The following is a 55979-nucleotide window of genomic DNA, read 5'->3' as shown; positions in this document are numbered from 1 at the left end:
GAATTCCTGGTGCCGAACACGACCTACTGGCAGCTCTTTGTCTACGACCCCAGCGGCGTGCAGCTCGAACTCACTTTCGATGGCCGCGCCGAACAGGGGGCGTCCCCCGATATGTCGCCCGGCCGCAGATATGTCGCCGGCACCAGCTTCTTCCAGCCATCACAATATGAATTCGCCTGATCCAAAGGAGAGACCAATGACCATTCGCTTCATCCGTACCACCATGCTGGCGGGCGCGGCCCTGTTCGCCCTCGCTGCCGGTGCCCAGGCCGCCGACAAGGTGAAGGTCGGCGTCTTCCCGGTCTCCTCGGCCCTGCCGTATTTCGTCGCCGTCGAACGCGGTTACTTCAAGGAACAGGGCATCGACGCCGAGATGGTCAAGTTGATGGGCGCGCCGCCGATCGTGCAGGGCATGCTGACCGGGGATCTGGATGCCGGCGCCAATCTGGTTACCGTCGATGGCATGAATGCCAATACCAAGAAGGAGGGGCTGGTCTACTACATGTCCCTCTATGGTCAGAACAAGTTCGCCAAGATGGAGCAGTTTGTTGCCAAGACCGGCATGCAGGCTGCATCGGTGAAGGATATCAAGGCCGCCAGTGCCGCACCGAAGAAAATCATGTCGGCGCCCGGTGCCGGCAATATGGCCATGGCGCGCGCCGTTCTGGGTGCCGTCGGCATGAAGGAAGGTGCCGATTACACGCTGACCGAACTGGCGATGAACCTGCATGCCGATGCCATGAAGGCCGGTACCTTCGATTTCGGCTATACGTTGGAACCGAATGCCACCGTGATGAACAGCATGGGCGCCGCCAAGACGGTGGAAGCGGGGGTGGTGTCGAAATACATCATCGGTCGCGAAGAGGCCTATGCCTACATGGCCGGCGGCGCCATCACCGGCAAGTTCATGAAGGAGCGGCCGGAGGTGGCCAAGCGCTTCTCGGTCGCCTGGCGCAAGGCGCTGAAGGATATCGAGCAGGACCCGACCACCCGTGAACTGCTGAAGGGCAACACCTTCACGCCGCCGGAACTGGCGATGACCATTCCGTTGCCGCGCATGCTGATGATCGATCAGCTCTCGGCGCAGGACAAGAAGGACTTCCAGAAGGTGATCGACTTCACCATCCAGAGTGGCGTCATCAAGGACCCGGTCGAGACCGGCAAGTATCTGGTGGTGCTCGACAAGAAAGCTTCCAGCTGATGCTGTCCCGCACGCGGGCGGCGATGCGATTGGTGAAGGGAGGGGCAGTCGAGGCTGCCCCTCCCGTCCAGCCGGCCGATAAATCCTATCGCTGGTTCCCGCCCGGCACGCATATTACCGTGCGCGGCCTGTCCAAGCAGTTCCAGGGCAGCGTGCTGTACGAGGATTTCGATCTCGATCTGCCGCGCGGCAAGGTGGTCTCGGTTTTCGGCCCCAATGGCTGCGGCAAGAGCACGATCATCAACATGATCGCCGGCCTGCTGCCGATGGACAAGGGCGAGGTATTGTTCGATGGCAAGACCATCGACGAGACTCGCATCGGCTATGTGTTCCAGAATTATCGCGAGGCGCTGTTTCCCTGGCTGCGCGCCATCGACAACATCCATTATCCGCTCAAGCTGATGGGCCTGAGCCGGAAGGAGCGCAGCGAGCGGGTGGAAAAGCTGCTCGGCCGCTTCCAGGTCAAGATCGATTTCAACCGCTATCCGTATGAACTTTCCGGTGGCCAGCAGCAGACCGTGTCGATCATGCGCTCGCTGGTGATGGAACCCGAAGTACTGTTCCTCGACGAGCCCTTCTCGGCGCTGGACTACGAGATGACGCTGTTCATGCGCGACCAGATGCAGAAAGTGTTCATGGAAACGAACACCACAATGGTGATCGTCAGCCACGATCTGGAAGAGGCAGTCTACCTGGCCGACCATGTGCTGTTGCTGACGCGCCGGCCGACCCGGATCGCCGATTTCATCGAGGTGCCACTGCCGCGTCCGCGGTCGGCCGATACCCTGTCCGATCCGACATTTGTCGAGATCAAAAGCCGCTGTCTGGAAATCTTCCGCCGCGAGGCCAAGCTGTCATGAGCACGCTTCTCGCCCGCCTCAATCCCGTCATCGGCGTCATTCTGCTGATCCTGGTCTGGTGGGTTGCCACCCTGCTGCAGATCGCCGATCCGGTGCTGCTGCCGCCACCGCAAAAGGCCTTCAAGGCCCTGGTCGATGGCTTGGTCAGCGGTCCGCTGCTGCATGATTTTGCCCAGACCATCTATCGCACGGTGCTGGCCTTCCTGATCGCCTCGGCTATCGCCATTCCGCTCGGCGTCATGCTCGGCGCTGCCGACAAGGTCTATCGCTCGGTCGAATTCGTTATCGACTTCTTCCGTTCCACGCCGGCTTCGGCCGTGTTTCCGCTGTTCCTGGTGCTGTTCGGCGTCGGCGACAAGACCAAGATCGCGGTGGCGGCCTTCGGCTCGGTTCTGGTGATCCTGTTCAACGTGGCCTACGGCGTGATGAATGCCCGCAAGACCCGCGTGCTGGCCGCCAAGGTGATGGGCGCCAACCGGTTTCAGGTGCTGAAGGATGTCTATTTCTGGGAATCCCTGCCGCAGACCTTCATCGGCATGCGCAACGGCATTTCGCTGGCGCTGGTCATCATCGTGGTGGCCGAAATGTTCATCGGTTCATCCGATGGCATTGGCTATCGCCTGATCGAGGCGCAGATGCTGTTCGAGATGCCGACCATGTATGCCGCGATCTTTGCCGCCGGCGCGCTGGGCTATGGCATGAACTGGATTTTCCTCACCATCGAGAAAACCTTCGTGCATTGGGGTGGAAAGTAATGGGGAGCGGGACGTAATCCATGGACGCCAGCGGCCGCAAACGCATCGTCATCGTCGGCTCCGGTGTTGCCGGCAGCATCCTGGCCTATGGCCTGCGCGAGCTAGGCAATGTCGAGGTGATCTGCCTGGAGCGTGCCACGGCGGAAGACCATGCCGAAGCCGGCACGGGGCTCAATGTCGGCCCCAATGCGATCAAGGCGCTGCGGTTGTTCCAGCCCGAGTTGGCAGCCCTGCTGGAAGCCGAAAGCCTGCCCTGGCTGACCTGGCGCATCTCGCTCACCAATGGCCGCGAGTTGATGAACCTGCCGCTGTCGAAGGTGGCCGACAATCCCGGCATCCGCATTCGCTGGTCGCAGCTTTATGCCCTGCTGCGCCGTCCGGTGCAGCAGCATGTGCGCTTCGGCACCGAGGTCACCGCCATGCGCTATGCCCGCGCCGGCGAAGCTGGTCCGATCGTGGTGGAAACCATCAATCGGCGTACCGGCCGTACCGTGATCGATGGTGTCGATCTGCTGGTGGCCGGTGATGGTCGCTATTCCCGCGTGCGCGAAACCTTTCTTGGCCGGCCGCAGCCGCAGTTTCTCGGCGTCTGCATTTTCCGCCTGCTGATCGAGACCGCGCGACCCGATCTGGTCGATGATTACGAGCAATGGTTCAATGGGCCCAATCGGCTGCTGGCCTTCCGCATTCCCGGTAATGCCACCTATATCGCCGGTTCCTTCCCGATCCGGCCCGATGAAGACGTGCCGGCCGAGGCCAAGCGGCCCGATGTGCTGCGGGCGCTTTATACACCGACCGATGCCCCGCCGAGCGCGCAATGCGCCTTCATGATCGATGCGATCTGCAACCGCGTGAACGAGATTCACTGGGCCCGACTGCAGGAAGCGCCGGCCGAGTTCTGCGATGCCAACCGCCGCATCCTGCTGCTGGGCGATGCCGCGCATCCGATGGTGCCGACGTTGGGTCAGGGGGCGACACAGGCCATTGAAGATGCCTGCATCGCCGCGGCCGAGCTGCGCGCGGCTTTTGCCGATGGCGTCGATGGCAATATCACGGCTGCACTGGAGAAGATCGAGCAACGCCGCCGCGCCCGTGTCGAATTCGTGGTCGATTTCTCGCGCGATGCCACGGATACCATGCTGGCAGGCGCGGACCCGGTCAGCGGCAGCCTGGCCAAGACGCAGCCGGATTTCCTCGCCCGGCTGGTCAAGCTCTATCGCGACGTGCCTGCGGCTTAAGCGGGCAGGGCCGGCCAGCGCTCGGCCCAGGGCGACAACGCTTCATAGCGGCGGCCCAGCGCCAGCAGCATGGCATCCTGTCCATAGCCGCCGATCAGTTGGAAGCCGATCGGCGTGCCCTTGCTATCGGGCGTGGCCGGCAGGCCGAGGCCAGGCAGGCCGGCGAGATTGACCCAGCCGGTATAGACGGCATGGCCGCGCGGACCCGCATTCTCGCCGGCGATGATCTCGGGGAACACCCGGTCCTTGGCCCAGGGCTGCGCGGCGGCGCTGGGCGTCAGGATCGCATCCCACTGAGTGAAGACCTCCGCCATCTGACGGCGCAGATCGACCGCATGATTGAGTGCGGCCAGATAGTCGGTGGCGCGCACCGCCTTGCCGGTTTCATACATCTGCTGCAGGGCAGGGGTGATGCGCGCGGGCCCGCCCAGGCGATCGACAATCATCGCCAGACCGGTGGGCATCAGCGCGGCGAGTGCCGCGGTTGCAGCCTCGATATCGAAGGGCAGGTCGCCGGTCTCGACCACACAGCCGGTCTGGCGCAGCATATCGGCGGCGGCATCCACGGCAGCAATGATTTCCGGCTCGACCGGATTGGCGCCGAAGCGCGGCAGATAAAGGATGCGCGGCCGGGTCGGGCTGGCAAAGGTTTCTGCCATTGTCACGGCAGCAGGAAATGCCAGCGAATGCCGGTCGCGCGGATCGGGGGCCGACAGCGCGCAGAGCGTGGCGGCAACATCAGCGATGCTGCGGCCGAACAGCCCGATCACTTCCAGATCGTTGTAGATCTCGGGGAATCCGCCGGTGCGGGCAATGCGGCCGATGCTGGGCTTCAGCCCGACCAGGCCGGTATGGCCGGCGGGCCGGCGGGTCGAGCCGCCGCCATCGGTGCCCAGCGCAATCGGGCCAAAGCCGGCGGCAACAGACGCCACCGCGCCGCCGCTGGACCCGCCCGGCGTGAGCGCAGGATTCCAAGGATTGCCGGTAGCGCCGAACAGCAGGTTATAGGTGTAACCCTGCACGGTGAATTCCGGCACATTGGTCTTGCCCAGCAGGATGGCGCCGGCAGCGCGCAGGTGCGCAATCGGCAGTTCATCGGCTGGCGGCAGATTGTCTTGCAGCAGCTGGCTGCCCCAGGTCGCCGGCATGCCGCCAACCACCAGGCTGTCCTTGATCGTGACCGGGATGCCATCCAGCGGGCCAAGCGCGCGACCATCGCGATAGCGCGCCGCGCTGGCTTCGGCGGCTTTCAAGGCGCCGGCGGCATCCAGATGCACGACGGCATTCAGGGACGAATTGACAACGGCGATGCGGTCGAGGATCGCCTGCGTCACCTCCACCGGCGAGCGGGTGCCGCTGGTATAGGCCTTGTGCAGGTCTGCGGCGCTCAGGCGCCAGGCCGCTTCGATCATGCCGTCCTCATTTCAATCGGTTCAGTCCTGAATACGCATTGCCGGCTACCGGGGCAATAACCCAGCAGATTCAGCTATTATGTATCCCAAAATCATAAAAAATAGAGAACAAAATACGAAAATTTGCCGATTTCAAGACTCTAATGTATACAGGCGATAAGTCATAAGAACTGGAGGAGACGTCGGAATGGCCGCCAATCAGCCTTTCACGATGGATGTGGATGCCGCGCCCTGGCCGCTGAATGCCTGGTATGTGATCGCCTGGGATCATGAGGTGAAGCGCAGCCTGCTGCCGCGCACGATCTGCGGCGAGAAGCTGGTGATTTATCGCCAGCCCGACAATCGCGTGGTCGCGCTGCAGGATGCCTGCTGGCACCGCCTGCTACCGCTCTCCAAGGGGCATCTGCAGGAGGATGGCAGTCTGGTCTGCGGCTATCATGGCCTGGTCTATGACGCGCGCGGCCGCTGCACGCATATGCCGTCGCAAGAGACCATCAATCCCTCTGCCTGCGTGCGCAGTTATCCGCTGGTCGAGAAGCATCGCTTTGTCTGGATATGGATGGGCGATCCGGCGCTGGCCGATCCGGCCCGCGTGCCCGACCTGCATTGGAATCACGATCCGGCCTGGGCTGGCGATGGCGAACTGATCCATGTGAATTGCGACTATCGCCTGGTGGTCGACAACCTGATGGACCTGACGCATGAGACCTTCGTGCATGGGTCCAGTATCGGCAACCGCGCCGTGGCCGAGGCACCTTTCGATGTCACGCATGGCGAACGCTTTGCCACCGTTACCCGCTGGATGCGCGATATCGAGGCGCCGCCCTTCTGGGCCAAGCAACTGGGCAAGCCGGGCCGGGTGGATCGCTGGCAGATCATCCGTTTCGAGGCCCCCTGCACGGTGACCATCGATGTCGGCGTCGCACCGGCGGGCACCGGTGCGCCTGAAGGCGACCGCAGCCAGGGCGTTAACGGCTTCGTGCTCAACACCATCACGCCGGAAACTGCCGGCACCTGCCATTACTTCTGGGCCTTCGTGCGCAACTACCGCCTGGGCGAGCAGAGCCTGACCACGGAACTGCGCCAGGGCGTGTCCGGCATCTTCCGCGAGGATGAGATCATTCTCGAAGCGCAGCAGAAGGCCATCGATGCCAATCCGGGCAAGCTGTTCTACAACCTCAACATCGATGCGGGGTCGATGTGGGCGCGCCGCAAGCTGGACCGCATGATCGCGGCCGAGCGTGGTGGCCGCATCGCGGAGGCGGCCGAATAGCATGTCGCAATCGCTCAAAACCATCCTCTCCCTGCGCGAGCTGATCCTCAGCGGCGAGCTGAAGCCGGGCGAACGCCTGTCGGAACTGTCAATCGTCGACCGCCTCGGTGTATCGCGCACGCCGGTGCGCATGGCGCTGGTGCGGCTGGAGGAAGAGGGCCTGCTGGAGGCGATTCCGTCAGGTGGCTATGCCGTGCGGCATTTTTCCGAGGCCGATATCTTTGACGCCATCGAAACGCGCGGCACGCTGGAAGGTCTGGCCGCGCGGCTGGCGGCCGAGCGCGGCCCCAGCCCGGGCCAGATTGGCGAGATCAAGGCCTGCCTGCGTAAACTGGATATCCTGATCCAGGACGAGCATGGCGCCGATACGCTGACCGGCTATGTCGAGCTGAATGAGCAGTTCCATCAGCTGCTGATTCATATGTCGGGCAGCCGCGTGGTGGCGCGCCAGATCGAGCGTGCCGTGGCACTGCCCTTTGCCTCACCCAGCGCCTTTGTCGAGGTGCAGGCGATGCTGCCGGAATCGCGTGCCATCCTGCTGGTGGCGCAGGAACAGCATCGCAGCGTGGTGGAAGCCATCGAACGGCGCGAAGGCGCGCGCGCCGAGGCGTTGATGCGCGAGCATTCGCGTGTTGCCCATCGCAACCTGGTGATGGCGCTGGATCATCAGGGGGCGCGCGAGCTGGTGCCCGGCATGGCGCTGATCCGTCAGTCAGCCTGAGGAGTGAACAACGATGCATGACCAGAATGACTGGATGGATGCCACGCTTGTCAGCACCCGCGACTTTGGCCCCGATATTCGCATGTTTGAGATCGCGCCGAAGCATGGCGTGGTTCCCTATGAGCCGGGCAGCCATATCAATATTGCCGTCGATATCGGTGGTCGCCGTGATGTGCGTTCTTATTCGCTGATCGGTCAGCCGCGACGCAATGTCTACCGCATTGCCGTCAAGCGGGTGAATCCGAGCCGCGGCGGTTCGGTCTGGCTGCACAACCTGTTGCCTGGCGCCCGGTTGCAGGTCACCTCGCCGCGCAATCATTTCCCGCTGCAGTATGGTGCGCCGCGCTATCTGCTGATCGCCGGAGGCATCGGCATCACGCCATTGCTCGGCATGGCCCAGGCCCTCATGCAGCGGAATGCTGATTTCCGCCTGCTCTATGCCGTGCGCAGCCAGCGCGATCTGGCCTTTGCCCAGGAACTGAAAGAGACACTGGGCAGCCGGGTAACGCTGTTCATCTCTGAAGACGGCAACCGCATCGACCTGCAGCATGAGCTGGCTGGGTTCCCCGCCGATGGCGATGTCTATTTCTGCGGCCCGGCGCGGTTGTTGCAGGCAGTACGCGACACCATGACGGCGTTGAACCGGCCGCTGGCCAATCTGCGCTTCGAGACCTTTGGCAGCGGCGGCCTGAAGCCCAACGAGCCTTTCTGGGTCAAAGTGCCGCGGCTGGGTGTCGAGGTGGCAGTGCCGGAAGGCCAGTCGATGCTGGATGCGCTGGAAGCCGCCGGCGTCGAAGTGATGGCGGAATGCCGTCGCGGCGAGTGTGGTCTCTGTGCGGTGGATGTGATGGCGCTGGAGGGCGAGATCGACCACCGCGACGTCTTTCTCAGCGAGCATCAAAAACGCGATAACAGCCGGATCTGCGCTTGCGTGTCGCGCGCTGTGCATGGTGGGATTGTGATCGATACAGCCTGGCGGGCAGACCAGTAGGGGAGGCGGCGATCAGATGCACGCCGCTCATCAATTCCACAGATTAAAGTCATTATAGATTCCCCTTGCATCTTTTGGCGGTTTCGCCAAAGTCCGGAACTGGTGTTGGATAGATGTACTCGTGTGCGAATAGCGAACGAGACATATAAAAAATCAAAACGGAGGAACGACCACATGAACCGCAGACATCTTCTTGCAGCCATAGCAGTGACCAGCTTGGGCCTCGTCGCCTCGGCCGGCGCCTATGCGCAGCAGACCGTCAAGATCGGCCTGATCCTGCCGATGACCGGTCCCTTCGCCTCCACCGGTCGCCAGATCGAAGGCATGGCGAAACTCTACATGGCGCAGAACGGCAACATGGTGGCCGGCAAGAGGGTGGAGCTGATCGTCAAGGACGACACCGGCGTTGCCGATGTCACCAAGCGCATCGCCCAGGAGCTGGTGGTCAACGAGAAGGTCAGCGTGCTGGCCGGCTTCGGCCTCACCCCGCTGGCGCTGGCCACCGCGCCGATGGCCACCCAGGCCAAGGTGCCCATGATCGTGATGGCAGCCGCCACCTCGATCATTACCGAACAGTCGCCTTATATCGTGCGCACCGGCTTCACCCTCCCGCAGGTCACCGCGCCGCTGGCGGAATGGGCGCCGAAGAATGGGATCAAGAAGGTTGTTACCCTGGTGACCGATTACGGCCCCGGCCATGACGCTGAAAGGGCCTTCAAGGAAGTCTTCGTGAAAGGGGGCGGCGAGGTGCTGGCCGAGCTGCGCGTGCCGCTGCAGAATCCAGAATTCGCGCCGTTCCTGCAGCGCGCCAAGGATGCAAAACCTGATGCGCTGTTCGTCTTCGTGCCTTCGGGCGCCGGTTCGGCCGTGATGAAGCAGTTCGCCGAACGCGACCTGGCCAAGGATGGTATCCGGCTGATCGCCACCGGCGATGTGCTGGATGACGATATCCTCAATGCCATGGGCGACGTGGCGCTCGGCGTGGTGTCGTCACATCATTATTCGGCGGCACATAACTCGCCGGAGAACAAGGCCCTGGTTGAAGCCTTCAAGAAGTCCAATAACATGCGGCCGAATTTTCATGGTGTTGGCGGCTGGGATGGCATGAGCCTGATCTATCAGGCACTCAAGAAGACCAATGGCGATGCCGACGGCACCAAGCTGTTGGAAGCCATGAAGGGGCAGAGCTGGACCAGCCCGCGCGGTCCGGTCATGATCGATCCGGAAACCCGCGACATTGTGCAGAATGTCTTCATCCGCAAGGTCGAGAAGGTGAATGGCGAGTTGTTCAATGTCGAATTCGCCACCGTTGAGAAGGTCAAGGATCCGGTAAAGGCGGCGAAGAAGTAAAGCCGACAATCGTGCAACATGACGGCCGGCGGCAAACACCGCCGGCCGTTTTCGACACTGATCGCGGATAGACAGCCAGGTATGAGAGTTTCGTGCTGACCATTTTTTTTGATGGCTTTGCCTATGGCATGGTGCTGTTCGTGCTGGCCTGTGGCCTGTCGGTGACGCTTGGCCTGATGAACTTCATCAATCTGGCCCATGGCGCTTTCGCCATGGCCGGCGGTTACCTCACCGTCGTGCTGATGAATCGTTTTGGGGTTTCCTTCTATCTTTGCCTGCCTGCCGGGTTTCTTGCATCTGCCGTGCTGGGCGGTTTTCTCGAACGCACCCTCTATGCCCGGCTCTATACCAAGAGCCATCTCGACCAGGTGCTGTTCTCGATCGGCCTTGTCTTCATGGCGGTATCCGCGATCGACTATTTCATGGGCGCCCAGCAGCAGTTGATCACCCTGCCACCGTCGCTGCAGGGGCGCGTCGATGTGCTCGGTGTCAGCATCGGCATCTATCGCCTGTTCGTCATCGCCATCTGCTTGGTGCTGGCCCTGGTGCTGCAGCTGATCCTGAGCAAGACCCGCTTCGGTAGTCAGCTGCGCGCCGCCGTCGATGATGCCCGCGTCGCCCGCGGCCTGGGCATCAACGTCAACCTGATCTTTACCTTCACCTTTGCCTTCGGCTCGGGCCTGGCCGGCCTGGGGGGTGTGCTCGGCGCGGAAATCCTCGGCATGGACCCCACGTTTCCGCTCAAGTTCATGATCTACTTCCTGGTGGTGATCAGCGTCGGCGGCACCACTACACTGGCCGGTCCATTCCTGGCTTCGATCCTGCTCGGCATGGCCGATGTGGCCGGTAAATATTATGTACCCACGGTCGGCAGCTTCATCATCTACACGATCATGGTGGTGGTGCTGATCGTGCGACCGCAAGGCCTGTTCGGCCGCGTCAATGCGCGCTGAGGTTTTTGCAATGTCTGCTTTTCTCGCCTATTTCAAACCCGACACCAGCACCGCCAGCGGCACATTGCTGGCGCCGGCGCGCTGGCGCCCGCTGGAAATTCTGTTCTGGCTGGTTGCCCTGTCGCTGTTCTGGCTAGCACCCAGCAAGGTTCTGCTGCTCAACGAGATCGCCATCCTGGCGCTGTTTGCGCTCTCGCTCGACCTCATCCTCGGCTATGCCGGGATTGTCTCGCTCGGCCATGCGGCCTTCTTCGGCCTTGGTGCCTATGTCGCCGGCCTGCTGGGCAAGCACGGTCTGCACGACCCGATCACGGGTTTGCTGATTTCTGGCGCGGTTGCGGCCCTGCTCGGCTTCGTCACCAGTTTCCTAGTGTTGCGCGGCAGTGATCTGACCAAGCTGATGGTGACGCTGGGCGTGGCGCTGATCCTGCGCGAGCTGGCCAACAAATTCAGTAACATCACCGGCGGCGCCGATGGCCTCACCGGTGTGACCATAGGGCCGGTGCTGGGCCTGTTCGAATTCGATATCTTCGGCAAGACCGCCTATGCCTACAGCCTCGCGGTGCTCTTCATCCTGTTCTACATCGCGCGCCGCCTGGTCAATTCGCCATACGGCCTGCTGCTGCGCGCGATCAAGGGCAATGCCCTGCGCACCGGCGCCATGGGAATCCCGACCGATCTGCGGCTGGTGACTATCTATACTATTGCTGCGGCCTATGCCGGCATCGCCGGTGCCCTGCTGGCGCAGACCACGCAATTCGTCTCGCTCGATGTGCTGGAATTCCATCGCTCTGCCGATGTGATGCTGGTGCTGGTGCTGGGCGGCAGCGGCCAGCTGTGGGGCGCGGTCATCGGCGCCATCGCCTTCAAGATCATGTATGACTGGCTGGCAGCCATCACGCCGCAATACTGGCTGTTCTGGGTCGGCCTGGTGCTGGTGCTCACCGTGCTGTTCGGCCGTGGCGGGTTGATCGGATTCTATCAGACCGGTCGCGACTGGCTGGCGCGCCGCTTCAAGACAGGCGGTGCACAGTGACCGCGGTTCTCGAAACCCGGAATCTGTGCAAGGCCTTCGGCGGCCTGATCGCCACCAATGATGTGAGCTTCAGCTTGCCGGCCGGAGCACGGCATGCGCTGATCGGGCCCAATGGGGCGGGCAAGACCACGCTGGTCAACCTGCTGACCGGTGTGCTGCAGCCCACCTCGGGGCGCATCCTGCTGCAGGGCGCCGACATCACCGGCCTGCCGTCTTACAAGCGGGTCAAGCTCGGCCTGGCGCGCACCTTCCAGATCAACCAGCTGTTTCCCGATCTCACGCCGCTGCAGACCATCGTGCTGGCGATTGCCCAGCGCGAGGATGCAGCCACCGGCTGGTGGCGCCCGATCGGCGGCCGCAAGGATCTGGTCGACGAGGCCGAGGCGCTACTGCTGCAGCTCGGCCTGATCGACGTGCGCGACCAGCGCACTGCTACCATCGCCTATGGCAAGCAGCGCCTGCTGGAAATCGCCGTGGCACTTGCCGGCAAACCGGCCGTGCTGCTGCTGGACGAGCCGGCCGCCGGTGTGCCGGAAACCGAACGGCACCAGATTCTCGATGTCATCGCGGCCCTGCCGGCATCGGTCACCCTGGTGCTGATCGAGCATGACATGCAGCTGGTATTCCGCTTTGCCAAGACCATCTCGGTGCTGGTCAATGGTGGCCTCTTTGTTGAAGGCCCGGCGGCGGACATCGCGCGCGACCCACGGGTGAAGAAAGTCTATCTCGGCGAGGAAGTGGTCGATGTCTGAGCTTCTCACGGTCGAGAATCTGCGCGCCGGCTATGGCGAGGCCATCGTGCTGGAAGGCGTCAGCTTCACCCTGGCGGCCGGCGACTCGCTCGCCCTGCTGGGGCGCAACGGCGCGGGCAAGACCACGCTGATCAACACCCTGATCGGCGCCACCCGCTATCGCGGCGGCCGGATCGGCCTCAACGGCACCGATATCACTGGCTATCGCTCCGACCGACGCGCCACCGCCGGCATCGGCTGGGTGCCGCAGGAGCGCAATGTCTTTAAATCCCTGACGGTGGAGGAAAACCTCACCGCCGTCGCGCAACCCGGTCGCTGGGGCGTGCAGCAGGTCTTCGAGATGTTTCCACGGCTGGCCGAGCGTCGCCGCAACATGGGCAACCAGCTGTCGGGCGGCGAGCAGCAGATGCTGGCCGTGGGCCGCGCCCTGATGCTGAATCCGAAGCTGATCCTGCTGGACGAGCCGCTGGAAGGTCTGGCGCCAATCATTGTCGAGGAGCTGCTGGCGGCGATCCGTCGCATCACCCGGGAAGAGGGGCTGTCAGCCATCATCGTCGAGCAGAATGCCCGCAAGCTGCTGCCGATCACCGACCAGGTGGTGGTGCTGGAACGTGGTCGTATCGTGCATACCGCGAAAAGCGCCGATCTGCGCGACGATCCGTCGAAGCTGGAGGCTTGGCTCGCCGTTTCCGATAGCGCACACTGATTTTCATCAAAAGTGAGGGAGAGAAACCGATGCAACGCAACAAACCACCATTCCGCGCCGACCATGTCGGCAGCCTGCTGCGTCCCCAGATTCTGAAGGAAGCCCGGGCCCAGAAAAAAGACGGCAAGATCGACGCTGCCAGGCTGAAGGCGGTGGAAGACGAGGCAATCAAGAAAGTCATCAAGCAGCAGGAAGAGGTGGGGCTTAAGAGCATCACCGACGGCGAGTTTCGCCGTAGCTGGTGGCATTTCGACTTCCTCGGTTTCCTGGATGGCGTCGAGTATTACACCCATGCCGAACAGGGCATCCAGTTCTCCGGCGTGCAGACGCGCGCCGAAGGCGTCAAGGTCAAGGGCAAGATCGGCTATTCGGGCCATCCGATGGTCGATCACTTCAGGTTCCTGAAGGCGCACACCAAGGAAACCCCGAAGATGACCATCCCGTCGCCCAGCGTGCTGCATTTCCGCAGCGGCCGGAACGCGATTCCGAAGGACATCTACCCCAATCTCGACGATTTCTTCCACGATCTCGGCCAGGCCTACAAAAAGGCCGTGCAGGATTTCGCCAATGCCGGTTGCCGCTATCTGCAGCTGGACGAGACCAATCTGGCCTATCTCTGCGATCCTGAACAGCGTGAGCTGTCGCGCCAGCGTGGCGATGATCCGGACAGCCTGCCGGAGAAGTATGCCGAGATGATCAACACCGCGATTGCCGACCGGCCCAGCGACATGGTGATTTCCATGCATCTGTGCCGCGGCAATTTCCGCTCCACGTTCATTTCCAAGGGCGGCTACGAACCGGTCGCCAAGACGCTGCTCGATACCATCAAGGTCGACGGCTATTTCATGGAGTATGACAACGAGCGTTCGGGCGGTTTCGAACCGCTGCGCCACCTGCCCAAGGGCAACAAGACCGTCATCCTCGGTCTGGTCACCTCCAAGACCGGCCAGCTGGAATCGAAGGACAACATCAAGCGCCGGCTCGAGCAGGCGGCGAAATTCGCCGATCTCAACCAGCTCTGCCTCAGCCCGCAATGCGGCTTTGCTTCCACCGAGGAGGGCAACGTGCTGGCTGAAGAAGAACAGTGGGCCAAACTGCGTATGATCGTCGAAATTGCCGAAGAGGTCTGGGGCAAGGCCTGAGACCGGGTTACATATGGTATCTGGCGGCCCCGCAGGCGACTGCGGGGCCGTTTCTTTGCCTGCTATCGGGATTGTGACCATGGCGCCGACGGTTTTCTGACGTAAAATCCGCGTAAACGGAGCTGACCATGATTCGATACGGCATATTTGCAATTCTGCTCGGGGCGGCGCTGCCTGCCGCGGCCCAGCCTGTCATGCTGCCGCTGATCGATGCCCATGTGCATTACAGCCACGATGCCTGGGACAACCTGCCCACGGCGGAGGCCATCGCCATCCTGCGCAAGGCCAACCTGCGCAAGGTTCTGGTCTCCAGTTCCAGCGACGAGGGTACCCAGCGGCTTTATCAGGCGGCGCCCGACATTATTGTGCCCGAACTGCGGCCTTATCGCAGTCGTGGTGAGATCAGCACCTGGTTCCGTGATGACAGTGTCATCACGCATATGGAAGCCCGGCTGGCGCAGTATCGCTATGTCGGGATCGGCGAATTCCACCTCTATGGCGCCGATGCCGACCTGCCGGTGCCGCGCCGCATGGTGCAACTCGCCAAGCAGCATAAGCTGTTCCTGCATGCCCATAGCGATGCCGATGCGGTCGAACGCCTGTTCCGGCAAGATCCGCAAGCGCTCATCCTCTGGGCCCATTCCGGCTTCGACCGGCCCGATGGCGTGCGCGACCTGCTGAAACGTTATCCGGCATTGTGGGCCGACCTGGCCTTCCGCAATGACCATGCCTCCAATGGCAAGGTCGATCCGGCTTGGCGGGCGCTGTTTGAGGAGTTCCCAGACCGCTTCATGGTCGGCACCGATACCTTCACGCCGGAGCGCTGGCACTATATCGAAGAGCATGCCAAGTGGTCGCGCGCCTGGCTGGCCGACCTGCCGGCGCCGCTGGCCGAACGTATCGCCTGGCGCAATGCCGAGGCGCTGTTCGCCCGCACCGGCTTCAAGGCCGACCGCTGAAATTTGTCATGCGTCTGCTTGCCCTCACTCTGGCGCTGCTGCTGGCCTGTCATTCGGTCTGGGCCTGCGGCGAGGTGCCGGCGCAGGCGCGGGTGGTGGAGGGGGCGCAGTTCCGCCTCGTAGTGCTCGCCATGCCGGCACCGATCCCGCTCAACGCGCCTTTTGCACTCGATATCAGGCTGTGCAATGCCCGCATGGCCGAACTGCCGCGTCTTGCGGCGGTGGATGCCACGATGCCGGCCCATCGCCATGGCATGAATTACAAGCCTACACTCACCAAGCTGGACTGGGGGCATTACCGCGCCGAAGGCCTGCTGCTGCATATGTCGGGCGAATGGGAATTCGTGTTCGACTTCGCCGGCGCGCCGCAGCGTGAGCGGTTGAGTTTCCGTATCAACGCCCGATGAAGCGGTTCGTGGCCGGCTGCCTGCTGCTGATCCTGTGCGGTACGGCACAGGCATCGGAGGCACCGGTCTTCGATGCCGACCAGACCGACCGTATCCTCAGCCATGGACCCTGGCCGCCTGCAGTCGCGCCTGATCGCAGCAATCGCCTGTCGGGCAGGCCTGAGGCGATCCGGCTGGGCGCCGTGCTGTTCGGCGAGACCCGGCTTTCCGCCAATGGCGCGATCAGCTGCCAGTCCTGCCATCAGCCGCAGCATGGCTGGAGTGAAGCCAAAGCGCGCAGCGAAGGCCTGCATCGGCTCGACCGCAACACGCCGGGTCTCTTGAACGCCTGGCTGCAACGCTGGTTCGGTTGGGATGGCGCCAATGACAGCCTGTGGGCAGCGGCCATTCGCCCCATTCTGGCTGAAACCGAAATGGGCGGCTCGGTGGCCGCAACCGCACGGCTGCTGCGCGAGGATCGTCCGCTGGCTTGTCTGGCGCGACAGGCCGATCCGGCCGCGATGATGCTGGATGACGAAGGCCTGCTGGTGCTGGCTGCCAAGGCGCTGGCAGCGTTCCAGGAAACCCTGGCATCGCCGCGCACGCCGTTTGACGATTACCGCGATGCGCTGGCGGCCAATAATCGCGCCGCCATGGCGCGCTATCCGGCCAGGGCGCAGCGCGGTCTGGCGCTGTTCATCGGGCGCGGCCAGTGCGCCACCTGCCATACTGGTGCGAATTTCAGCAACGGTGAATTCCATGATACCGGCCTGCCATTCTTCGTCAGGGATCCTGGCCAGCCACGCCGGGTGGATCCCGGTCGTCATGGCGGCATTGCCCAGGTGCTGGCCAGTCCCTTCAATCTGCTCGGGCGCCATAACGATGATCCGGCCGGCTCCGCCGCCATCCCGGTGCGTCATGTCGTGCAGCTGCATCGCAACTGGGGGGAATTCAAGGTGCCCAGCCTGCGCAGCCTGATGGCGACCGCGCCCTATATGCATGACGGCAGCAAGGCCACCCTGCGCGATGTGATCGGGCATTATTCCGATCTTGATGAGGATCGCCTGCATGCCGATGGCGAGGCGATCCTGAAACCGCTGCGGCTCAGCGACGCTGAAACCGGGGATTTGCTGGAATTTCTGGAATCGCTCAGCGTGCCCGATGACACGGCGCAGCGGTATGAAGCCCTGCGCCGCGAGGCCGCCAGCGCCTGTCGGTGAAGCTCAGGCGTGCAGGATTTTTGCCGCAGCGTTGCGCAACGGAAGACTGATCGTCGCCACCGTGCCCTTGCCGGGCTGCGACTCCAGATCCAGCGTGCCGCCGTGCAGTTCGGCCAGCGATTTCACCAGCGGTAGGCCCAGGCCAGTGCCCTGATGCTCGCGGCTCAGCACACCACGCACCTGGCCGAAGGGCGCCAGCGCCTTGGGGATATCCTGCGCCGTCATGCCGACGCCGGTATCATGCACGGCGATTTTCAGAACCCGGTCGGTCAGCGTGGCCGCGACCCAGGCACGCCCGCCACGTGGCGTGAATTTTACGGCGTTGCTGAGCAGGTTGAGCAGCATCTGCCGCAGCATGCGTTCGTCGGCCTGCAGCTGGGGCAGTCCGTCGGGGACGTCGGCACTCAGTTCTACGCCGGCACGATCGGCCTGCATCTGCATCATCTCCAGGCTGTCGACGATGACGGCATGCGGATTGAGCGACTCGATATGTGGTTCCATGCGCCCGGCTTCTACCTTGGCCAGATCCAGCACATCGTTGATCAGTTGCAGCAGGTGTTCGCCGGACTTGCGGATGTCATCCACATACTCCAACTGCTTTGCCGGCATGGCACCGAAATAGCCGGCCAGCAGCGATTCCGAAAAGCCGATTATGGCATTCAGCGGCGTGCGGAATTCATGGCTCATATTGGCGAGGAAGGCGCTCTTCGACCGGTTGGCGACTTCCGCCATTTCCTTGGCATGCAGCAGCTCGCGCTCGGTGGCCTCGCGCTCGGCGATGTATTTGGTCAGCGCCACGGTGCGCTCATCGACGCGGGCTTCCAGCGTATCGGCCAATTCGCGCAATTGGTCCTGGACGCGGCGCAGCTCGGTGATATCGGAATAGGAGGTGACAAAGCCGACATCGGGGATCGGCGTGCCGATCACTTCGATGACGCGGCCATTGGGGCGGCGGCGCTGGATACGATGGGCATTGAATTGCCGCGCCAGTGCCACGCGCTCCGCGATCATGGCCTCCACATTACCCGGGCCATACTCGCCATGCTCTGCATTCCAGCGCACGAAGCTTTCAAACGGCGTGCCTGGACGGCCGAGCTCTGCCGGATAATCCAGCATCTGCAGGAAGCGCTGATTGCACATCAGCAGCTTCAGGTCAGTATCGAACAGCGTGATGCCGTGGCTGATCGTATCCAGAACCACATCGAGCATGCGGTTCTTGTCATGCAGCTCAACCCGGCGATCCTGCTCATGGCGGCGCCGTTCGGTGATGTCGCTGTAGACGGTGACCCAGCCGCCACCGGGCAGCGGATTGCCACGGATTTCCAGAACCGTGCCGTTGGGGCGCACGCGTTCGAAATGGTGGTGCTGGAATTTTGCCGCCAGCGCGATGCGTTCGCTCACCTGGCTGTCTACATCGCCGGGGCCATATTCGCCGCGCATGGCATTGTAGCGGTAGAAGGTTTCCACCGGCGTGCCGGCCGTGCCGAAACTGGGTGGGAATTCGAGCAGTTCCAGATAACGACGGTTACAGGCGATCAGCTTCAGCTCTTTGTCAAAGATGCTGATGCCCTGATCGAGATGGTCGAGACCCTGCAGGAGCTGCACATTCTGGTGCACGCCGCCCAGCTCCTTGATTGTTTACCGCTGCCTTAAGCTAAACCGGACCGCGCAGGAAAAAAATGGCGGAAAGCAGGACTATCGCTGCTAAGTGATCGTGGAATGCCTTTTGGGCATGAAAAAAGCCGCCTTGCGGCGGCTTCGTTCAGAACGCGAATAACGCGCAGTCCGATTACATCGAACCTTCACGCTGGGCGCGCTTGCGGGCCAGCTTGCGGGCGCGGCGGATGGCTTCAGCCTTCTCGCGGGCGCGACGCTCCGACGGCTTCTCGTAATGACCGCGCAGCTTCATCTCGCGGAAAATACCTTCACGCTGCATCTTCTTCTTCAGCGCCTTGAGCGCCTGATCAACGTTGTTATCGCGAACCAAGACCTGCACGAGGGGTCCATCCTTTCGGGTCAATAGAATTCCGTTTGCGGAGCTAGGCTCCGGCAAGTGGCGGGTTCTAACACGCTGTCCCGGCTTTGTGAAGCGACTTTGTGGATATCCGGGAGCATTATTCACTGGGTCTTAAGTCATTGGTGGAAATAGGTGATCTGGCGGCTTGGCGGCGCCGGCACTCTGGCCTAGGCTTCCGGCCATGGCAATTCTCAAGATCGCAAAGATGGGCCACCCGGTCCTGGCCCGCCCGGCCGACTCGGTGGCGGACCCGACCGCACCGGAAATCCGCCAGCTGATCGCCGATATGGTCGATACCATGGTCGATGCGCCGGGGCAGGGTCTGGCCGCGCCCCAGGTGCATGTGCCGCTGCGGGTGGCGGTGTTTCTGACCCCTGACGAGGGCGATGGCGAGCGCGAGCTGGTCACTCTGGTCAATCCGCGCTGGGAGGCGCTCGGGCCCGAGCAGGATATGGCCTGGGAGGGCTGCCTGTCGGTGCCAGGGATGCGCGGCCTGGTGCCGCGCTATACCCGCATCCGTTATGAGGGCACGCTGCCGGACGGCACGGCCCTTCAACGCGAGGTGGGCGGCTGGCATGCCCGGGTGGTCCAGCATGAGCTGGATCATCTCGACGGCATCCTGTATCCCCAGCGGATGACCGACCTGCGCGATCTGGTCTTTGAAAGCGAATTGCGGCATCGCGCGAGTCTGCGCCCGCAGGAGGCTGAAGAATGAGCGACGAGCATCTGCTGACCGAAAAGCGGGCACTGCTGGCAGCCATGCTGCTGCATGTGCCCTTCGATGGCTGGAGCGGCAAGACCCTGGCGCAGGCGGCTCAGGATTGCGGCTTTGACGCGGGCATGGCGAGCCGGGCTTTTCCCGGCGGTGCTGCCGCGGCGCTGGATTTCTGGGTGACGGAAACCGATGCGGCGATGCTGCGGGCGCTGGAAAGCCATGACCTTGCTGCGATGAAGGTGCGCGACCGGGTGAAACTTGCCGTGCTGACGCGGCTGGAGATCGTGGCGCCACATCGCGAGGCGGTGCGCCGCGCCCTGGCGCTGGAAGCCCTGCCGCAGCATGCCCCGCGCATGTTGCGGCAAGTGTACCGCACGGTGGATGCGATCTGGTATGCCGCCGGTGATACCGCCACGGACTTCAATTTCTACAGCAAGCGCATGTTGCTGGCCGGCGTCTATGCCGCAACCCTGCTGCATTGGCTGGACGACAAGTCGGAGGGTTTCGCCGGCACCGCGGCATTTCTCGACCGCCGGCTGGCCGATGTGATGCGCATCCAGCAGGCCAAGGGCCGGCTTGGCAAGCTGGTTGAAAAACTGCCGAACCCGTTCCGCAACCTGCGGCGGGCCTGACGGTTCAATATACGGAAATTTGGGGACTCAGACGGAGAGGCTGAGGAACTGGCCGGCCTGGCTCGGCTTCTGCAGCAGGTTGGTCGTGCCCTTGGCGGTGTAATTCAGAACCGCTGGCGGCGGCTCTGTCAGGGCCGAGCTTGAACTGCTGCTGGCGCTGCTGGAGGGCGTACCGAAGTAACTCTCGAAAGCCTGGGCGGTGGTCTGCGGCTCAGGCTGTTTCTCCGGCGGGTTTTCCGCCACCGGCGGCGGTGCATCAGCCAGATACGAGGTAAAGTGACTCACCTGCGCATATTGCTGCACAGCAGGATTGTCCGTGTTGCTGATCAGGGCACTCTTCGCCGACCGCTGCGGAACTCTCGCAACGCCGGCTAAGCCTGCACTGACATCCTCGATCGCCATGACCGCATCTCACCGAACCTTTGAGCGCTTCTGGGCCCAGGAAACGGCAATACCGTCGTTCTCGACAGCATGGTTAATAAATATTAACCAATAATATAGGGATTGATTGTCCGACCGCAAGCGGAACGTAACGGCATCATTGTGGCTTATGGTTGTGGGGCACTACCGGTGGGGTAGAGGCGGTTCACATGGCCCATCTTGCGGCCGGGCCGGGCTTCCGCCTTGCCATAGAGGTGCAGCTTGGTGCCGGGCTCAGCCAGCAGGGCGGGCCAGGCATTCACCTCGTCGCCAATCAGGTTTTCCATGACCGCGTCGCAGAGCCGGTCGCCGCTGCCCAGTGGCAGGCCGCAGATCGCCCGGATATGCTGCTCGAACTGCGAGGTCACGGCAGCATCCAGCGTCCAGTGGCCGGAATTGTGGACGCGGGGCGCCATCTCGTTGACCAGGATCCGGTCGCCGCAGTCGAACAGTTCGACCGCCATGACCCCGACATAGTCCAGGCCCTCGGCCAGGCTGGCGGCGATCCGTTCGGCTTCGGCGGCCAGCACCGGTTCGATCCGCGCCGGCGCGTAGGTGCGCCACAGGATATGGTTGCGATGGATATTCTCCACCGGGCCCCAGGACACGATGCGGCCGTCGCTGCCGCGTGCCAGCACCACCGACAGTTCGCGCCTGAAACTGATGAAGCCCTCGGCGATCAGCGCGTCGGATTTCAGCGCGGCGAAGGCCGGCGCGGTATCCTCGGTGCTGGCGATCTTGACCTGGCCCTTGCCGTCATAGCCCATGCGGCGGGTCTTGAGCACCAGCGGCAGGCCGAGCGGGGTGACCGCGCTGCACAGATCGGCAGGATTGGCGACCGGGCGATAGGGCGCGGTACCGATGCCGCGGCTGTTGCAGAAATCCTTCTCGAACAGGCGATCCTGGCTGATGCGCAGCGCTTCCGTGCCCGGGCGCACCGGCACCAGTTTGGCGATCGCGGCCACCGGATCGAAGGGGATATTTTCGAATTCGTAGGTCACCACGGCGCAGCTGCCAGCGAATTTCGCCATCGCGGCGGCATCGGTGTAATCGGCGCGGGTGACTCTCGCAGCCACCTCGGCCGCCGGCGGATCGGCTTCCGGCGCGAAGATGTGGCAGTGATAGCCCAGCCGCGCCGCCGCAATCGCCAGCATGCGGCCGAGCTGGCCGCCGCCCAGAATGCCGATAATGCTGCCGGGCGGAAGGGCGGCCATTACTTGCCGCGGCTCGGCTTGAGCTTGATGGCCTTGGTCTGCTTGGCGCGCCAGGCCTGCAGGCGCTGGGACAGTGCCGGATCGTTCAGCGCCAGGATCGCGGCCGCCAGGAGGCCGGCATTGATGGCGCCGGCCTTGCCAACGGCCAGTGCGCCCACCGGAATGCCGCCCGGCATCTGCTGGATCGACAGCAGAGAATCGAGTCCCTTCAGCGCCTTGCTTTCCACGGGCACGCCGAGCACCGGCAGATGCGTCATGGCGGCTGCCATACCTGGCAGATGGGCCGCGCCGCCGGCGCCGGCGATGATCACCTGGATGCCGCGCTGATCCGCACTGTTGGCATAGTCATAGAGCCGCTGCGGCGTGCGATGGGCCGAGACGATGCAATGCTCGGCCGGCACCTTCAGCGCGGCCAGCACGGCGGCAGCATGCTCCATGGTGGCCCAGTCGGACTGGCTGCCCATGATGATGCCGACCACAGGCTTCCCTGCGGGGAACTTCCCCTGGGGGGCCTTGCCAGTGCGGGCCTTGGCTGGCGAACCTTTACGCGGCGCCATGAGTTACTCCTGCGGCGGAAAGCGGCGGATTATAGGGAGCGGGGTCAGGGTGTAAAGCCGGACCTCGGGATTGAGCCGAATGTCGGGAAAGCGGGGCCGGTTCCTGCTGTGGCAAGGCCGTGCGATCCATGCTTTGTTAACGCTTACTGCGGCATGAGTAACGCAGACTGCCGCCACAGACGGCAATGCCTGGAAAGCGAGGCATAGTGAAGATCGAGGACCGTCGACCGGTCGGGCTGGGTACCACGACTCCTATCGGGTCGGGTGGCAGCGCGCGCCCTGTCGTTGGCTCCTCCGGTCCGGCTGCCGCACCAGCCACCGCGGCCGTCAACCCGGCCGCCACCGCCACCGTGATGGGGATTCCCGAACCTGAACTGACGCCGCGCGTGCGCGATGCGATCGTGCGGCTGATGGGCGAGGTGGATCAGCTGCGCGGCGAGCTGGGGCGCACGCGGCATCGACTGGCCGAACTCGAGCGCCTGGCCGACCGCGATACGCTGACCCCGCTGTATAACCGGCGCGCCTTCGTGCGCGAGCTGTCGCGCGCCATGGCGCATGTCGAACGCTATGGTCGGCCGTCCTGCCTGATCTATTTCGATCTTAACGGCCTGAAAGAGATCAACGACAAACACGGCCATGGGGCCGGCGACGCGGCCCTGATCCAGGTCGGCCAGATCCTGCTCGACAACACCCGCGAATTCGACGTCACCGCCCGGCTCGGCGGCGACGAATATGGCGTCATCCTGAGCGAGACCGATGCGCAGCAGGGCCGGGAGAAGGCTGAACATCTGGCCGAGGCGATTCGCCGCCGGCCGCTGCACTGGGAAGGCAAGTCGCTGCCGCTGGATGCGGCCTATGGCGTCTACCCGCTCAAGCCCGGCGAGGATCCGGGTGCGGCTTTGGCGGCCGCCGACCAGATGATGTACAGCCACAAGCTGTCACGCCGCACGGCGCGGGCCTGAGCTGGTGGCCCAGCCTGCCAGATTTCATCCGGTTTGACTCTAACTCCATCTTATTTGGGCTTATTCGATCCTTATTCCGGCTTATTCCTGGTTAAACCGCGCTAAAACCAGATTCTGGTCGCGAAAGCCGCTTGCATCTTGCGGCAAGGTTTGCTAGAACATATAGTGAACAATTATCCAATTTCAAGGAGGGGGGCTTGGCGCAGGACGGGGATTTCGTCGCGTATGTACAGGACTGCATGGCGGCCGCCGGCATGGGGCCGGTGCAGAGCGAGCGGCTGTTTGGCGGTCATGGCTTTCGCATCGATGGCGAGATGTTCGCGGTGATTCTGCGCGGCACACTGTTCTTCGTCGTCGACGATCAGACCCGGCCGCGTTTCGAGGCCGCCGGCATGGGGCCTTTCACCTATGCGCGCAAGAGCGAAACCCGCATGGTGCCGCGCTGGTATGAACTGCCCGAGGATGTGCTGCTGGATGCCGACGATCTGCGCGACTGGATGCGCGACGCGCTGGCCGCCGTGCGCCGCACCGCCAAACCTGCAGCCAGGAAGGCTGCGCCAAAGAAAATAATGCCCAAAAAAGCCGTGGCGCAGAAACCCACCGCCAAGAAAAAAGCCAGTAAAAATGCGGCAAAAAAGCTGGTTGGGAAAACCAAAACCCGGCCGGTGCGATGACGCCGCATCTGGCCGGGCTCGGGCTAAAATGGCGAAGGCTGCGGTTCAGGGTGACTGGCGCTGGATGCGGTCTTCACGCAGCCGCCGCTCGCGGGCCAGCATGAAGATGATCAGCAACGGCAGACCGCTCAGCATGGCCGAGAGGTTGGCGGCCACCAGCCAATCGACATGGAACCAGCTCACCAAACCGTCCGCGACGATGAAGAACTGGATGACGGCCAATACGATGAAGAAGGCAACACCGGGGAAAGCCATGATTGTCTCCTTTTCTTATGTGCTTGTGGCGTGTCACGACTGCATGGCCGGAGACTAGTCGAGGGCGTGCGCCGCCGCCGCCGACAAGGCTGTGACCCCCTGTGATCGCATTGTGACCGGCATACGGGGTTTTTTAGACGGGCTCAGTGGCCGGATCGGGCAGATTTGTACTCATAAGTTGTGATGATTCCGGGATGAGTTGTAGTATTCTACCCGCGATCCGAAGAGGGTCTCCGAGGCAAACAAGAGGCAGGAGCGGCGCCATGGGCGGGCTCGTTCAATCCCGGATCGGCCGATTCTGCATCGGCATGGCGGCCATCCTGGCGGCAGCAGCTTCCCTGCTGGCGGCAGATCCCGCGCAGGCGACCTCCAAGCGCCTGGCGCTGGTGATCGGCAATAATGCCTATGCCGATGGCGTACTGAAGAATCCGATCAATGACGCACGCATGATGGCGGCCACGCTGCGCGAACTGGATTTCGATGTTCAGGTGCTGGAGAACGCTGACCGCGTCAGCATGCAGCGTGCCGTGGTGGAGTTCGGCCGCAAGCTGCGCGACGGCTCTGTCGGCCTGTTCTACTTCGCCGGCCATGGCATGCAGGTGCGCGGCAGCAATTACCTGATCCCGGTCAAGGCCAGCATCGAAAGCGAGGAAGAGGTCGAAGTCGAATCCATGGATGTCGCCTATGTGATGGCGCGCATGGCGACGGCGAAGAACCAGTTTAACATCGTGATCCTGGATGCCTGTCGCAATAATCCGTTCCAGCGCAGCTTCCGCTCGGTCAGCAACGGGTTGGCTGCGATCTCGGCGCCGACCGGCACGATGATAGCCTATGCCACCGCGCCGGGCTCGGTGGCCAATGATGGCGATGGCGCCAACGGCATCTATACGTCGGAACTGGTGGCGGCGATCAAGCGGCCCGGCCTATCGATGGAGGAAGCCTTCAAGCAGGCGCGGGCCCGTGTGATCCAGCGCACCCAGGGCAAGCAGACGCCGTGGGAAAGTTCGTCGGTGGTTGGTGAATTCTCTTTCAAACCTTCGCCACCGCCGCAGGTTGCGGCCCTGTCGGCGCCGGTGCCGTCGCCCGGCTTCAATGACAATGCGGCCGAGATCGCCTTCTGGAATTCGATCAAGGACAGCCAGGATGCCCGTGACTTCCAGGCCTATATCGAGAATTACCCGAATGGTGCTTTCAACAAGCTGGCGCGCATCCGCATTTCCAACCTGCCTGACCCGGGTAGCAGGGTGCGGGCCGCTTCGGCGCCGGCGCCGGTGACGGGCCCGGTTGCCACGGCGCCCGCAGCAGCGGTGGTGATTGCCGCGCCCCCGCAGCCGGCATCGTCATCGCCAGCACCGTCACCAGCAGCATCGCCACCATCGGCACCGCCACCATCGGCACCGCCGACCGCGGTGGCGAGCCTGAAGGCAGCGCCCCAGTCATCCACGCCGGCCGTTTCGGCACCGATTGTCAATACCGAAGACTTCGAGGCCACCCTGCAGAAGAACTGGCCGGCCATCCAGGCGGCGATCAAGAAGCATATGGACGATCAGTTCGAGGTCTATCGTAATATCATTCCGGCCAATGACTCGATCACCGGGCTGCGCTTCTACAAGGCCGTCCTGCAGGACATCGTCGATGCCGGAAGCGGCAAGGTGAATGTGCTGGTTGAGGGTGCGCGCTTTGGCCGCCATGCCTTTGGCAGCATTCCGCTCTGGTCGAATTACACGGCCGTCTTCGGTTATGTGCTGAAGATCGTCGATGACAAGGTCATCATCGAAGACTACCGCTACATCTCCAAGACCTGAGGTCAGCGCCTGCCGTACCGCTTTTCAATGGCGGCATAGAGCGCCCGCAGGCCGGTGGCTTCGGCGCCCAGCGGGCGGCCGGGGCGCGGGCGCGGATTCCAGGCGAACATGTCGAGATGGGCGTAGGACTTCGTCTTGGTGACGAATTCCTTGAGAAAGAGGGCGGCGGTGATCGAGCCGGCAAACGGCACATCGGCCGAGTTGGTGATATCGGCCACCTTGCCTTCGATATACTCGCGATATCCAGCATGCAGCGGCATGCGCCACAGCGGATCGGCTGCACTTAAACCGGCGTCGAGCAGGGCCTGCGCCATCGCATCTTCCGTGGCATAGAGCGCCGGCAGATCGGGACCGACCGCCACGCGGGCCGCACCGGTGAGCGTGGCGGCATCGATCAGCCAGTCGGGCTTTTCGCTATCGGCCTCGGCCAGGGCATCGCCCAGCACCAGGCGGCCTTCGGCATCGGTGTTGCCGATCTCGACGGTCAGTCCCTTGCGGCTCGTCAGGATGTCGCCCGGACGGAAGGCGTTGCCCGAAACGCTGTTCTCGACGGCCGAGATCAGCAGGCGCAACCGCACCGGCAGCTTCATCGCCATGATGGCTGCGGCCAGGCCCAGCATCACGGCGGCGCCGCCCATATCCTTTTTCATATGCAGCATGCCGGCCGAAGGTTTCAGGTCGAGGCCGCCGGTATCGAAGCACACGCCCTTGCCGACCAGGGTGAGCTTCGGGTGCTTCGGGTTGCCCCAGCGCAGGTCGATCAGGCGCGGCAGGCGCACGCTGGCGCGGCCGACGGCATGCACCATCGGGTAGTTCTGCTCCAGCAGGTCGTCGCCGATGATGGTGCTGAACTCCGCGCCGCCCACCAGCGCCACGCCGCGCGCGGCTTCGGCCAGTTCCGCCGGGCCCATATCGGCGGAGGGCGTGTTGATCAGGTCGCGCGCCAGCACGATGCCGTCGTGCAGTGCGCTCACGCGCTGCTGGTTTGCCTTGGCCGGCCAGACCAGGCGCACGGTTTTCTTTTCGATCTTCTTGTAGCGGTCAAAGCGATAGGCATTGAGTGCCCAGCCCAGGGCCGCGGCGTCACCGGCTTTGGTATCCGTGAGCTTATAGTCGCCCGCCGGCAATGCGCCGGCGATGGCGGCAAAGGACCATAGGTCGGGGGCCTCACTGATGCCGGCCAGCACGCGGGCGGGCTTGCCCGTTTTGGCATCGGGCAGTACCAGCACCTGACCGGATTTGGCTTTGAAACCCTGCGCCTCGGCCAGTCCGGCGACCATGCCCTTTTCCCGGGACGCCCGCGTGACCCAGGCCTTGGCGGTCAGAGTCTCGACGGGAATGGCGGCGGCGGATTTGGCAATCAGGGTGACAGGCACGGCAATCCTCGGCATTGGAATGGTTCAATATGAATATGGGCGGCGGGCGATCCCTCGTCTATAAGGTGCCTGCCCAATTTGGGAAATACGCATCCTGACGCGGAGCCTATCGTGAGCGATCTCACCCCCAACGCTGATCTTGTTCTCGTTATCGGCAACAAGAATTACTCGAGCTGGAGCCTGCGCCCCTGGCTGGCGCTGAAGGCGACCGGCCAGCCCTTCCGGGAAGAGCTGATCGTGCTGCGCCGACCGGAAACCAAGGCGGAAATCCTGCTGCATTCGGCGGCTGGCAAGCTGCCCGTGCTCAAGCATGGTGACCTGACGGTGTGGGAAAGCCTGGCGATCTGCGACTACATCGCCGAGACTTGGCCCGATGCCAAGCTGCTGCCCACCGATACCCGGGCGCGTGCCGTGGCGCGCAGCGTGATGAGCGAAATGCACGCCGGCTTTGTGCCGCTGCGCCGCGAGCTGCCGATGGATATCGCCAAGCTCAGCCCGGCCGCCCAGCAGGGCGTAACCCCCAGCGAGGAGGCGCGGCTGGATATCGCCCGCGTGCAGCAGATCTGGCAGGACTGCCGTGGCCGCTTTGGCAAGCAAGGTGATTTCCTGTTCGGTGCCTTCAGCCTTGCCGATGCGATGTACGCCCCGGTGGCAACGCGGCTGCGCAGCTATGGTGTGGCGCTCGACCCGGTGTCGGAAGCCTATGTCAATGCAATCTATGCCTTGCCGGCGATGCAGGAATGGTGCGCGGCGGCGGCCCGGGAGGCGCCGCTGCCCGAAAACTGATTACGTAATCAGTTTCATCTCGCGATAGAAGCGTTCGGCCCCGGCATGCAAAGGCACGCTGACGCCGAGCAGGGCGGTGCCGAGCCGGATGCGCTGTGCCATCGCCGGGCCGGCATCGAGAATCTTGCGATTGCGCGGATGCCACAGGGCGCGCAGCAGCTCGTAGACTAGATCTGGGTCCAGGCTTTCCGGCCCGATCCACTGCATGCCGATGCTGAGCGTCTCGGTTTCCGGCACATCGCGATAGGTATTGCCCGGGATGAAGTCGCGGGTGAAAAACTGGTGCCGGCGCAATGCGCCTTCGATCTGGCGGCCCGATAACGGCACCACGCGGGCGATCTCGCGGTCGGTCAGGTCGCTCACCGTCGGTGCCGGCTGGCCGGAAATCAGGAAGAAGGCATCGAGCTGGTCTTTTGTCATCAGCTCCGCCGCTTCGCCGGGATCGACTTCGAGCAGGCGGATCTGGTTCAGTCGCAGGCCATAGGCGGCGAGGATGATCTCCGCATTGAAGCGCGTGCCCGAGCCGGTGCGGTCGATCGACACGCGCTTGCCGGCCAGTTCGCGGATATCGGTGATGTTGCTGTTGCGCCGCACCACCAGATGCACGGTCTCGGGATACAGGTTGGCCAGCACGCGCAGATTCGCCTGCTTGGAGCGACGGAAGTAGATGCCTTCGCCCTGGAAGGCACTGTAGACCAGATCGGCCTGGGCAAAGCCGGATTCGATGCTTTCATTGCCGATGGCGGCCAGATTGGCGACTGAACCCTGGCTGGTCAGGGCCACGGCGATCAGGCCGGGCACGCCGCAGCTGCCGCCTTTCTCGCAGGGACGGCTGCCAGGAGGATTCGAGATGGCAGAGGCCACCGTCACGCCGACCGGGAATGTCGTGGTATGGGCCGAGCCGGTGAGGATGCGGAAAAAGCCGCCGTTATCTTTCGCCGGGGCGGGGGCGGCTAGCCCGGGTGCCGCGACGAAGGCGGCACCGGCCAGAGTCGAGCCGAGCAGGAAGTCACGACGGCGGATAGCATGACTGGGCATGCCGTCGGTTATACGCCGGGCCTAAGGACCAGTCGAGCCGGCGGTTTCTGCAGCGGAGACTTTCCCCGGCCGGTCGAATTTCAGCTTGGCCACCAGCACGGCGGCGGTGAGGCCAAGCGTGACGCTATTGGCAGCGATCAGGCCGGGCGAGCCGATCAGCAGGCCATAGACCAGCCACAGCGCGATGCCGACATTCATCAGCAGGAACATGCCGAGCGAGATGTCGCGCGCCGAGCGGCTGCGCCACACCTTCACCACCTGTGGCACATAGGCCAGCGTGGTCAGGGCCCCGGCGATCAGGCCGATGGTTTCAATCGATTCGGACGTCATGCCGGCAATATACGCGCTCAGACGCGCGTGATGAAGGCGTTCTGCAGTTTGGCCACGGTGGCGCGCATCGCCGCATCGTCATAGGGCTTGGGCGGCTGTTTGCCCCAGACCGGGCCGGGCCAGGCGCCATCATCCTGGAAGCGCGCGATCACATGCACATGCAGCTGCGACACCACATTGCCCAAGGCTGCGGCATTGAGCTTGTGTGGCTGGTACACATGCTGCAGCACGCGCTGTGCCTGGGCGATCTCGTTGATCAGCTGCTTGCGGTGCTTTTCGCTCAGTTCGACGATCTCGGTGATGTTCTCAACGGCAGGAACCAGGATGAGCCAGGGATACTGGCTGTCGTTCATCAACTGGACCAGGCAAAGCTTCATGCGACAGACGGCGAAAGTGTCGCGGCGCAACTGGTCGTGCAGGGTGAACATCGACTAAGGTTCGCTTTCTTTTTTGTGCGGCGCGATGCCGTCCCGCGCTGATACCGATGTCCTGAGGATTTGTCCATGACTTTCAATACGTTGCCCGTTCTGCGCGTGAAACCGCGTGAAGACCGCCGTGTTAGGGGTGGGCATCCGTGGGTGTATTCCAATGAGATTGCACTGGACGCCGAAGCCAAGGCGGTTGCACCCGGTAGCCTTGTGCGACTCGTCGATGCCCAGGGCGATTCGCTGGGAACCGCCAGTTTCAACGCCCATTCGCTGATTGCGGCACGGCTGTGGAGCACAACCGCGACCGCGGTCGACGCCAGTTTCCTCGCTGCGCGGTTGCGCGCCGCGCTCGCCTTGCGGGAACGCTGCTTCGATCGTCCGTATTACCGGCTGGTGCATGCCGAAGCCGACGGCATGCCGGGCTTCATCATCGACCGCTATGGCGATGTGCTCTGTGTACAGGCCAATACCGCCGGTGCTGAGCATCTGCTGCCGGTACTGCTGGAAGCGCTGGATACCGTGTTGAAGCCGCGTGCGGTGGTGCTGCGCAACGACACGCCGGTGCGCGCGCTGGAGGGGCTGCAGCCCGAGATCCGGCTTGCCGCCGGCAGTCTGGACGATGCGCCGGCCATGGTGGAGGAGGGCGGCGTGCGGATCGCACTCGATCTGCTGGAAGGCCAAAAGACCGGCTGGTATTTCGATCTCGCCGGCGCACGCGCGATCATCGCCGGCCTCGCCAAGGGCGAGGAGATGCTGGATGTCTACTGCAACTCCGGCGCCTTTGCGCTGACCGCCGCCAAGGCGGGGGCAAAAAGCGTGCGCGGCATCGATCGTTCGGAACTCGCCATCGGCCAGGCAGTGCAGGCGGCCAAGGACAACAATCTCGGGCGCATCGCCCGCTTCGAGAAAGCAGAGGCCTTCCCGGCGCTGGAGCAGTTACAGGCCGAGAAGGCGAGCTTCGGCATCGTCGTCACCGATCCGCCGAACTTCGTCAAAAGCCGCAAGGATCTCGGTCCCGGCGCCAAGGCCTATCGTAAGCTGGCCAAGCTGGCGGCGCCGCTGGTCCGGCCCGGCGGGATCTGGTTCGTCGCCTGCTGCGCGCATCTGCTGCCGGGTGAAGTCTTTGGCAAGGAAGTGGCGATTGGCCTCAGCCTGGCCGGCCGCACTGGCCGCATCCTGTATTCCGGTGGCGCCGGCCCTGACCATCCGGTGCATCCGCATCTGCCGGAAAGTGCCTATCTGAAATGGCAGATTCTGCAGCTCGACTAAATCCGGGCGCAACTCTGCCGCAATTCCGCCACGGCCGAGCAACAGCATTGCATCCGGCAGGCTTCCGATAAAAACCGGCGCGTCCCGTGGCGGGCGCGCCGCCCCAGCAAGATCGGCTGAAGCAGGGATGTCTGCCCGAGACGACCATGCTGTCCGGCAAACCTCTGCTCCGTATCGCTGTGCTGCTGGCGCTGGCGATATTTCTGCCCGGCTGCGCGCAATACCACTGCATGTCACTGCCGGAGAGGGAGCAATGCTATGCCGCTTACGATGACTGGCGGCAATGCCAAAACCTGAATCGTCACCTGATCAGGCAAGTGGGTAGCGAGCGGTATGAGACATGTACGACCGAACGGGACCGCTGCGACAAGAAAGGCAAGAATTGCAGGCGCGAGCGGGAGGTCTGTCGTTGGGAAAGCAGGCCGATCTATGATTACAGCGGCTACAACGCCGGCGTGTCGCAATGCATGCGGTCTCAGGGGCTCGCGGCCTATGACGACTACTTCAACCGTCCGCTGTTTGCCACGTCCCTGTTCAGCGTCGGTTTAGGCCCCTGAACCACGGCTCCAGCCGTTCGATGGCGGCGTCGATGATGGCCGCATCCATGCAGAAGGAAAACCGGATATAGCGCTGGCCGTCGGCAGTGTTGAAATCCACGCCCGGCGCGGCCACCACGCCGGTCTCTTCCAGCATGCGCTTGCAGAAGGCGACGCTGTCATCGGTGAAGTCGCCGACATCGATATAAAGATAGAAGGCGCCATCAGGCGGGGCGAAGCGCGTGATGCCACAGCGCGGCAGCATCGCCAGCAGGGCATCGCGGTTGCGTTTATAGGCGGCAACGCGGGGCGCCAGTTCGGTATCCGCTTCCAGCGCAGCGACACCGGCGATCTGCGACAGCGTCGGTGCGGAAATCTGCAGGCTGCCATGCAACGCCTCAATGCGCGACACCAGCCGTTCGGGCAGCACCAGCCAGCCGAGCCGCCAGCCGGTCATGCCCCAGTATTTCGAAAAGCCGTTGATGACGATGGCATCGTCGCCGGCGGCGAGCACGGTTTCGGCCGGCTGGTCATAGGTGACGCCATGATAGAGTTCATCGACGATCAGCCACAGGCCGCGCTGGCGGCAGGTGGCATAGATCGCGCGCAGCTCGGCGCCGGATAGCATGGTGCCGGTGGGGTTGGCCGGGCTGGCGACGACGACGCCTTTCACATGCGCGGGCAGGGCGGCGATCATCTCGGCCGTCACACGATATCCCGTCGAGGCATCGGTGGTCAGGCGATAGGGGATCAGGTCGATGGCCTTCAGCGTGCCGCGATAGGCCGGATAGCTGGGCTCGACCACGGCTACCGTGTCGCCGGCGGAAAACGCGGCGAGGAAGGCGAGCATCAGCCCTGCCGAGGTGCCGACGGTGACCGCGACGCGGGAGGCTGGAATGTCGAGGCCGTGGCGGCGCCTGTACAGCTGTGCGATGCCCTCGCGCAGGGCCGGGATGCCCAGCGCCTCGGTATAGCCCAGTGGCTTGCCGCTGGAGAGCGCCGCCTGTGCCGCGGCGATGGCGGCCTGCGGCGGCGGCAGGGTGGGTTCGCCGGCCAGCAGGCTGATCACCTTGCCGCCGGCCTTCACCCGCGCATTCACCGCCTTGAAGATCTCCCACATCTGGTAGATCTCGACATCGCTGCGGGCCGATGGCGTGGCGGCAAAAACCGTGTCGATATGCTCGAGCATCTCAGTCCGGAGAATAGCACACCGCCTCGATGCGATAACCATCGGGGTCGAGGATGAAGCCGGCGTAATAGGTCGGCGTGTATTGCGGACGCAGGCCGGGCGGGCCGTTATCGGTGCCGCCATGCCGGAGTGCAAAGGCGTGGAAGGCATCGACTGCCGCGCGGCTCTCGGCGCGGAAGCACAGATGGAAACAGGATTTCGGGTCGGCGGGTACCGGACTGTCGGTGCGGTCGATCCAGAATTGCGGCTGCTTGGCGCCATAGGCGATGCCGTAGTCGCCTTCATAGAGCCGGGTATAGCCAAGCGGTTTGAGGGCGGCGTCGTAAAAGGCGCTGGAGCGGCCGATGTCGCGGACGCCGATGGAAATATGATCGAACATATCTAACCTCTTTATCGGTTAGATGGAAGATAGCGGGAAAACGCGCCATTGGCCAGCGCGACGCCAAGGCTGACGGCCACAATACCGGCCCAGGTGACCGGCTCGGGCCATTCGCCCAGCATCGGCACCGCCAGCAGCGCGGTCAGCGCCGGGGTCAGGGCGGCAAAAGCCGCCGCCGGTGCGGCGCCGAGCCGGCGCACGGCAAAGCCATAGGCCGCCATGCTGAGCAGGCCCGAGGCGACCGACTGTACCAGCTGGACGCCGATTTCGAACACCGGCGCGGTTAGCAGCCGGCTGTCGAACCACAGAAGGTAAACCGGCACATAGAGGATAAACGAGGTGACATAGACCAGGGCGGCAGCCTGCCATGCACCGATGCCGGTCTTTTTCAGCGCGATGGTGTAGCTGGCCCAGAGCGCACCGCAGAGCACGAACATCAGATCGCCGCGCCAGGCCTGGCCGGTACCGTCGATCACCTGCCAGCCGCCGACCGCGACGGCCCCCAGCAGCATCAGGCCGGTGCCCAGGCGGCGCTGCAGGTTGAAGCGTTCGCCCAGCAGCAGCACGGCGAACAGCGCGGCAAACAGCGGCATGCTGCCGGGCATCAGCGCACCGGCATGGGCGGCGGGCGCGAAAAACAGCCCGGTGCTGCTGATCAGCATGAAGGGCAGGCCGGCACCGGCAATCAGGATGATGAACCAGAAGGGGCGCCGGTCGTCGCGCGGCGTGCCGCCCGGTGTCTTGAGAAAGCGGAGCAGGACGGGAACCAGCAGCAGCGCCGGCAGCAGCAGGCGCAGGAAGACGACATCCCCCAGGGCCAGCGAGCCGGTGACGCCAAAGCGGGTGGCGACCAGGCCACCCGCCCAGAGCAGCACGGTGGCCAGCGCGGCGGCGGCCCCCAGCAGCCGGCCCTGGTCGGCGACGCCCAGGCCGGCGGGTGCGGGAGAGGAGGGGGCAAGGCTGCTGTCGGCAGACATGGGAAGACTCCGGTGCGGTCGGCAGACACAGGATGGCCGCAAACCGGCCGGCATGTCCTTGCGAATTCTGCCGTTTGTATGATTATCTCAGCAACATATGGCAATAAATGACAGTATCTGAGGCAGATAGTGCCAAATATGAACCTAGACGCCCTTGATCGCAAAATCCTGGCCGCCCTGCAGCAAGACGCGCGGCTGAGCAATGTCGATCTGGCGGAAAAGGTGGGCCTGTCGCCCTCGCCCTGCCTGCGCCGGGTCAAGCGGCTGGAAGACGAGGGCTATATCCGCAGCTATCGTGCCGTGCTGGATCGCCGCAAGGTCGGACTCGGCCTCACCGTCTATGTCGATATCAAGGTGGAGAAGCATTCGGCCGAGAATGCCGCCAGCCACCAGCGCATGCTGGAGGCGATCCCGGAGGTTGTCTCGGCGCATATGGTGTCGGGTGAGGCGGATTTCTTCGCCGAGGTGGTGGTACCCGATCTTGCGGCCTACGAGGAATTGCTGACCCAGCGCTTGTTGTCGCTGCCGATGGTCAAAGACATCCGTTCGAATTTCGTCATCCGGCCGATCAAGACCGACGGCGCGCTGCCGCTCGACCACCTGTCCGAGGGCTGAACCGCCCGCCAGTCGTGCCGCATGCCGCCCAGCGGGGATAAACCGCCGTCCCCTCGACTCTTTTTTGGCCCCACCGTATAGTCCGGCGTTCGCCGTAAAGCCGCCATATTGCCTGCCTATCAGACTGCCTGCCGGAGACGGTGCGGGCCGTTCGGGCCGGCACGGGTCGCATCGGCGCCGCGTTGCAATTCTGCCCTGGGGCATACGTGTCTAAGTCTTTGGCCATGCGCTATTCGGGACTGTTCGTCCTTCTCCTCGTCGCCATCCTCAATCTGGCCGGCTGGGCCTACATGAACCGCCCCATCGAACCTCGCCCCTGGGGCGAGGTGATCGCGGGTATCGATTATTCGCCGTTCCGTGGCGACCAGGATCCGCGCACCAACAAATTCCCCTCCGAGGCCGAGATCGAGCAGGACATGCAGATCCTTGCTGGCCAGGTGCGGCAGGTGCGCACCTACTCGACGCTGGACGGCCAGGGCGAGATCGCCAAGATCGCCGGCCGCTATGGTCTCGAGGTGATGCAGGGCAGCTGGCTCGATGGCCGCCTGGAGCGTAACGAGGAAGAGATCAAGAATCTGATCGAGGTCGCGGCGACGCAGCCGAATATCCGCCGCGTGCTGGTCGGCAACGAAACGCTGCTGCGCGCCGACATGCCGATCCAGGATCTGGTCGACTATATCCGCCGGGTGCGAACTGGCCTGGCCAATCGAGGCAAGCATATCGAAGTCTCGACGCCGGAAACCTGGGACATCTGGCTGCGCTATCCGCAGCTCGGCCGCGAGGTGGATTTCATCGCCATCCATCTGCTGCCCTACTGGGAGGGCCAAGCGCCCGACAAGGCCGTTGAATATGCGCTCAGCCGCTATCAGCAGGTGAAGGACGCCTTCCCGACCAAGAAGGTGGTGATCACCGAAATCGGCTGGCCGTCGGAAGGCCGCATCCGTCGTGACGCGGTGCCGAGCCCGAGCAGCCAGGCCGGCTTCCTGCGCGCCTTCCTCAACATCGCCAACCAGCGTGGCCTCGACTATTACATCCAGGAAGCCTTCGACCAGCCGTGGAAGCGCAATATCGAAGGCTCGGTCGGCGCCTACTGGGGTGTCTTCAATGCCGACCGCACGCCGAAATTCCCCATGGTGGGTCCGGTCAGCGACCGGCCGCACTGGCCGCAGCTGGCGGCCGCCTCGATCCTGCTGGCGCTGCCGCTGATGGCCTGGTTCCTGGCACGCTGGTCCGACCTGCGCTTCTCCGGCCGCACCTTTTTTATCGCCCTGATCCAGGTGATCACCAGCGCGCTGGTGATGGTGGTGGATTCCGGCCTGCGCACCTATATGAGTCCGGGCATCGCGCTGATGTGGGCCATGCTGCTGCCACTGCTGCTGCTGCTGTTCATGGTGGTGCTGGCGGAGGGGCTCGAACTTTCCGAAGTGATCTGGTCGAACCGGCGCCAGCGGCATTTCCTGCCCTTCCGCACCGATGTCGAACGCGCCTGGCCCAAGGTGTCGATCCATATCCCGGCCTATAACGAACCGCCGGAGATGATGAAGCGCACGCTGGATGCACTGGCCAAACTCGATTATCCGAATTTCGAAGTGCTCGTGATTGATAACAACACCAAGGACGAAAAGGTCTGGCGCCCGGTCGAGGAATATTGCCAGCAGCTCGGGCCGGAGAAATTCCGCTTCTTCCATGTCTCGCCGCTGAAGGGCTTCAAGGCCGGCGCGCTGAATTTCGCCTTGCGCAACACCGACAAGGAGGTCGAGATCGTTGGCGTGATCGATGCCGATTATCTGGTCGAGCCCGACTGGCTGAAATCGCTGGTGCCGTATTTCGACCGCGCCGATATCGGTTTCGTGCAGGCACCGCAGGATCACTACGACTGGAAGAACGACCGCTTCAAGGAATTCATCAACTGGGAATATGCCGGCTTCTTCCAGATCGGCATGGTCCAGCGCAACGAGCGCGACGCCATCATCCAGCACGGCACCATGACTCTGGTGCGCAAGGCGGCCATCGACCATGTCGGCATCTGGGCCGAGTGGTGCATCTGCGAGGATGCCGAGATGGGCCTGCGCCTGCTCGCCGGCGGCTGGCACTCGGTCTATACCGACAAGCGTTATGGCTATGGTCTGACGCCGGACAGCTTCTCGGGCTACAAGAGCCAGCGCTTCCGCTGGGCCTATGGCGCGGTGCAGATCATCAAGCGCCACTGGCGTGACATGCTGCCGGGCGACGATCGCAAACTTGACCCGATGCAGCGCTATCATTTCGTCACCGGCTGGCTGCCGTGGTTCGCCGATGCGCTGGGGCTGGTGTTTGCCATTGCCTCGCTGCTGTGGACCGTGGGCGTGCTGATCCTGCCGAAGTATTTCGAGCTGCCGCTGGCGCTGTTCCTGCTGCCGGTGGTGGCAGTGTTCGGTGCCAAGCTGGCGCAGTTCCTCTGGCTCTACAAAATCCGCGTGCCCTGCACGCTGCGCCAGCGGCTGGGTGCCGGCCTCGCCGGCCTGGCGCTGACCTATACGATTGCCAAGGCGATGATCTACGGCCTGTTCACCTCCAAGCTGCCGTTCATCCGCACGCCCAAGCATGAGGACCAGGCCGCCGTCGTGCAGGCGCTGATCATGGCGCAGGAGGAAGCCCTGATTGCCGTGCTGCTGCTGCTGGCCGGCATCGGCATGTGGAATTTCCAGGGCGGCGAAGATCCCGAAGCCCGCCTCTGGGCCATCGTGATGTGGGCGCAGTCGATGCCATACTGGGCGTCGCTGATCCTGGCCTTCATCAGCACGGCGCCGAAACCGCCGAGCAAGACCGCTGCGATCCCGGTGCCGAGCGAGACGGCCTCGCAAGGCAGCCCGGCCCAGTAACCCCAAGCACAGGCACCGATCCCCATGCATGCGCCGAAGTCCCGGCCAGCCACGCGGTTTGTGTGGCTGCTGCTGTTCATCACTATGGCCGCCGCGGCCAGCGTTGCCGCCTGGTGGTGGCCGAACCGCCCCGTGCAGGTTGGGCATGCACCCTTTGCCGCGCAGGCGCATGTGGTGGAAAGCATGTCGTTCGCGCCGTTCCGGCGGGGCCAGAGTCCGCTCACCAAGACCTACCCGACGGCAGAACAGGTGATCGAGGATCTGCGCAGCCTGAAAGGCATCACGCGCGGCATCCGCACCTACACCTCGCGGGAAGGCCTGGAGGTGGTGCCGCCGGAAGCGCAAAAGCTCGGCATCAACGTGATGCAGGGCGTCTGGCTCGGGCCGGAACGCGATATCAACGACAAGGAAGTGGCGGCCGCCATCGCGCTGGCCAATCAATACCCTGACGCGATCAAGTCGCTGGTGGTCGGCAACGAGGTGCTGCTGCGCAAGGATCTGCCGGTCGATGAGTTGATCACCTATATCCGCAAGGTGAAGGCGGCCGTGAAGCAGCCGGTTACCTATGCTGATGTGTGGGAATTCTGGCTGCGCTTCCCGCAGCTTTTGGCCGAGGTGGATTTCGTCACCGTGCATTTCCTGCCCTACTGGGAGGATCTGCCGATCGCGGCCGGCCATTCGATGCCGCATATCCTCGAGGTCTACAATACCGTCAAGGCCAAGCTGCCGGGCAAGCCGATCACGATTGGCGAGGTCGGCTGGCCGTCGGAAGGCCGCTCGCGTCGCGATGCGGTGCCCTCGCGCACCGAAGCGGCCGGCTTCATCGCCGATTTCATGCAGCTCGCGCAGAAGGAAGGCCTGTCCTACAACCTGGTCGAAGCCTTCGACCAGCCGTGGAAAGTGAAACTGGAGGGCACCGTCGGCGGTGCCTGGGGCGTGCTGGATGAAGTGCGGCAGCCGAAATTCGATGTCGGCGGCATGGTGTCAAACCTGCCGGAATGGCCGCTGTTTGCCGGACTGTCGGTGCTGCTGGCGTTGATCCTGCTGGTGCTGCATGCCCAGGCTGTCGCCGCCCTGGTGCCGGCCGCGATGGCTGCGGCGGTGGTCTTCGGCCAGGCGCTGGCCGCCTTGCTGGCCGCCGCCATCGAGCGTGTGCTGGAATACAATTACTCGCTGTTCCACAATCTGGAGGGGGGAGCTGCCGTCGCGCTGCAGGGCGTGTTCGCGCTGCTGCTGTTCCGCCGCCTGCTGGCGGTGCTGGGCCGTAAATCGGTCATTGTGTCGCCGCAACCGCTGCGTTCGCTGGGGTCGGCGTTGGGCAGCCTGCGCCGGGTTCTCGGCAATGTGCCGCTGCAGCATCCGCGGCTGGCCGAGGCGATCTACGGCCTGCTGGCACTGTGGATGGCTTATCACGCCGTCATGCTGGTGGCTGCCGGGCGCTATCGCGATTTTCCACTCGACTATTTCCTGCTGCCGGTGGCGGGGCTGCTGGCCTTGCGGCTGATCGCCGCGGCCTTCGACCGCAACCATGGCGAGGGTCTTGGCCGCATCGCCCTGGGCACCAGCTTTGCCATTCCGCCGACGGACGGCGTGCAGGGTCGTTTTGGCTGGGAAGCCATGCTGGGCTTCCTGTTGCTGGCCCTGCCGGTGCTGGTGCTGGCGAACGAGACGCTGAGCAACCGTGAGGCGCTGTACTGGTGTGCGTTGACGGCGGCCTATGCGCTGCCGCTGCTGGGCAACCTGGCGCTCGCCGCGCAGCAGCGGACAGCAGTGCCGGTGCCGGCGACGGTTTGACGCGCCGCGGTCAGGCCGCGCTGCGTTTCGCTATCGCCGATTGCACCTTCTGCAGCACCGCGAGGGCGACGGTGAGCGCGATGCCGATGATCTTCATGGTCGCGATATGCTCGCTGCCCAGCGTGCTGGAGACCGCATCGAGCAGCGACGGGAACAGCAGCAGCGTGCCGCCGACGATCAGCCCGATGCGGATCACCACGCTGGTACGGCCGAACAGCCAGCCCTGCGTGGCGCCGGCATAGGCCCAGATGCCGAGTGCGGTGGTGGCCGCGACCCAGGCGATATTCGTCCAGTCGCCGCCCTTCGGGATTTCCAGCAACAGGCCGACGCCATTGGGGTCGAGCACGAAGACGAACGGCACCAGGAAAGCCGGCATGGTGTATTTCCATGACTGCAGCGTGGTGCGATAGGGATCGGCGCCGGTGATGGCGGCAGCGGCAAATGGCGACAGCGCGGTGGGCGGAGAGACTTCCGACAGCACCGCGTAATAGAAGATGAACATATGGGCGGCGTAGTCGGGCACGCCGAGCTTGATCAGCGCCGGTGCGGCGATCACCGCGCAGATGATGTAGGACGCCGTCACCGGCACGGCGAGGCCGACGATCCACACGATCAGCGCCGTATATACGGCAGTCAGCACCAGGCTGCCGCCGGCATAGGCGATGGCAATCGCGCTGAACTTGAGCCCTAAGCCGGTGAGCGTGACGACGCCGACGATAATGCCGGCCGAGGCGCAGGTGGCGGCCGTGCCCAGCACGCCGATCGAGCCGGCGGCGAGCGCGTTGACCAGTTTCTTCGGTGTCAGCGCAGTGTCGCGGCGGAAATAGCTGACCGCGATGGCGGCGACCGTGGCCCAGAACACCGACAGCACCGGCGAGAAGCCCATGATCATCAGGATGACGATCGAGAACAGCGAGCTGAAGTGATAGCCGTAGCGGCGGGTCAGGTCCCACAGGCTATCGCGCGGTCCGGTATCGACATTCGAGATTTTGTACTTGCCGGCATCGAACTCGACCATCGCCAGAAGGCAGAAGTAGTAGAGCACGGTGGGAATCGCCGCCATGCGGATGACGTCGAGATAGGAGATCTTGAGGAATTCGGCGATCAGGAAGGCTGCGGCTCCCAGCACCGGCGGCGAGATGATGGCGCCGAGGCCGCCAGCCGCCAGCAGGCCGCCGGCAGCTGAAGCGACATAGCCGGATTTCTTCAGCATCGGCCAGGCCACCGAGCCGATTGTCACGGTGGTGGCGACGCCGGAACCCGACGGGCCGCCGAGCAGGAAGGATGACATCACGATGGCGCGGCCGGCGCTGGTGCTCTTGCCGCCCAATGCCGAGAAGGAGAAATCGATGAAGAATTTGCCGGCGCCGGAGAACTGCAGGATGGCGCCGAAGATGGTGAACAGGATGATCAGGCTAGACGACACATCGACGGCCGAGCCGAAGATGCCCTCCAGCGTCATGTAGAGATGGCCGATCAGGCGCTCGGCATCATAGCCGCGATGGGTCCAGGGTGCCGGCAGATAGGGCCCCAGCATCGCATAGGCGATGAAGATAAGGCCGACGACCGGCATGATCGGGCCGGTGGTGCGGCGCGTGGCTTCCAGGATCAGCACGACGAAGACGGAGCCGACCAGAACATCGGTCTGGTTCGGCAGGCTGGCACGGTCGGTGAGATCATCACCGCCCATCACCAGATAGGCCATGGTGGCAATGCCGATCAGTGCAGTGATCACATCCCACCACCGGATGCGGTCGCGGAAACGCAGCGCGACCGGGTAAAGCAGGAAGATCAGCAGCATGACGAAGCCGACATGGATCGGCCGCAACTGCTGCGTCGGCACGATGTCATAGGCGGCATAGAGGTGGAACAGTGTCATGAACACCGCCAGTGCGGTGATCAGGTGACCGGTCCAGCCGGACAGGCGGTTGGCCGCGCCTTCTTCCTGCTCGATATACTCTTCGACCTTGCGTTGGGTTTCCTTGTCCAGCGCGCCGGGGGCAATCATCGCCTCGGTGGCGATCTTGGTCGGTTCCTGGGTCATCGGTTTACTCCCCCTCGTGCCGCTGGTCGCTGCGGCGCCCCGTGTCCTGATTTAATGCAGTGTCTTTTAACAGCGAGCCCCGCCGCGGCCAATGCCGGGGCGGGGCTCTTCGTCAGGTAAAATCTATATAGACAGCGGCCGGATCACTTCGGATCGATCTTGACGCCTTTTTCGGCCATATACTTGATCGCGCCCGGATGGAACGGCACCGGCGTGTTGCCGCGCAGCTGGTTGTCCAGCTTCACGTTCTTCGCCTCGGCATGCACCGTGGCCCATTCATCACGCTTTTCGAAGATGGTCTTGACGATGTTGTAGGCCACATCATCGGGCATGGCATCAGACACGACGAGGATGTTCCAGACGCTGGAAATCGCATTCGGCGCCGCCTGTCCCGGATAGGTGCTGGCCGGGATGGTGCCCTTGGCGTACAGCGGGCCGTATTTCGCATTCATCTTCTCGACCACTTCGGAATGGTCGACCAGCTTCAGCTTGACGCCCGGGGTGGCGCCGAGATCGGTGACCGCCGAGGTGGGCAGACCGCCAACCCAGAAATAGGCGTCGATCTTGTTGTCCTTCACCGCATTGGTCGATTCCGCGGCACCCAGACGCTCACGGCGGAGATCCTTGTCCTTATCGATGCCGGCGGCTTCCAGCACGCGGAAGGCCATCACCTCGGTGGCTGAACCCGGCGAACCGGTGGACACGCGCTTGCCCTTCAGATCGGCCATGGTCTTGATGCCGCTGGCTTCGGTGGTCACCACATGCATGATGTTGGGGTACAGCACGGCCAGCGTGCGCTGGTTGACCACATTGCCCTTGAACTTGTCTTCGCCACGCGAGGCATCCAGCGAGGCATCGGCCATGCTGAAGGCGATATCGGCGCGCTTGGCACCAAGCAGCTTGAGATTGTCGACCGAGCCGCCGGTGACTTCGGCGGTCGCCTGCCAGCCCGGCACATGCTTGGTCAGCAGGTTGGCAAGGCCGCCGCCCAGCGGGTAATACACGCCGCCGGTGCCACCGGTGACGATGGAAAGATTCTTGGTCTGCGCCAGGGCGCTACCGGTTACACCAGCAGCTGCGAATACCAGAGCGGCCAAAGCCGCGCCAAACATAAGGCGTTTCATTCTTGTTTCCTCCTCGTTGCCCGCCGTTTCGGCGGCCATTCCCTGTGCGGAGCACAGACGATACGGACTGTGACCGCTAAATCAACCCTCTTTTACCTTGCCGCAGCGCACAACATCGGGAGCAGCGCCTCAGCCATTGTGTTTCCTGTGATCAAGGTCTAAGCCCGGAACCCGATTGCCTACGAAAAAAGCAAAGTCCCCCGCCATGTCGTCTGCCTCTGCCATTACCGCCTCGCAGCGCGCCGCCCAGCGTCTGGCGCTGGCGGCCCTTGTGCTGGGGGCCCTGGCCATTGCCTTCTCGCCGATCTTCGTCCGTCTCTCGGAGGTGGGCCCGACGGCGACCGGTTTCTACCGCACCATACTGGCCGTGCCGCCGCTCTGGCTGGTCTGGCGTTTCCGGCCCGCCGATGCGGCGCCACGCGCGACAGGGATTCCACCACTCGGTGTCCTGCTGATTCCCGGCCTGCTGTTTGCGGGTGACCTGTTCTTCTGGCACCTGTCGATCAAATACACCTCGGTGGCCAATGCCACCCTGCTGTCGAATTTCGCACCGGTGATCGTCACTCTCGGTGCATGGCTGCTGCTGCGCGAAAGGATCACCTCGGCCTTCCTGGTGGCGCTGCTGGTATCTTTCTGTGGCGCGCTGATGCTGGTGGGCGCCAGCTTCCGGCTGGGCGGCGATTATGTGTTCGGCGACATGCTCGCCTTCACCACTGCCATCTTCTACGGCGCCTACATGATCGCGGTGGCAAAGCTGCGCGGCCATCACGGCACCCAGGAGATCATGCTGTGGTCCAGCCTGGTCAGCGGTCTGGCGCTGCTGCCGATGGTCTGGCTGATGGGCGAGAGCCTGTGGCCGGCAACGCTGCAGGGCTGGGCAATCCTGTTCGGCCTGGCCTGGGTCAGCCACGCGCTGGGGCAGGGGCTGATCGCCTACGCGCTTGGCCACCTGCCGGCGTCGTTTTCATCGCTGGTGGTTCTGGTACAGCCGGTGGCGGCAGCTTTCTTCGGCTGGCTCTGGCTCGGCGAGGGGCTGCAGCCGCTGCAGATCGCCGGCGGCATCGTGGTGCTGGGCGGTATCCTGCTTGCCAGACGTGCCCAGCTGAAACAGGCGGCTTAAGCCGCGCGCTGTTTCGCGAAGTCGACGAACCAGGAGAGGCTGCCGGGATTGGCCATGGTGCCGGGGTTTGAAACCTTCTCGGCAGGCTGCCCCAGCAGGATTTTCTTCACTGGCACTTCCAGCTTCTTGCCCGACAATGTGCGCGGCACCTCGGCCACCTGGAAAATATCGTTGGGCACAAAGCGCGCCGACACGGCCTTGCGGATCGCCTGATTGATACGATCCTTCAGCGCGGCATCCAGGGCCAGGCCCGGCCGCAGCACCACGAACAGCGGCATGTAGGAGTCGCGGCCCAGATATTCGAGGTCGACCACCAGACTGTCGAGCACCTCGGGTAGTTCCTCCACCGCGCGATAGATTTCGCTGGTGCCGAGCCGCAGCCCGTAGCGGTTGATGGTGGCATCCGAGCGACCGTAGATGATCGCGCCGCCGCGCGGCGTGATCCTGATCCAGTCGCCATGGCGCCAGACACCGGGGTACATGTCGAAATAGCTGTCGTGGTAGCGTTTGCCATCCTTGTCGTTCCACAGGAACAGTGGCATCGACGGCAGCGGCTGGGCGCAGACCAGTTCGCCGACCTCGTTCTGCAGCGGCTTGCCATTGTCGTCGAAGGCCTGGATATCGGCACCGAGGCAGCGCACCTGCATTTCGCCGGCATAGACCGGCATCAGCACGCAGCCGCCGACGAAGCCGCCGGCGAAATCGGTGCCGCCGGAAATCGGCGTCAGCCAGATGTCCTTGCCAAGCTGGTCGTAGATCCAGGCGTAACTGTCTTCCGACAGCGGCGAGCCGGTCGAACCGATGGTGCGCAGGCTGGACAGATCGGCGACCTGCCTGGGCACCACGCCGGCCTTCTGGCAGTTGGCGTAGAAAGCGGCGCCGGCGCCGAAGAAGGTGGCCTTAACCTCGCCGGCAAACTGCCACAGGCGGTTCCAGTCGGGCCAGCTCGGGCTGCCGTCATAGATGGCGATGGTGGCGCCGACCAGCAGGCCGGCGACCTGGGCATTCCACATGATCCAGCCGGTACTGGAATACCAGTGGAAGATGTCGTCGGATCCAAGGTCGTTATGCAGGGCGGTCATCACCATGATGACGATCACCACGCCGCCATGGCCATGCACGATCGGCTTTGGCAGCCCGGTGGTGCCCGAGGAATAGACCACCCAGAGCGGATGATCGAACGGCACTGGCTCGATCGTCAATGCGGCGGGCTTGGCGATCACCCCGGCCCAGGATGTGGTCTGCACATGATCGGGCAGGGCGTGTTCACTGTGGCCCGTCATCAGGATCAGGTTTTTCACCGTCGGCAGTTCGGCGATCAGTGCGGCAAGCACATCGCCTTTGTCCAGGTGTTTGCCGTTGTAGTCGCTCGATTGTACGGCGAACAGCGCGACCGGTTCGATCTGGCGGAAACGGTCGAGGACTGCATTCAGGCCCATATCGGGCGAGCAGACTGACCAGATCGCGCCGACACTGGCCACCGCGAGAAAAGCAATGATGGTTTCCGGTGTATTGGGCGCATAGGCCACCACGCGGTCGCCACGCTTCACACCGATGCCGCGCAGATGCGCGGCCATGGCGCCGACCTGCTCGCGCAGGGTCTGCCACGACATCTGCTGCAGGGCCGCGGTTTCCGATGAATAGAGAATGGCGGGTCTGCTGGCAGTTTCGTGCCGGAATACCTGGTCGACGAAATTCAGTTCAGCGCCGGTGAACCACTGCGCGCCCGGCATTTCGCGCTTCGCCAGCACCTTGTCATAGGGTTTATAGGCCTTGATCCCGATATAATCCCACATCGAGGCCCAGAAGCCTTCCAGGTCGCTGACCGACCAGCGCCACAGGCTGTCGTAATCCTTGAAATCGCGACCGCGTTCCCGGCGGAGCCATTGCATATATTTATGCAACTGGCTGCGACCGATGCGCTCGGCCGATGGGGTCCACAGCAGGGCGGGTGTGGCAGTCTCGGTCATGGTCTCTCCCGGAAGGGCTTAAGCCTTTTCGATCAGCTTACGCACATCGGGGGAAAATGCACCATCCAGCAGGATGAAGGCCATGCGGGCGGGATTGGTGGGCGAGCGGTTTTCCCAGGCATGGTCGGTGCCGCGCTGTACCACCACATCGCCGGCCTGCAGATGGGTTTCCGAGCCGTCATCCAGCACCAGCGTGATCTCGCCGAAGACGACGATGCCGTAATCGATCGATTCCGTGCGATGCATCATCGGATGCGGGCTGTCCGGTTTCCAGGTCGAGGCATGGGCCGAGCCGACCATGGCAAACGCTGCCTGCGCCAGTTCCCTGGTCATCGCCGGTGCATCCGGCCGTTTGGGACCGAAATCGACAAAACGGATGATGCTGCCCTGCCGGGGTGGTTCGATCTGCAGCTTGCGGTTGGTCGGATCCTGGCCGTTATCGACGCTGACCGGACTGCCCGCCGTGTTCCAGACCTCGAAGAAGGCGACGCCGAGTTCGGGCTTCTCGATGGCGGGTTTCATCATCGTGTCGATGGCGACCACGGATTTGCCAGCAGCGTTATGGCCGGTGACAATGCGGCGGGGGGAACGCATGGCTATCTCCAATGCACCATGGGCAGGCCGGCGACCGGACTGCGGAACCAGGGGATGGTGGTGCCGAACAGCGTGCCGATATAGGCATTGCGCAGATCGGCGCCACCGAAAGTAATGCTGGCCATCCAGGGCGTGACATCGCTGCGGGTGGCCATCATCTGCTCGGGTGTCGGCTTGCCGGCCTGATAGCCGGCTTCCAGCGCGGCGATCTTGTCGGGCTTGCCGTCGTCGAACAGGGTGAGCAGCTCGCCATCGGGCGTCAGGGCGATCAGCCGTTCGGCCATCACCAGCGTGACCCAGAGATTGCCGTATGAGTCGAAGGTGCAGCCATCGGGGAAGCCGGCCGGGCCGAAATCGCTGGGGCCGAAAATCTCGCGGCCGGACAGGCTGCCATCGGCGCCGACGCGGAACCGGGTGACGCGCCGGCCGCAGGTCTCCACCGCGTAGAGGAATTCCTCTTTGGCATCGAGCCGCACTTCATTGGTGAAATGCAGGCCGTCGGCGACGATGCGCAGGCCGTTTTCATCGGCCAATGCGATATAGCCATCCGCCAGGCCGGGGCGGATCGCCTCCATCCAGTTCTTGATGCGGGTCGAAACCGTGAGCCAGATGCGGTTCTTCGAATCGCGCAGCACGAAGTTGACCTTGCCGATCGGCTGGCCATCGATGCTGTCATACAGCACGCGGCTATTGCCTTCGCGATCCATCACTTCCAGGCAGTCGGTGCCGAAATTGGAAATCAGTATGTCGCCATTGGCGGCGAAGGCCAGGCCATTGGGCAGCGTGCCTTCGGTGAAGCGCTTGGCCAGGTCGGTGGTGCCGGCGAAATGGCTGTCAGCCTGCTGGGCAATCAGGCGCTGGCTGCCATCGGGGGCGATCCGCACCACGCCGCCGCGGGCATCGGCCGACCACAATGTTCCATCGGGTTCGGCCAGGATGCATTCCGGCCGCTGCAGGCCGCTGCCGATGAAGTTCAGGTCGTCGCGGGTGAGGCGGAAGCCTTTCAGCGGATTGGTCATCTTACAGCAGCGCCAATGTGAGTTTGGGGAAGATCACCAGCAGGATCAGCGTCAGCAGCATGATGAGGGCAAAGGGCATCGCCCCCATGAAGATGGTGCGCAGCGTGATGGCGGAATCGTTCAGGGTGCTTTTTATGACAAACACGCTGAGCCCAAACGGCGGGGTCAGCAGTCCGATCTCCACCGCGACGATGGTGACGATGCCGAACCAGATCAGGTTCATGTCGAAGCCGGTGGCAATTGGCAGCATCAGCGGCAGCACGATCAGCAGGATCGAACTGGAGTCGATGAAGCAGCCGAGAATGACAATCAGCAGGATATAGATGGCGAGGAAGGCGAAGGGGCTGAAGCCCGCGGCGCTGATCTCGCCGACCAGGAATTGCGGTACGCCGCTGAGCGCCAGCATGCGGGTGTAAAGGCTGGCGCCAATGATCAGGAAGGAGACCGAGACGGTGACATGGCCGGTTTCGGTCAGCACCTGCCAGAATTTCTTGCCATCCAACTTGCGCTTCCACAGGGCGATCGCCAGCGCGCCGGCGGCGCCAACCGCACCGGCATCGGTGGCGGTGAAGAAGCCGGCATAGATGCCGCCCAGAACCACGGCGATCAGCAGCACGATGGGCAGCAGCTTGGCTGCCATTTCTCTGCCACCCATCAGGGTGACGCCGGCGGCATCGCCCTCAGGCGGGGCGCCGACATAGGAGGGCCAGAGCCGTGCCATCACCATGATGCCGATGGAGTAGGTGCCGGCGAGCAGCAGGCCGGGCACCACGCCGGCCATGAACATGGCGCCGACCGAAACCTCGGCCAGGAAGCCGTAGAGGATCATCAGCAGGCTGGGCGGGATCAGCATGCCGAGCACGGATGAACCCGCCACCACGCCGGTGGCGAAGGCCGGTGTGTAGCCGTAGCGCAGCATTTCCGGCACGGCGACGCGGGTGAAGACAGCGGCCGAGGCGATGCTGATGCCGGTGATGGCGGCAAACACGGCATTGGCCGCCACGGTGGCGATGCCCAGACCACCACGCAGACGGCGCAGGCCCTGGTTGGCAACCTCAAAGGCATCCTTGCCGATATCGGCGATGGAGACGAGGAAGCCCATCAGCACGAACAGCGGCACCACGCCGAAGATATGGCTGGCGATCGAATCCGAGGCGCCCTGGGCCAGCATGCTGGTGGCGACGCCAAGATCATCTTTCAGCAGCCAGACGCCGACGAAGGAGGTGAGGCCGAGCGCGACCGCGACATGCAGGCCGAGCCAGACCAGGATCATCATGCCAGCCAGCGTGAGGAAGCCGATTTCAAGGCCGGTCATTTGTCACCTGCAACAACAAAACGGAAATCCTGCCAGGCCATCACCAGATACTGCAGGCCGGTGGCGGCAGCGCCGATCAGGATGAGCAGGCGGATCGGCCAGGTCGGCGCGGTGAAGTCGCCGGCAGCGCCGACATATTCACCGATCTCGATGGCCTCGCGGAACGGCTCGATGCTGCCCCAGAAAATCACGGCGAGGAACAGCACGCCGAGCAGGTTGAACAGGCCCTGGAGTCCGCGGCCGATCCGCGGCCGCAGGACAAGCAGGTTCTCAATCACCATGTCGGATCGTGTCATGCGGCCGACCATCAGGGTATGGCCAAGCTGCAGGAACACGATGCCGACAATCGACAGCGACAGCAGTTCGGTGGTGCCGCGCACCGGGGCGCTGAACAGCTCGCGCCCTAGGATGTCGGTGTTGATCAGCACCATGAGGAGAAAAATCCACACGGTGCCGAGCGCGTTCATTGCGCCAAGCAGTCGGGAAAACATTGCGGCACCACCCAATGATGAACTGGCGAAACAGGCCTGGACTTATTCTTTCGACCAGTCGCGCGGGAAGCTGACATTGGCCGCCTTCATCTGTGCCACGAACTCGTTCAGCACCACGGTGCCGGGCAGGCCCTTGGCATCGAGATCCTTGGCCCAGGGCAGCGCCACGTTCGGCAAGGCCATCGCCCACTGCTTGCGCTCGGCCGGCGAAAGGTCGCGCACCTTGGCGCCGCCTTCCACCATCTTCTGCATCAGCGTGACGGTGGTGGCGGTGAGCAGAGTGGCGAATTTGGCGTCATACTCGGCGCCCACCTCGTTGATGATCTTCTTGGCATCGGCCGGCAGCTTGTCGTAGACGCGCTTGCTCATCACCAGGGCGCCGGCAAACTGCGCACCGTAATTCACCTTGGTGACATGGGGGGCGACTTCGATCAGCTTGGCCGGGAAGGCGCCGGTGGTGAAGGTGAGTGCGCCTTCGGTCACGCCGGTCTGGATATCGTTGTAGTAGGTCTGCAGCGTGCCGGCGACGGCCACCGCGCCGGTGCCCTTGACCCAGTTGGCCGAAGGGCCGGGCGCATTGATCTTCTTGCCGTTCAAGTCTTCCAGCTTGGCAATCGGCCCCTTGGTGAAGAGGTGGTAGCTGTCGAGGCCGGTACCACCGAGGAAGATCATGTTGTTTTTGGTCCAGGCTTCACCCATCGCCGGGATCTTGGCCTGCATGTTCTTGACCGCCTTTGCCATCACGGCGACATCGTCGGTCATGAAGGGTGCCACATAGGACACGTTCTGCAGCGGGAATTTCGGCGCCTCGAAGATGGTCGAGACGAAGGCAAGTTCGGCCAGGCCGTCCTTGATCGCGCCGGACTCGCTGCCCAGCTTCACCGCCGTGCCGCCCCAGGCCTTGGTCCATTCGAACTTGGTCTTGCTGTTGGCGGCGGCGAGGCGCTTGTCGACCTCGGGAATGAAGAATTCATCGGCCAGTTTCACCCAGGGGAAGATGGCCGGATGGCCGGCCACGGCCGTCATCTTGACGGTCTGTGCCATTGCCGGCTGCGCCAGGGCGAGCAGAAGTCCGGCGCCCAGGATGCCGGGGATGGTCTTGATTGCGGTCATGGTTTCCTCCCAAGGATTTATCCGCGTGTTTTTGCTTGTCAGGCTGTCAGGGTGGTGCCGTCTGCCTGGCATTCGCCGCGGCGGTATCGCCGTAGCAGAATTCGTATGTGTGGCTGAGATGATGATGCAGGCCGGCGCAGGCGCGGGTGGCATCGCGGGCCAGCACCATGTCCATCAGCTGCTTGTGTTCGTCCATGATGCCGGCGCCCTGCACAACCAGGAAATTCTGCATCATGCCGTGGCGGTAGCGTTCGGCCTGATCGTAGAGGCGGCTCTGTTCGTCGAGCAGGCGCGGCGAACCACAGGCGGCGATCAGGGCGACATGGAAGGCTTTGTGCAGTTCGCCGAATTCGGCGAGGTTCTCGATCGGCTTGCCCTCGAGCCGGGCGACGTAGCGGTCGAGCCGGTGATAGGCGCCGAGAATATCGGCCTCCCAGGAATCGTCGCCACGCTCGATGGCGCGTTTCAGCGCGGCCCCCTCCACCACCTGGCGGGCAAGCGTGATATCGGCAAGATCCTCAGCGCTCATGGCGGCGACGCGGAAGCCGCGCTGGCTTTCCACCGAGACAAAGCCCTGGCTGATCAGGCGGGCCAGCGCCTCGCGCAAGGGACTGGCGCTCAGGCCATAGCGAGCCTTCAGGTCGTCGATCTGCAGCTTGGTGCCGGGCGGGAAGCGGCCGGCGATGATATCGGCCCGGATATTCCGGTATGCGGATTCGGTCAGGCTGCCGGCTTCGGCTGCCAGATCCCGGATATCCGCTTTTGTCCTCCCGTCGCTCATGGGGGTCACTCTGGGGAGGGTGGCGGACAGTGTCAACGACAAAAGCGAAAAAAATCGACAAAATGATTCTTGGTCGTTATTGTCCGTACCCAGCCACCGCCAGAGTCGGCCCTGAAGACTGCCAGGAGGAACCATGCCCCGTCGCTTTGTCGACCTGTCCATCTTTCTCGAAAACGACGTCCAGTCCGATCCGCCGGGCTTCGGACCCAAGATCGAATATATCCGCCACAAGGACAGCGCCGCCGATGTGGTGAAGTTCTTCCCCGGCCTCGAGGCACAGGATCTACCCGACGCGGAAGGCTGGGCGGTCGAGAATGTGCAGCTCAACACCCATAACGGCACGCATCTGGATGCGCCCTATCATTTCCATTCGACGATGAATCATGGCGAACGCGCCTGGACCATCGACGAGGTGCCGCTGGACTGGTGTTACGGCGACGGCGTGAAGCTCGATTTCACCAAACTGCCCGATGGCTATGTGGTCACCGACAAGGATGTCGAGGCCGAGCTGAAGCGGATCGGCTACACGCTGAAAGAACATGACATCGTCGTGGTCAACACGGCCGCCGGCAAAGCCTATGGCGACCCGAAATATGTCAGCACCGGTTGCGGCATGGGCTACAAGGCGACCATGTATCTGCTGGAGCGCGGCGTGCGCGTGACCGGCACCGATGCCTGGAGCTGGGATGCGCCATTTGTGCATACGGCCGAGAAATTCAAGGACAGCCACGATGCCTCGCTGATCTGGGAAGGCCACAAGGCCGGCCGCCATATCGGCTACTGCCATCTGGAGAAGCTGCACAATCTGGAAGTGCTGCCGCCCTTTGGCTTCACGATTTCCTGTTTCCCGCACAAGATCCGCGGCGCCTCTGCCGGCTGGACCCGCGCTGTTGCCATTTTTGAGGAATAATCACAGATGAAATTCTGCACCTTCAGCCACGCGACGCGTGGTGCGAAACGCCCCGGCGTGCTCACGGCAGACGGCGCCACGATCATCGATCTGGGTGACAGCTTTGATAGCACGCTCGCCATCATCAAGGGCGGCGACGAGGCCAAGGCGCGCGCGAAGGCACTGCTCGACAAGGCAGAAATCCGTGTGCCGCTGAGTGAAGCGAAGCTGCATGCGCCGGTGCTGGTGCCGGAGCAGATCCGCGACAGCATGTTGTTTGAAAAGCATGTGCAGCAGGCGATGGAGCGCATTGTCATGATGCGTAAGCCGGTGCTGGGCCCGCTGATGGTCAAGCTCGGCATGGTCAAGGTGGCGCCGACCTGGTACCAGATTCCGATCTATTACAAATCCAACCGCTTCTCGGTGAATGGTCCGGAAGGCGATGTGATCTGGCCGCGCTACAGCCAGGTTATGGATTTCGAGCTGGAATTTGGTTTCTTCCTCGGCAAGGGCGGCAAGAACATCAAGCCGAGCGAAGCGCGCGAGCATATTTTCGGCTTTACCATTTTCAATGATTTCTCCGCCCGCGATGCGCAGTCGATCGAGATGCAGAGCATGCTCGGCCCCTGCAAGGGCAAGGATTTCGACACCGGCAACAGCATGGGACCATTCCTGGTCACGCTGGACGAGATCGGCGACCCCTATGCCTTGCGCATGCAGGCGCGTGTGAATGGCGAGACCTGGTGCGATAGCAATTCCAGCACCATCCACCATAAGTTCGAAGACCTGCTGGCGCGGGTGTCATCGGACGAGACGGTGTATCCGGGTGAGTTCTTCGGTTCGGGCACTGTCGGCGATGGCTGCGGTCTGGAGCATGGCCGCTATCTGAAGGATGGCGATGTGGTCGAGCTGGAGGTCGAGAAGATCGGCATCCTGCGCAACCGCGTGGTGCGGCAGAAATAGTCGGCCCGTAACCGTCAGCCGGCGAACGGCGTTTCCGGCAGCCCCGGAATCTCCACGCGGATCGAGAAAACGCCGCCTGCCAGCGGCATTTTCGCCAGCTCGTCGGCATCGTGCCGCTGCCGCGCCGTGGTGATGTAGAGGGTCTTCATGTCGGGCCCGCCGAAGCTGGGCATGGTCGGCGCCTTTGCCGGCAGGCGAATCTCGCGCAGACGCTCGCCCGCGGGCGAAAACTGCACCAGCTTCGCCGCACCATAGAGCGCCACCCAGTAATTTCCGGCCACATCGACGGCGGCGCCATCGGGTCTTTCATCGGCGACGCGCAGATCGAGAAACAGCCGGCGATTTGAGATCGCGGCCGTCTTCACGTCGTAGTCGTAGGCATGGACGCAATGCGTCGGCGTATCGGCATGATACATCGTGGCGCCATCCGGGCTCCAGGCCAGGCCATTCGAGATGGCAATGGCACCAACCAGGCCCTGTCGGATCACACGATCGCCATCCAGGCGATAGAGCGCGGTTTCCGGCTCGCGCGTGTCGGTCATGCCGCCAACCCAGAAGCGGCCCTGGCGGTCGCAGCGACCATCGTTGAAGCGCGCGCCTTCGAGCGGCGAGGGCACCAGCAGGGTTTCAGCTTTGCCGGCCGTATCGCGGCGCCAGATGCCGTCGCGTCGGGCCAGCAGCAGGCCGCCATCTGCGGTCGGCGCGATGCTGCCGATGGTGCTGGGCATCGGCCAGGTTTCCAGCTGTCGTGTCGCCGGATCGAGCCGATACAGCGCCGGCGCGTTGATATCGATGAACCAGAGTTTCTGCTCGGCGACGGACCAGACTGGTGACTCGCCGAGGCCGCATTTGCTGTCCAGCAGACAGGTGGCATCCATGCTATGCCAGCCTGTCGGCCATATCGGCGACCAGTTCGCCGATGCTCAGCGATGCAGTCAGGCCCGGACTTTCGATGCCGAAAAGATTGATCAGGCCCGGTACGCCATTCTGATCCGGCCCCTGGATGAGGAAATCATCGGCAGATTTGGCACTGCCCCGGCTCAGTTTCGGGCGGATGCCGGAATAGCCGGGCTGGATCGAACCGTCGGGCAGGCCGGGCCAGTATTGCCGCACGGCGGCATAGAAGCTGTCGCCGCGTGCCGGATCGACATTGTAATCGACGGTATCGACCCATTCGACGTCCGGGCCGAACCGCATCTGGCCGCCCATATCGATGGTGACATGAGTGCCGAGGCCACCGGGTGTCGGGATCGGATAGATCAGCCGCGAAAACGGCGGCTTCACACCCGACAGCACGAAATAGTTGCCCTTGGCATAATAGGTGGGTGGCACGCTGTCGGGCCGGATGCCGGCGATCTTGGCTGCAATTCCCTGGGCGGCGAAGCCGGCCGAATTGATCACCAGTCGTGCCTTCAGCCGCATCGGGTCGGCGCCGCCAGTCTCGATCACGATGCCGTCGTTAGCGACCTCGCCGCGCAGCACCGGTGAGGCCAGTGCCAGCATGGCGCCGTGGTCTTCCGCTTCGCCCTGGTAAGCCAGCATCAGGCCATGACTGTCGATCACGCCCGTCGATGGCGAGAGCAGGGCGGCCACGCAATGCAGCTGCGGCTCCAGCGCCAGCGCCTGCTCGCGTGTCAGCCATTGCAGATCGTGCACGCCGTTGGCCTCGGCTTTTTTCTTCAGCGCTTCCAGATCGGGAATCTGCGTCTCGTCAGCGGCGACGATCAGCTTGCCGCAGCGGTTATGGGCGATGCCGCGCTCGGCGCAGTAGGCATAGAGCGCCTGCTTGCCCTCGACGCAGAGCCGGGCCTTCAGGCTGCCCGCCGGATAATAGATGCCGGCATGGATCACTTCGGAATTGCGTGAGGAGGTCTCACTGCCGATCAGGTCGGCGGCCTCGGCGATCACCACCTCACGGCCGCGCCGGGCCAGGGCCCGCGCTACCCCCAGGCCGACCACGCCGGCCCCGATCACCAGACATTCGACGCTGTCCATCGGTCGTCCAACTCCTTCTGACGCCCCGTTATCGGCAGCCGGCCGCCTCTGCGCAACCCCTTGTGCAGCCTGTCGATAACAGCCGCCGGAATACCGCCGGGCAGCGCTTGACTTCCAGCGGCCGGGGCCGTAAACACTCGCCTCGGTTCGGATGGCCCCTCGGGTCAGCCGCACCGTTTGCCCAGGTGGCGGAATTGGTAGACGCGCTAGCTTCAGGTGCTAGTGACCGAAAGGTCGTGTAAGTTCGAGTCTTATCCTGGGCACCAATTCCTCGATTGCCGCGCCGCGTAGCTTAAGGCGTCCGCAATCGAGTGCAGCACCCGAGAGTGCACCGCAAATGGCCATCACCGTATATCAGAACGACCTGCCTGCCGGCCTCGATCTCGGCCCCGTGGTGGCTGTGGATACCGAGACCATGGGCCTGCGCACGCTGCGCGACCGGCTCTGCGTCGTTCAGCTGTCGTCGGGAGATGGCAATGCCCATTTGGTGCAGTTCCGCAGCGGCACCGGCTATGCAGCGCCGAACCTGAAGCGCCTGCTGGAAAACCCGAAGATCCTCAAGCTGTTTCACTTCGCCCGTTTCGACCTGGCGGCACTGAAACAGTATCTGGGCGCCGATACCACACCGGTCTACTGCACCCGCACGGCGTCCAAGCTGGTACGTACCTTCACCGACCGCCATGGCCTGAAGGATCTGTGCCGCGACCTCATCGGCGTCGAAATCTCCAAGCAGGAGCAGTCGTCGGACTGGGGCGCCCAGGATCTGACCGAGGCGCA

General features: G+C 63.4%; 57 protein-coding genes and 1 tRNA gene (1 of these 58 running past the window's edge). 33 read left to right on the top strand and 25 right to left on the bottom strand.

The annotated features are described in order from the left end of the window. The 5 genes in view from AAG821_RS14600 to AAG821_RS14580 are tightly spaced (at most 20 nt apart) and all read left to right on the top strand, a layout consistent with a single transcriptional unit that may run on beyond the window. Positions 1-180, top strand: partial view of a VOC family protein gene (locus AAG821_RS14600; protein WP_341914148.1) — the end only. Its footprint begins 312 nt before the window's first position; the window shows 180 of its 492 coding nt (coding positions 313-492); the start codon falls outside the window, past its left edge; its stop codon occupies positions 178-180. 16 nt (positions 181-196) lie between these two features. Continuing rightward, on the top strand, positions 197-1201 hold the full coding sequence (locus AAG821_RS14595) for an ABC transporter substrate-binding protein (protein ID WP_341914150.1): 1005 nt from the start codon (positions 197-199) through the stop codon (positions 1199-1201). Further along, positions 1201-2061, top strand: a complete 861-nt coding sequence (locus AAG821_RS14590; RefSeq protein WP_341914152.1) for an ABC transporter ATP-binding protein — start codon at positions 1201-1203, stop codon at positions 2059-2061. Before AAG821_RS14595 ends, AAG821_RS14590 begins: the two co-directional genes overlap by 1 nt. Beyond that, positions 2058-2816 carry an ABC transporter permease gene (locus AAG821_RS14585; protein ID WP_341914154.1) on the top strand — a complete coding sequence of 253 codons (759 nt, stop codon included), beginning with the start codon at positions 2058-2060 and terminating at the stop codon, positions 2814-2816. The genes AAG821_RS14590 and AAG821_RS14585 overlap by 4 nt, the downstream gene beginning before the upstream one ends. Before the next feature lie 20 nt (positions 2817-2836). Continuing rightward, a complete protein-coding gene (locus AAG821_RS14580; protein WP_341914156.1) occupies positions 2837-4054 on the top strand; it encodes an NAD(P)/FAD-dependent oxidoreductase in 1218 nt (405 codons plus the stop codon). On the opposite strand, the gene AAG821_RS14575 is transcribed toward AAG821_RS14580, so the two are convergent. Continuing rightward, on the bottom strand, positions 4051-5466 hold the full coding sequence (locus AAG821_RS14575) for an amidase (RefSeq protein WP_341914157.1): 1416 nt from the start codon (positions 5464-5466) through the stop codon (positions 4051-4053). The genes AAG821_RS14580 and AAG821_RS14575 overlap by 4 nt on opposite strands. Positions 5467-5653: 187 nt before the next feature. Here AAG821_RS14575 and AAG821_RS14570 point away from each other — a divergent pair, with 187 nt between their 5' ends. The 12 genes from AAG821_RS14570 (at position 5654) to AAG821_RS14515 (ending at position 16955) form a co-directional block, all read left to right on the top strand. Then, the gene (locus tag AAG821_RS14570; protein WP_341914158.1) at positions 5654-6739 is read left to right on the top strand and encodes an aromatic ring-hydroxylating dioxygenase subunit alpha; all 1086 of its coding nucleotides are present in this window, start codon (positions 5654-5656) and stop codon (positions 6737-6739) included. Position 6740: 1 nt separating this feature from the next. Continuing rightward, a complete protein-coding gene (locus AAG821_RS14565) occupies positions 6741-7460 on the top strand; it encodes a GntR family transcriptional regulator (protein WP_341914160.1) in 720 nt (239 codons plus the stop codon). Positions 7461-7473: 13 nt separating this feature from the next. Continuing rightward, the gene (locus AAG821_RS14560) at positions 7474-8451 is read left to right on the top strand and encodes a PDR/VanB family oxidoreductase (RefSeq protein WP_341914162.1); all 978 of its coding nucleotides are present in this window, start codon (positions 7474-7476) and stop codon (positions 8449-8451) included. 174 nt (positions 8452-8625) lie between these two features. Beyond that, positions 8626-9801: an ABC transporter substrate-binding protein gene (locus tag AAG821_RS14555; protein ID WP_341914164.1), complete on the top strand. Its 1176-nt coding sequence runs from the start codon at positions 8626-8628 to the stop codon at positions 9799-9801. 92 nt (positions 9802-9893) lie between these two features. Next, positions 9894-10754: a branched-chain amino acid ABC transporter permease gene (locus tag AAG821_RS14550; RefSeq protein ID WP_341914166.1), complete on the top strand. Its 861-nt coding sequence runs from the start codon at positions 9894-9896 to the stop codon at positions 10752-10754. Between the two features lie 10 nt (positions 10755-10764). Beyond that, positions 10765-11790, top strand: coding sequence for a branched-chain amino acid ABC transporter permease (locus AAG821_RS14545; RefSeq protein WP_341914168.1), 1026 nt, complete (start codon positions 10765-10767; stop codon positions 11788-11790). Beyond that, the gene (locus tag AAG821_RS14540) at positions 11787-12542 is read left to right on the top strand and encodes an ABC transporter ATP-binding protein (RefSeq protein ID WP_341914169.1); all 756 of its coding nucleotides are present in this window, start codon (positions 11787-11789) and stop codon (positions 12540-12542) included. Before AAG821_RS14545 ends, AAG821_RS14540 begins: the two co-directional genes overlap by 4 nt. Continuing rightward, entirely contained in the window at positions 12535-13248 is a 714-nt protein-coding gene (locus tag AAG821_RS14535; protein WP_341914171.1) for an ABC transporter ATP-binding protein, read from the top strand. Before AAG821_RS14540 ends, AAG821_RS14535 begins: the two co-directional genes overlap by 8 nt. Before the next feature lie 29 nt (positions 13249-13277). After that, positions 13278-14390 carry a 5-methyltetrahydropteroyltriglutamate--homocysteine S-methyltransferase gene (locus AAG821_RS14530; RefSeq protein ID WP_341914173.1) on the top strand — a complete coding sequence of 371 codons (1113 nt, stop codon included), beginning with the start codon at positions 13278-13280 and terminating at the stop codon, positions 14388-14390. Between the two features lie 128 nt (positions 14391-14518). Further along, positions 14519-15349 carry an amidohydrolase family protein gene (locus tag AAG821_RS14525; RefSeq protein ID WP_341914174.1) on the top strand — a complete coding sequence of 277 codons (831 nt, stop codon included), beginning with the start codon at positions 14519-14521 and terminating at the stop codon, positions 15347-15349. Between the two features lie 8 nt (positions 15350-15357). After that, positions 15358-15756: a hypothetical protein gene (locus AAG821_RS14520; RefSeq protein ID WP_341914176.1), complete on the top strand. Its 399-nt coding sequence runs from the start codon at positions 15358-15360 to the stop codon at positions 15754-15756. Continuing rightward, a complete protein-coding gene (locus AAG821_RS14515; RefSeq protein WP_341914178.1) occupies positions 15753-16955 on the top strand; it encodes a cytochrome c peroxidase in 1203 nt (400 codons plus the stop codon). Before AAG821_RS14520 ends, AAG821_RS14515 begins: the two co-directional genes overlap by 4 nt. A gap of 3 nt (positions 16956-16958) precedes the next feature. On the opposite strand, the gene AAG821_RS14510 is transcribed toward AAG821_RS14515, so the two are convergent. Both AAG821_RS14510 and rpsU read right to left on the bottom strand, forming a co-directional pair. Continuing rightward, positions 16959-18572 carry a PAS-domain containing protein gene (locus AAG821_RS14510; RefSeq protein WP_341914180.1) on the bottom strand — a complete coding sequence of 538 codons (1614 nt, stop codon included), beginning with the start codon at positions 18570-18572 and terminating at the stop codon, positions 16959-16961. Between the two features lie 172 nt (positions 18573-18744). Further along, positions 18745-18951, bottom strand: a complete 207-nt coding sequence (gene rpsU, locus AAG821_RS14505) for a 30S ribosomal protein S21 (protein WP_144069020.1) — start codon at positions 18949-18951, stop codon at positions 18745-18747. Positions 18952-19153: 202 nt separating this feature from the next. Between rpsU and def the strand changes: the two genes are divergently transcribed. Beyond that, a complete protein-coding gene (gene def / locus AAG821_RS14500; protein ID WP_341914182.1) occupies positions 19154-19687 on the top strand; it encodes a peptide deformylase in 534 nt (177 codons plus the stop codon). Further along, on the top strand, positions 19684-20319 hold the full coding sequence (locus AAG821_RS14495) for a COQ9 family protein (RefSeq protein WP_341914184.1): 636 nt from the start codon (positions 19684-19686) through the stop codon (positions 20317-20319). The genes def and AAG821_RS14495 overlap by 4 nt, the downstream gene beginning before the upstream one ends. Positions 20320-20346: 27 nt before the next feature. On the opposite strand, the gene AAG821_RS14490 is transcribed toward AAG821_RS14495, so the two are convergent. From AAG821_RS14490 to purE, 3 genes are all read right to left on the bottom strand, one after another. Beyond that, complete coding sequence (locus tag AAG821_RS14490) at positions 20347-20721, bottom strand: hypothetical protein (RefSeq protein ID WP_341914186.1); 375 nt, start codon at positions 20719-20721, stop codon at positions 20347-20349. Between the two features lie 146 nt (positions 20722-20867). Beyond that, positions 20868-21953, bottom strand: a complete 1086-nt coding sequence (locus tag AAG821_RS14485; protein ID WP_341914188.1) for a 5-(carboxyamino)imidazole ribonucleotide synthase — start codon at positions 21951-21953, stop codon at positions 20868-20870. After that, positions 21953-22417, bottom strand: coding sequence for a 5-(carboxyamino)imidazole ribonucleotide mutase (gene purE, locus AAG821_RS14480; protein WP_341914214.1), 465 nt, complete (start codon positions 22415-22417; stop codon positions 21953-21955). The genes AAG821_RS14485 and purE overlap by 1 nt, the downstream gene beginning before the upstream one ends. A gap of 299 nt (positions 22418-22716) precedes the next feature. Here purE and AAG821_RS14475 point away from each other — a divergent pair, with 299 nt between their 5' ends. Together AAG821_RS14475 and AAG821_RS14470 are read left to right on the top strand one after the other, a co-directional pair. Beyond that, on the top strand, positions 22717-23472 hold the full coding sequence (locus AAG821_RS14475) for a GGDEF domain-containing protein (protein ID WP_341914190.1): 756 nt from the start codon (positions 22717-22719) through the stop codon (positions 23470-23472). 197 nt (positions 23473-23669) lie between these two features. Then, positions 23670-24146 (top strand): TfoX/Sxy family protein, encoded by a 477-nt coding sequence (locus AAG821_RS14470; RefSeq protein ID WP_341914192.1) that lies wholly within the window; start codon positions 23670-23672, stop codon positions 24144-24146. Positions 24147-24191: 45 nt separating this feature from the next. Here AAG821_RS14470 and AAG821_RS14465 read toward each other — a convergent pair whose 3' ends face one another. Continuing rightward, positions 24192-24401, bottom strand: coding sequence for a hypothetical protein (locus AAG821_RS14465; protein WP_341914193.1), 210 nt, complete (start codon positions 24399-24401; stop codon positions 24192-24194). 263 nt (positions 24402-24664) lie between these two features. On the opposite strand from AAG821_RS14465, the gene AAG821_RS14460 reads away from it, so the two are divergent. After that, positions 24665-26206, top strand: a complete 1542-nt coding sequence (locus AAG821_RS14460) for a caspase family protein (protein WP_341914194.1) — start codon at positions 24665-24667, stop codon at positions 26204-26206. A gap of 2 nt (positions 26207-26208) precedes the next feature. On the opposite strand, the gene AAG821_RS14455 is transcribed toward AAG821_RS14460, so the two are convergent. Further along, the gene (locus tag AAG821_RS14455; protein ID WP_341914196.1) at positions 26209-27582 is read right to left on the bottom strand and encodes a leucyl aminopeptidase family protein; all 1374 of its coding nucleotides are present in this window, start codon (positions 27580-27582) and stop codon (positions 26209-26211) included. Between the two features lie 111 nt (positions 27583-27693). On the opposite strand from AAG821_RS14455, the gene AAG821_RS14450 reads away from it, so the two are divergent. Further along, positions 27694-28368, top strand: a complete 675-nt coding sequence (locus tag AAG821_RS14450) for a glutathione S-transferase family protein (protein ID WP_341914197.1) — start codon at positions 27694-27696, stop codon at positions 28366-28368. On the opposite strand, the gene AAG821_RS14445 is transcribed toward AAG821_RS14450, so the two are convergent. Genes AAG821_RS14445 through AAG821_RS14435 form a run of 3 tightly spaced genes read right to left on the bottom strand, consistent with a single transcriptional unit; the run spans position 28369 to position 30164 of the window. Next, entirely contained in the window at positions 28369-29406 is a 1038-nt protein-coding gene (locus AAG821_RS14445; protein WP_341914198.1) for a TAXI family TRAP transporter solute-binding subunit, read from the bottom strand. It lies immediately after the preceding gene. Positions 29407-29427: 21 nt separating this feature from the next. Further along, positions 29428-29736: a SemiSWEET transporter gene (locus AAG821_RS14440; RefSeq protein ID WP_341914199.1), complete on the bottom strand. Its 309-nt coding sequence runs from the start codon at positions 29734-29736 to the stop codon at positions 29428-29430. A 17-nt stretch (positions 29737-29753) separates the two neighbouring features. Further along, entirely contained in the window at positions 29754-30164 is a 411-nt protein-coding gene (locus tag AAG821_RS14435) for an HIT family protein (protein WP_341914200.1), read from the bottom strand. A gap of 75 nt (positions 30165-30239) precedes the next feature. On the opposite strand from AAG821_RS14435, the gene AAG821_RS14430 reads away from it, so the two are divergent. After that, on the top strand, positions 30240-31433 hold the full coding sequence (locus tag AAG821_RS14430; protein ID WP_341914202.1) for a class I SAM-dependent rRNA methyltransferase: 1194 nt from the start codon (positions 30240-30242) through the stop codon (positions 31431-31433). Between the two features lie 146 nt (positions 31434-31579). Further along, complete coding sequence (locus AAG821_RS14425) at positions 31580-31990, top strand: hypothetical protein (RefSeq protein WP_341914203.1); 411 nt, start codon at positions 31580-31582, stop codon at positions 31988-31990. On the opposite strand, the gene AAG821_RS14420 is transcribed toward AAG821_RS14425, so the two are convergent. The 3 genes from AAG821_RS14420 to AAG821_RS14410 are packed head-to-tail and all read right to left on the bottom strand — an operon-like array spanning position 31968 to position 34514. After that, positions 31968-33158: an aminotransferase class I/II-fold pyridoxal phosphate-dependent enzyme gene (locus tag AAG821_RS14420; protein ID WP_341914205.1), complete on the bottom strand. Its 1191-nt coding sequence runs from the start codon at positions 33156-33158 to the stop codon at positions 31968-31970. The two genes, AAG821_RS14425 and AAG821_RS14420, sit on opposite strands and share 23 nt — an antisense overlap. A gap of 1 nt (position 33159) precedes the next feature. Continuing rightward, positions 33160-33537 carry a VOC family protein gene (locus AAG821_RS14415; protein WP_341914207.1) on the bottom strand — a complete coding sequence of 126 codons (378 nt, stop codon included), beginning with the start codon at positions 33535-33537 and terminating at the stop codon, positions 33160-33162. A gap of 11 nt (positions 33538-33548) precedes the next feature. Continuing rightward, positions 33549-34514, bottom strand: coding sequence for a DMT family transporter (locus tag AAG821_RS14410; RefSeq protein ID WP_341914209.1), 966 nt, complete (start codon positions 34512-34514; stop codon positions 33549-33551). A gap of 138 nt (positions 34515-34652) precedes the next feature. On the opposite strand from AAG821_RS14410, the gene AAG821_RS14405 reads away from it, so the two are divergent. The 3 genes from AAG821_RS14405 to AAG821_RS14395 all read left to right on the top strand — a co-directional run bounded on the left by AAG821_RS14405 (position 34653) and on the right by AAG821_RS14395 (position 39784). Further along, the gene (locus AAG821_RS14405) at positions 34653-35129 is read left to right on the top strand and encodes an Lrp/AsnC family transcriptional regulator (protein ID WP_341914210.1); all 477 of its coding nucleotides are present in this window, start codon (positions 34653-34655) and stop codon (positions 35127-35129) included. A 206-nt stretch (positions 35130-35335) separates the two neighbouring features. Next, positions 35336-37990 (top strand): glycosyltransferase, encoded by a 2655-nt coding sequence (locus tag AAG821_RS14400; RefSeq protein ID WP_341916322.1) that lies wholly within the window; start codon positions 35336-35338, stop codon positions 37988-37990. A 24-nt stretch (positions 37991-38014) separates the two neighbouring features. Then, positions 38015-39784 carry a hypothetical protein gene (locus tag AAG821_RS14395; protein ID WP_341915838.1) on the top strand — a complete coding sequence of 590 codons (1770 nt, stop codon included), beginning with the start codon at positions 38015-38017 and terminating at the stop codon, positions 39782-39784. Between the two features lie 10 nt (positions 39785-39794). On the opposite strand, the gene AAG821_RS14390 is transcribed toward AAG821_RS14395, so the two are convergent. Both AAG821_RS14390 and AAG821_RS14385 read right to left on the bottom strand, forming a co-directional pair. Continuing rightward, on the bottom strand, positions 39795-41828 hold the full coding sequence (locus AAG821_RS14390; RefSeq protein WP_341915839.1) for a TRAP transporter fused permease subunit: 2034 nt from the start codon (positions 41826-41828) through the stop codon (positions 39795-39797). Positions 41829-41971: 143 nt separating this feature from the next. After that, positions 41972-42952: a TAXI family TRAP transporter solute-binding subunit gene (locus AAG821_RS14385; protein ID WP_341915840.1), complete on the bottom strand. Its 981-nt coding sequence runs from the start codon at positions 42950-42952 to the stop codon at positions 41972-41974. Between the two features lie 205 nt (positions 42953-43157). Here AAG821_RS14385 and AAG821_RS14380 point away from each other — a divergent pair, with 205 nt between their 5' ends. Then, positions 43158-44072 carry a DMT family transporter gene (locus tag AAG821_RS14380; RefSeq protein ID WP_341915842.1) on the top strand — a complete coding sequence of 305 codons (915 nt, stop codon included), beginning with the start codon at positions 43158-43160 and terminating at the stop codon, positions 44070-44072. Here the strand turns inward: AAG821_RS14380 and AAG821_RS14375 are convergent. From AAG821_RS14375 to AAG821_RS14345, 7 genes are read right to left on the bottom strand one after another with little or no spacing between them, the layout of a single operon-like run. Next, the gene (locus tag AAG821_RS14375) at positions 44069-46042 is read right to left on the bottom strand and encodes an acetoacetate--CoA ligase (RefSeq protein ID WP_341915843.1); all 1974 of its coding nucleotides are present in this window, start codon (positions 46040-46042) and stop codon (positions 44069-44071) included. The genes AAG821_RS14380 and AAG821_RS14375 overlap by 4 nt on opposite strands. Positions 46043-46060: 18 nt before the next feature. Then, on the bottom strand, positions 46061-46636 hold the full coding sequence (locus AAG821_RS14370) for a cupin domain-containing protein (protein ID WP_341915845.1): 576 nt from the start codon (positions 46634-46636) through the stop codon (positions 46061-46063). A 2-nt stretch (positions 46637-46638) separates the two neighbouring features. Next, positions 46639-47655 (bottom strand): SMP-30/gluconolactonase/LRE family protein, encoded by a 1017-nt coding sequence (locus AAG821_RS14365; RefSeq protein WP_341915846.1) that lies wholly within the window; start codon positions 47653-47655, stop codon positions 46639-46641. 1 nt (position 47656) lies between these two features. Next, complete coding sequence (locus tag AAG821_RS14360; RefSeq protein ID WP_341915848.1) at positions 47657-48970, bottom strand: TRAP transporter large permease subunit; 1314 nt, start codon at positions 48968-48970, stop codon at positions 47657-47659. Continuing rightward, positions 48967-49461 carry a TRAP transporter small permease subunit gene (locus tag AAG821_RS14355; protein WP_341915849.1) on the bottom strand — a complete coding sequence of 165 codons (495 nt, stop codon included), beginning with the start codon at positions 49459-49461 and terminating at the stop codon, positions 48967-48969. The genes AAG821_RS14360 and AAG821_RS14355 overlap by 4 nt, the downstream gene beginning before the upstream one ends. Before the next feature lie 42 nt (positions 49462-49503). Next, positions 49504-50574, bottom strand: a complete 1071-nt coding sequence (locus AAG821_RS14350) for a C4-dicarboxylate TRAP transporter substrate-binding protein (RefSeq protein ID WP_341915851.1) — start codon at positions 50572-50574, stop codon at positions 49504-49506. A 46-nt stretch (positions 50575-50620) separates the two neighbouring features. Beyond that, entirely contained in the window at positions 50621-51355 is a 735-nt protein-coding gene (locus tag AAG821_RS14345; protein WP_341915852.1) for an FCD domain-containing protein, read from the bottom strand. Positions 51356-51488: 133 nt separating this feature from the next. Between AAG821_RS14345 and AAG821_RS14340 the strand changes: the two genes are divergently transcribed. Both AAG821_RS14340 and AAG821_RS14335 read left to right on the top strand, forming a co-directional pair. After that, positions 51489-52265 carry a cyclase family protein gene (locus AAG821_RS14340; RefSeq protein WP_341915853.1) on the top strand — a complete coding sequence of 259 codons (777 nt, stop codon included), beginning with the start codon at positions 51489-51491 and terminating at the stop codon, positions 52263-52265. Between the two features lie 6 nt (positions 52266-52271). Beyond that, the gene (locus tag AAG821_RS14335; RefSeq protein WP_341915855.1) at positions 52272-53207 is read left to right on the top strand and encodes a fumarylacetoacetate hydrolase family protein; all 936 of its coding nucleotides are present in this window, start codon (positions 52272-52274) and stop codon (positions 53205-53207) included. Between the two features lie 14 nt (positions 53208-53221). Here AAG821_RS14335 and AAG821_RS14330 read toward each other — a convergent pair whose 3' ends face one another. Further along, a complete protein-coding gene (locus tag AAG821_RS14330) occupies positions 53222-54085 on the bottom strand; it encodes an SMP-30/gluconolactonase/LRE family protein (RefSeq protein WP_341915856.1) in 864 nt (287 codons plus the stop codon). Between the two features lies 1 nt (position 54086). Next, positions 54087-55202 carry an NAD(P)/FAD-dependent oxidoreductase gene (locus AAG821_RS14325; protein ID WP_341915857.1) on the bottom strand — a complete coding sequence of 372 codons (1116 nt, stop codon included), beginning with the start codon at positions 55200-55202 and terminating at the stop codon, positions 54087-54089. Between the two features lie 179 nt (positions 55203-55381). On the opposite strand from AAG821_RS14325, the gene AAG821_RS14320 reads away from it, so the two are divergent. After that, positions 55382-55468 (top strand) — tRNA-Leu (locus AAG821_RS14320). A gap of 71 nt (positions 55469-55539) precedes the next feature. After that, on the top strand, positions 55540-55979 hold a 440-nt coding region (locus tag AAG821_RS14315), incomplete at its 3' end, for a ribonuclease D (protein WP_341916321.1).

Source organism: Ferrovibrio terrae, from assembly GCF_943372915.1.
Lineage (GTDB): Bacteria > Pseudomonadota > Alphaproteobacteria > Ferrovibrionales > Ferrovibrionaceae > Ferrovibrio > Ferrovibrio terrae_A.
The sequence above is the reverse complement of the archived record's forward strand: the minus strand, read 5'-3'. Positions and strand labels throughout refer to the sequence as shown.

Coding starts and splice junctions, on each gene's coding strand:
- AAG821_RS14410 (WP_341914209.1), bottom strand. CDS start 34,514: ATGTCTGCCGACAGCAGCCTTGCCCCCTCCTCTCCCGCACCCGCCGGC.
- AAG821_RS14465 (WP_341914193.1), bottom strand. CDS start 24,401: ATGGCTTTCCCCGGTGTTGCCTTCTTCATCGTATTGGCCGTCATCCAG.
- AAG821_RS14390 (WP_341915839.1), bottom strand. CDS start 41,828: ATGACCCAGGAACCGACCAAGATCGCCACCGAGGCGATGATTGCCCCC.
- AAG821_RS14395 (WP_341915838.1), top strand. CDS start 38,015: ATGCATGCGCCGAAGTCCCGGCCAGCCACGCGGTTTGTGTGGCTGCTG.
- AAG821_RS14525 (WP_341914174.1), top strand. CDS start 14,519: ATGATTCGATACGGCATATTTGCAATTCTGCTCGGGGCGGCGCTGCCT.
- purE (WP_341914214.1), bottom strand. CDS start 22,417: ATGGGCAGCCAGTCCGACTGGGCCACCATGGAGCATGCTGCCGCCGTG.
- AAG821_RS14420 (WP_341914205.1), bottom strand. CDS start 33,158: ATGCTCGAGCATATCGACACGGTTTTTGCCGCCACGCCATCGGCCCGC.
- AAG821_RS14325 (WP_341915857.1), bottom strand. CDS start 55,202: ATGGACAGCGTCGAATGTCTGGTGATCGGGGCCGGCGTGGTCGGCCTG.
- AAG821_RS14425 (WP_341914203.1), top strand. CDS start 31,580: ATGCTGTCCGGCAAACCTCTGCTCCGTATCGCTGTGCTGCTGGCGCTG.
- AAG821_RS14570 (WP_341914158.1), top strand. CDS start 5,654: ATGGCCGCCAATCAGCCTTTCACGATGGATGTGGATGCCGCGCCCTGG.
- AAG821_RS14555 (WP_341914164.1), top strand. CDS start 8,626: ATGAACCGCAGACATCTTCTTGCAGCCATAGCAGTGACCAGCTTGGGC.
- AAG821_RS14375 (WP_341915843.1), bottom strand. CDS start 46,042: ATGACCGAGACTGCCACACCCGCCCTGCTGTGGACCCCATCGGCCGAG.
- AAG821_RS14565 (WP_341914160.1), top strand. CDS start 6,741: ATGTCGCAATCGCTCAAAACCATCCTCTCCCTGCGCGAGCTGATCCTC.
- AAG821_RS14360 (WP_341915848.1), bottom strand. CDS start 48,970: ATGACCGGCCTTGAAATCGGCTTCCTCACGCTGGCTGGCATGATGATC.
- AAG821_RS14355 (WP_341915849.1), bottom strand. CDS start 49,461: ATGTTTTCCCGACTGCTTGGCGCAATGAACGCGCTCGGCACCGTGTGG.
- AAG821_RS14580 (WP_341914156.1), top strand. CDS start 2,837: ATGGACGCCAGCGGCCGCAAACGCATCGTCATCGTCGGCTCCGGTGTT.
- AAG821_RS14490 (WP_341914186.1), bottom strand. CDS start 20,721: ATGGCGATCGAGGATGTCAGTGCAGGCTTAGCCGGCGTTGCGAGAGTT.
- AAG821_RS14445 (WP_341914198.1), bottom strand. CDS start 29,406: ATGCCCAGTCATGCTATCCGCCGTCGTGACTTCCTGCTCGGCTCGACT.
- AAG821_RS14335 (WP_341915855.1), top strand. CDS start 52,272: ATGAAATTCTGCACCTTCAGCCACGCGACGCGTGGTGCGAAACGCCCC.
- def (WP_341914182.1), top strand. CDS start 19,154: ATGGCAATTCTCAAGATCGCAAAGATGGGCCACCCGGTCCTGGCCCGC.
- AAG821_RS14340 (WP_341915853.1), top strand. CDS start 51,489: ATGCCCCGTCGCTTTGTCGACCTGTCCATCTTTCTCGAAAACGACGTC.
- AAG821_RS14520 (WP_341914176.1), top strand. CDS start 15,358: ATGCGTCTGCTTGCCCTCACTCTGGCGCTGCTGCTGGCCTGTCATTCG.
- AAG821_RS14380 (WP_341915842.1), top strand. CDS start 43,158: ATGTCGTCTGCCTCTGCCATTACCGCCTCGCAGCGCGCCGCCCAGCGT.
- AAG821_RS14330 (WP_341915856.1), bottom strand. CDS start 54,085: ATGGATGCCACCTGTCTGCTGGACAGCAAATGCGGCCTCGGCGAGTCA.
- AAG821_RS14545 (WP_341914168.1), top strand. CDS start 10,765: ATGTCTGCTTTTCTCGCCTATTTCAAACCCGACACCAGCACCGCCAGC.
- AAG821_RS14560 (WP_341914162.1), top strand. CDS start 7,474: ATGCATGACCAGAATGACTGGATGGATGCCACGCTTGTCAGCACCCGC.
- AAG821_RS14370 (WP_341915845.1), bottom strand. CDS start 46,636: ATGCGTTCCCCCCGCCGCATTGTCACCGGCCATAACGCTGCTGGCAAA.
- AAG821_RS14385 (WP_341915840.1), bottom strand. CDS start 42,952: ATGAAACGCCTTATGTTTGGCGCGGCTTTGGCCGCTCTGGTATTCGCA.
- AAG821_RS14430 (WP_341914202.1), top strand. CDS start 30,240: ATGACTTTCAATACGTTGCCCGTTCTGCGCGTGAAACCGCGTGAAGAC.
- AAG821_RS14515 (WP_341914178.1), top strand. CDS start 15,753: ATGAAGCGGTTCGTGGCCGGCTGCCTGCTGCTGATCCTGTGCGGTACG.
- AAG821_RS14435 (WP_341914200.1), bottom strand. CDS start 30,164: ATGTTCACCCTGCACGACCAGTTGCGCCGCGACACTTTCGCCGTCTGT.
- AAG821_RS14595 (WP_341914150.1), top strand. CDS start 197: ATGACCATTCGCTTCATCCGTACCACCATGCTGGCGGGCGCGGCCCTG.
- AAG821_RS14495 (WP_341914184.1), top strand. CDS start 19,684: ATGAGCGACGAGCATCTGCTGACCGAAAAGCGGGCACTGCTGGCAGCC.
- AAG821_RS14405 (WP_341914210.1), top strand. CDS start 34,653: ATGAACCTAGACGCCCTTGATCGCAAAATCCTGGCCGCCCTGCAGCAA.
- AAG821_RS14530 (WP_341914173.1), top strand. CDS start 13,278: ATGCAACGCAACAAACCACCATTCCGCGCCGACCATGTCGGCAGCCTG.
- AAG821_RS14350 (WP_341915851.1), bottom strand. CDS start 50,574: ATGACCGCAATCAAGACCATCCCCGGCATCCTGGGCGCCGGACTTCTG.
- AAG821_RS14590 (WP_341914152.1), top strand. CDS start 1,201: ATGCTGTCCCGCACGCGGGCGGCGATGCGATTGGTGAAGGGAGGGGCA.
- AAG821_RS14365 (WP_341915846.1), bottom strand. CDS start 47,655: ATGACCAATCCGCTGAAAGGCTTCCGCCTCACCCGCGACGACCTGAAC.
- AAG821_RS14575 (WP_341914157.1), bottom strand. CDS start 5,466: ATGATCGAAGCGGCCTGGCGCCTGAGCGCCGCAGACCTGCACAAGGCC.
- AAG821_RS14440 (WP_341914199.1), bottom strand. CDS start 29,736: ATGACGTCCGAATCGATTGAAACCATCGGCCTGATCGCCGGGGCCCTG.
- AAG821_RS14345 (WP_341915852.1), bottom strand. CDS start 51,355: ATGAGCGACGGGAGGACAAAAGCGGATATCCGGGATCTGGCAGCCGAA.
- AAG821_RS14535 (WP_341914171.1), top strand. CDS start 12,535: ATGTCTGAGCTTCTCACGGTCGAGAATCTGCGCGCCGGCTATGGCGAG.
- AAG821_RS14485 (WP_341914188.1), bottom strand. CDS start 21,953: ATGGCCGCCCTTCCGCCCGGCAGCATTATCGGCATTCTGGGCGGCGGC.
- AAG821_RS14460 (WP_341914194.1), top strand. CDS start 24,665: ATGGGCGGGCTCGTTCAATCCCGGATCGGCCGATTCTGCATCGGCATG.
- AAG821_RS14585 (WP_341914154.1), top strand. CDS start 2,058: ATGAGCACGCTTCTCGCCCGCCTCAATCCCGTCATCGGCGTCATTCTG.
- AAG821_RS14415 (WP_341914207.1), bottom strand. CDS start 33,537: ATGTTCGATCATATTTCCATCGGCGTCCGCGACATCGGCCGCTCCAGC.